Here is a 54,109-nt window from a genome sequence, read left to right as displayed (position 1 = left end):
CCCGCGGCGGGCCCACCGGCCCGCACCCGGACCTTTACAACTGACCTCCCCCGCACCCCCGCACGCCCGCTGGGGGCCGGCCCTTCCCGGCCGGCCCGCGGCGGGCTTCGCCCTTCCCCCCCCGCCCTGATTCCCCCGCCCTGATTCCCCCGCTCCGACCGCTCTGAGGACCGATTCACCCATGGCACTGCGTCACCCCGCCCTCGCCCGCCTCGCCCTCGGCGAGGGCCGGCTCACCCTCGGCCTGGAACTCCCGCTCGACAACGACTGGGGCCCCTCCCGGCAGGCCGCCGACCGTGCGGCCGGCCGCCCCCACGGCGTCCCGGACCTCGCCGGCCACGCGCGCCTCGCCCGGCTCGCCGACCGGCTCGGCTTCGCCGGCCTCTGGGTGCGCGACGTCCCGCTCTTCGACCCCGTCCGCTTCGGGGACGCCGGGACGGTCTTCGAGACCTTCACCCACCTCGGCCACCTCGCCGCCGTCACCGAGCGCGCCGTCCTCGGCACCGCGGCCGTCGTCCTGCCGCTGCGCGAACCACTGCTCGTCGCCAAGGCCGCCGCCACCGTCGACGCGCTCTCCGGCGGCCGGATGCTGCTCGGCCTCGCCAGCGGCGACCGTCCCGTCGAGTACCCGCTCTTCGGGCGGGACTTCGGGGCCCGCGGCGCCGCCTTCCGGGAGGGACTGGAGACCCTGCGCGCCGCCTGGCGGCCGGGTCCGCTGGAGCTGCCCGGGGCCGGGCTCGGCGCGGACTTCCAGCTGGAGGTCCTGCCGAAGCCGGAGCAGCCGGCGGGCGTCCCGATCGCCGTCGCCGGCGGCGCCCAGCAGACGCCCGAGTGGATCGCCGAGCACGCCGACGCCTCGCTCAACTACCCCCGCGACCTGGGCGCGCTGCGCCTGCGGACCCGGCAGTGGCGCGAACTCGCGGGGGAGAAGCCCTACATCACCCCGATGGTGCTCAGCCTCCAGGAGGACCCGGACGCCCCGGCCCGTCCGATCCGGCTCGGCCTCAGCACCGGCCGCAACGCCCTGGTCGAACACCTGGAGGCGATGGCGCTGCTGGGGGTCTCGCACGTCTCCTTCAACCTGCGGCCCAACGACCGGCCGGTGGAGGAGGTGCTGCACGAGCTCGCGGAGCACGTCCTGCCGTGCTTCTCCGCGTCCGGGGCGTCCGGGGCGTCCGGGGCGTCCGTCGCGTCCGACGCCTAGAGCCCTTGCATTAGCCAGCGCCTGCAATTATTGTTAAAGCAAGCAAGGGGCGCTCGCATCTATCGGGCGGGCCTTGCACCCCGCACCCCCCGTTCGGAAAAGGCACCACCATGTCCCTCAAGGAACTCCTCCCCGGCAAGCTCGGCTTCGGCACCGCCCCGCTCGGCAACATGTACCGCGCGATCCCCGAGGCCGAGGCGCTCGCCACCGTCGAGGCCGCCTGGCAGCAGGGCGTCCGCTACTACGACACCGCCCCCTTCTACGGCGCCGGCCTCTCCGAGGAGCGCCTCGGCGAGGTGCTCTCCACCAAGCCGCGCGACGAGTACGTCCTGTCCACCAAGGTCGGCCGCGTCGTCCTCGACGAGCTGGAGCAGGGCAACCGCGACCTCGGCGAGAAGGGCGGCCTGTTCGAGCACGGCAACCCCAACAAGGTCCTCCACGTGTGGACCGCGGAGGCCACCGAGCGCTCCATCGAGGACAGCCTCAAGCGCCTGCGCACCGACCGCCTGGATGTCGTCTGGGTGCACGACATCGCCCAGGACTTCCACGGCGACCAGTGGCTGGCCAAGTTCGAGGAGGCCCGCACCGGTGCCTTCCGCGTCCTGTCCCGCCTGCGCGACGAGGGCGTCATCGGGGCCTGGGGCCTCGGTGTCAACAAGACCGAGCCGATCGAGCTCACCCTCGCCCTCGACGAGCCGCAGCCCGACGGCTTCCTGCTCGCCGGCCGCTACACCCTCCTCGACCACGAGCACGCCCTCCAGCGCCTGCTGCCGATGGCCCAGGAGCAGGGCGTCGGCATGGTCGTCGGCGGCCCGTACAGCTCCGGCATCCTCGCCGGTGGCGCCCACTTCGAGTACCAGGAGGCCCCCGCGCACATCATCGAGCGCGTCACCCGGCTCAAGGACCTGGCCGCGAAGCACGGCGTGAGCATCAAGGCCGCCGCCCTGCAGTTCTCCCTCGCCCACCCGGTCACCGCCGCGGTCGTCGCCGGTGCCACCAAGCCCAGCCGCATCGCCGAGGACCGGGCCGCGCTCGCCGAGACCGTCCCCGCCGCGTTCTGGCAGGAACTGCGCGCCGCCGGCCTGGTCAGCCCCGCCGCCCCGCTGCCCCACGGCGCCTGAGCCCCGCCTCCCTGCAAGCCCGGGTGCGCCCCTCGTGCACCCGGGCTGCCGGCTCCTGGCTCCGGCTCCCGGGCCCTCTGGTGCTCCGGTGTGACGCCGCTAACATGACAGTCCCTCACGTTCATGCCAGGAGGCCGTCATGCCCGACCGCTTCGACCTGCCGGCGGACTTCCGCTGGGGTGCCGCCACCGCCGCCTACCAGATCGAGGGCGCCGTCGACGAGGACGGCCGCGGGCCGTCCGTCTGGGACACCTTCGCCGCCCGCCCCGGTGCCGTCCGCGACGGCCACACCGGCGCCGTGGCCTGCGACCACTACCACCGCTGGCCCGAGGACATCGCCCTGATGCAGGGCCTCGGCCTCGACGGCTACCGCTTCTCGATCGCCTGGCCCCGCGTCCAGCCCACCGGCGCGGGCTCCGTCAACCCCGCCGGCCTCGCCTTCTACGACCGCCTGGTCGACGCGCTGTTGGAGGCGGGCATCACCCCGCTCCCCACCCTCTTCCACTGGGACCTCCCGCAGGCCCTCGAAGACCACGGCGGCTGGCTCAACCGCGACACCGCCCACCGCTTCGCCGACTACACCGCCCTCGCCGCCGACCGCCTCGGCGACCGCGTCCCCACCTGGATCACCCTCAACGAGCCCTTCGTCCACACCGTCTTCGGCTACGCGCTCGGCACCCACGCCCCCGGCCGCACCCTGATGTTCGAGGCCCTCCCCGCCGCCCACCACCAGCTCCTCGCCCACGGCCTGGCCGCCACCGCCCTCCACGACCGCGGCCTCGACGTCATGCTCTCCAACAACCTCACCCCGGTCGAGCCAGCCTCCCAGGCCCCCGCCGATCTCGCCGCCGCCGCGGCCTACGACACCCTCCACAACCGCCTGTTCACCGACCCCGTCCTCCTCGGCCGCTACCCCGACCTCTCCCCCCTCGGCGTCCCCGACGACATCTTCGGCACCGTCCACCCCGGCGACCTCGACCTCATCCACACCCCCGGCCTGGACGGCCTCGGCCTCAACTTCTACAACCCCACCCGCGTCGCCGCCCCCACCGCCCCCGGCCTGCCCTTCGACCTCGTCGACATCCCCGAAGCCCCCCACACCGCCTTCGGCTGGCCCGTCGTCCCCGCCGCCCTCACCACCCTCCTCCTCCACCTCCGCGACACCTACGGCAAAGCCCTCCCACCCCTCACCATCACCGAGAACGGCTGCTCCGTCACCGAATCCACCACCCCCGATCAACCCCGCATCGACTTCATGTCCACCCACCTCGACGCCCTCGCCCACGCCACCACCGAGGGCATCGACGTCCGCGGCTACTACACCTGGTCCCTCCTCGACAACTTCGAATGGGCCGAGGGCTACCACCAACGCTTCGGCCTCGTCCACGTCGACTTCGAAACCCAGAAGCGCACCCCTCGCGCCTCCTACACCTGGTACCGCGACCTGATTGCCACTCACCGGGCGCGGCTGCCCATGTAGTTGGCTTCAATCGCTGCGGGATGTACGGCCTTTCGGTAGCGGCCGAGAGGTCATCCGGATGGTGCGGTCTGGGGCGGCTGGGTCCGAGAAACTGCGCAAATGACAGGGCGTTCTATGGATCCGCAGCCCATCGCCAGTGGTTTCAGCCGCGGGTCGGTTGTACGGGGACCGGAAGCGCGCCGCCTCCGGAGAGTTCGTGCAAGGTCATTGCCGGTTCGCGAGGCGGCAGGTTAGCTTCACTCCTGCACCACCCGTCCCGTACCAGCCCGGCCGGCGCTCCGTTCCCCGGCCGGGTCCCGCACCCGGATGATGTGGAGAGCACATGGCTCGAATAGGTTCCTTACTCCGGCTCGGCCTGGCCGCACCGGTCGTGCTGTCGCTGACCGCCTCGCTCGGGGCCCTCCCCGCGACGGCCTCGGCGGCTCCCCGGGCGCAGGCCGCCGAGCGGGCCGAGGACGCGAACACCCTGGCGTACGTGGTCAACACCAAGACCGACCGTCGCACGATCGCGGCGGTGCAGCGGGCCGTCACCGCGGCCGGCGGCAGCATCGTCGTCACCTACGACGGGATCGGCGTCATCGTCGTCCACTCGGCGAATCCCGACTTCGCCCGGCGCATGCGCGCGGTGCCCGGCGTGCAGTCGGCGGGGGCCACGCGGACCTCGCCGCTGAACCCGGCGGGGGCGGGCGACGCGGGCCCGGTGCGGCCTCTGTCCGCAGGCGAGGTCGCGAGCACAGGGAAGGCGTCCGGCAGTGGCGCCGAACCCCTCGAAGCCGAGCAGTGGGCGCTTCGGGCGATCGGCGCGGACCAGGCCGCGAAGATCGACCCGGGCAGCGGGAACGTCACGGTCGCCGTGATCGACACCGGCGTCGACGACACCCACCCGGACCTCGCCCCCAACTTCTCCCCTTCGCAGTCCGCGAGCTGTGCCGGCGGCAAGGCCGACACCACGTACGGCGCCTGGCGGCCGGTCGACCCGGACTACTTCCACGGCACCCACGTGGCGGGCACGATCGCCGCGGCCCGCAACGGCGTCGGCGTCGCGGGCGTGGCGCCCGGGGTGAAGGTCTCCGGGATCACGGTCTCCCAGCCCACTCCGCGCCAGCTGATCTACGCCGAGAGCGTCGTCTGCGCCTTCGTGTTCGCCGCCGACCACGGCGTGCAGATCACCAACAACAGCTACTACGTGGACCCTTGGCAGTACAACTGCCTGGACGACCCCGACCAGAAGGCCATCATCGACGCGGTCGGCCGCGCCCAGCTCTACGCGCAGCGCAAGGGCACCCTCAATGTCGCCGGGGCCGGCAACGCCAACCACGACCTGGCCTCCGACGGTTTCACCGACGGCGGCAGCCCCAACGACTCCACCCCGTCGAGCCGGACGGTCGACCCGCACACCTGCTGGGGCCTGCCCGCGCAACTGCCGGGCGTCGTCACGGTCAGCGCGACCGGCCCCACGAACACGCGGGCGTACTACTCCAACCACGGCCTCGGCGTGATCGACGTCGCGGCGCCGGGCGGCGACCGGTACGTCGCCTCGGACACGCCGTCCAAGAGCGGCGGCATCCTGTCGACGCTGCCGAACAACCAGTACGGCTACGAGCAGGGCACGTCCATGGCCACGCCCCACGTCGCCGGTGTGGCCGCGTTGCTGAAGTCCGCCCACCCGCACGCGACCCCGGAGCAGTTGCAGGCGATGCTCAAGGCCCAGGCGGACAACCCGGGTTGCCCGACGGCCCCGGCCGCCGGTACCGCCGGGGCCGGTGAGGCCACCGCGGACGCCGTCTGTGCGGGCGGCAAGCGGGTCAACGGGTTCTACGGCTTCGGCATCGTCAACGCCCTGCGCGCGGTCAACTGATCGTTTCAAAATGAGTTGAGCTGCACCCTTGCGCTCGGTGATCTTGGTCGGCAGGCCGTCCGGGTGCGTGTTGCTCTTGTGCCGGACGACCTGTGGGAGCGGGTGGCTCCGCTGCTGCCGCCCGCTCCCGAACGACGCCACCGCCACCCCGGGCGACTACGGGTCCCGGACCGGGTGGCCCTGGCGGGTACCTCTACGTGCTGCGGACCGGTGTCGCATGGTGCGATGTCCCCGCGCAGGCCGTGGGCTGCTCCGGAATCACGGCCTGGCGCCGCCTGCGGGACTGGACCGAGGCCGGCACCTTCACCGTGTTCGAAGGCCATGGCCTCGGCAAGGCCCTGCTCGGCCCGGCCGCGTATGCCGCCCGCAAGGACGCCCCCGACTTCGGACGCCGGATCAAAGCCGCCGTCGAGCGGTCCTGACCTCACGTACGCGGCAGCCGCGGTGCTTGCTGCCGAAGGCGCGAACGTGGTCGCGGTAGCGCGCGGTATCACCGGTCCGCTGACCGCGCTCGCTCCGCAGGTGCACCCGGTGTCCGTCGACCTCACCGCGGCGGACGGCCCCGCAGTCGCGGTCGAGGAGGCAGTGTCGCGGTTCGGCGGGCCGGACATCCTGGTCAACGTCGGCGCGGTACGCCTCCGGCCGACCGGTCTCCTGTCGGTCACCGACGACGACTGGATCCAGGGACTGACGATCAACTTTCTCGCCGCAGTCCGAACCACCCGAGCGGCCCTGCCCGTCTGATCGAGCGCGGCAACGCCTCAATCGTGAGCGTGAGCTCGGTCAACGCGTTCCTGCCCGACCCGACGATCGTCGACTACTGCGCGGCCAAGGCGGTGCTCTCCAACTTCTGCAAGGCCCTCTCCAAGGAGGTTGGTCCGCGCGGAGTGCGGGTGAACACAGTCAGCCCCGGTCCGGTGTCCACAGCGCTGTGGCTCGGTGACGACGGCGTCGCCGCGACGGTCGCGAAAGCGGCGGGCGGGGATCCGGAGGACATCGCTCCACCGCCGTCGCGCAGTCGGCGATCGGCTTCCTCAGCCTCCCCCAGGAGGTCGCCGACCTGGTCGTGCTGCTGGCCGGCGACCGGGTGGGTAACGTCACCGGCAGCGACTTCGTCATCGATGGCGGCCTCGTACCGCGACCTGATCGCCGCTCACCGGGCTTGACGCGCACGGGGGTTGGGGTGTCCCGATCGGGCCCGGAGTCGGCGTCACGGGTGTGACGTCGGTCATACCGCTGCCGTCGGGTGGCGGACAGCCGGCGCGCGCAGTCGCAGAACCTGCAGGTCACGGGCGGAGCCGGTGGTCCGTGGACGAAACCGCGGCGGTCGAACGATCTGGCCATCCGGGGAGGATCGGGCCTAGCCTGCCCGCCATGTCCCAGAACACGAACACTCCCGGCTTCCCCGGGCAGCCGGTCGCTCCGGTCGGCGACTCCGCCAAGGTGCAGCGCCAGGTACAGCAGCAGGCGGGTGTCGGCCCGGTCTCCGGTGGCGGCGGCACCCTCTTCTCCGAACCGGTCCTGGTGGTGAACCAGAAGGCCAAGCTGATCGAGCTGACCAACGAGTACGCCGTCTTCGACCAGCAGGGCGCGACGCTGGGCTCGGTGGTCCAGGTCGGCCAGAGCGGTTTGCGCAAGGCGATACGACTGCTCACTTCCCTCGACCAGTATCTGACCCACAAGCTGGAGATCCGTGACGCGCACGGCGTCCCGGTGCTGCTGCTGACCCGCCCGGCGAAGTTCATCAAGTCGCGGGTGATCGTGCAGCTTCCGAACGGCCAGGAAGTCGGCCAGATCGTTCAGCAGAACGCCATCGGGAAGATCAACTTTGCGCTGGAGGCCGGTGGGCGGAAGGTCGGCGCCGTCAAGGCCGAGAACTGGCGGGCCTGGAACTTCTCCATCGTTGACGAGACGGACACCGAGATCGCCCGGATCACCAAGACCTGGGAGGGCCTGGCGAAGACGATGTTCACCACGGCCGACAACTACGTGCTCCAGATCCACCGTCCGCTCGCCGACCCGCTGCTCGGCCTCGTCGTGGCGACCGCGCTGACCGTGGACACCGCGTTGAAGCAGGACGCCCGCGGCCTCGGATAGCCGCGACCGCACCCCGCTCGCTGTTCGTGCCCCACCCGGCCGGGGGTGGGGCACGAAACCGGCAAGTGTCCGGGGCGGGCTGGGGTGGAGAGCGGGGTCGTGGCGGCAGCCGGAATCCGTGGCGCCCGCCGGCGGGCCGCCGGCGGTGCGGATCAGCCGTCCCGGAGGGTGGCCGCGGCTCCTGCCGCGAGGCGGACGGCGCGCTGTGCCACCTCCTCGTAGGGGTCGCCCGACTCGATCAGTTCGGTTGCGGCGTTCACCAGTCCCTGCAGCAGTCGGGCCGTGCGCACCGGGTCGGTGTCGCCGAGGGCGGCGAGCGCCTCGGTCAGTGGCCGCAGGATCTCGGCGTGTGCCTCGGCGGCCCCGCGCCGCAGGACCGCCGCGTCGCGGTCGTGGGCCAGGGCGCGGGCGATGCGGTGCTCGCCGTCGCGCACCAGCGCCAGCTGGGCCCGGACGTACGCGGCGACCTGATCGGTGGGGGCCGGTGGGGCGGCGGCCATCTCGGCGTGGATGCGCCTGGTCCAGCGCGGGGTGACCTCGCGCACGACCGCCTCCAGCAGCTCGGCGCGGTCGGCGAAGTACTTGTAGACGCTGTTGCGGGCCAGGCCGAGCCGGGCGGCCACCGCGGCGAAGGTCACTGCGGCGGCGTCACCCTCCTCCAGCAGCTCGCGCGCGGCGACCACCAGCGCGGCGCGCTGCTGCGCGCGGTGGTCGGCGACGGTGGCGGCACTGATCCTGGGCACGTACGCCAGTCTAGGGACGCCCGTCGCCGACGCTCCGACCAGGTCTGAGGTGCCTGGCCACCCCCACATGGGGACGCCGTGTCGCCATCTTCTATCTTGGGGACGCCTTGTCCCCAAGATTCCGAAAGGGCACCCCGTGCTCCTCGCCCTGCTCGAACTGAAAGCGGCCCGTGGCCGCTTCCTCCTGATGGGCAGCGTCGTCGTCCTGGTCGCCGCCCTCGTCGGCGTGGTCTCCGGCTTCACCACCGGACTCGGCGACGACACCGTCTCCGCACTGCGCCGCCTGCCCGCCACCCACCTCGCCTTCGCTCCCGACGTCGCCACCGACCAGTTCGCCCGCAGCCTCGTCGACGACACCACCCTCGACGGCTGGCGCGCCCGGCCCGGTGTCCGGGCCACCCCCCTGGGCGCCACCATCACCCGCGGCACCACCAGCCGCGGCACCGAGGTCGACTTCGCCGCCTTCGGCATCGAACCCGGCTCCTTCCTCGACCCCGCTCCCGGCCGCCTCGACCGGCCGGACACCGTCGTCATCTCCCGGCAGCTCGCCGACCGGGGAGTGCGCCCGGGCGACACCCTCACCGTCGACCGCCTCGGCATCACCCTCACCGTCACCGCGACCACGGCCCGCTCCTCCTACGGACACGTCGCCGCCGTCTACCTGCCCATCGCCACCTGGCGGCGCATCCGGTTCACCACTCCCGGTGCACCCGCCGCCGAACTCCCTCACCAGTACACAGCCGTGGCCCTGCAAGCCGACCCCGGAACCGATCCCGCGGTCGCCGACGAGGCCCTGCACACCCGCACCCTGGCTGTCGAGGAGGCGTACCCCGCAGCGCCCGGCTACACCGGCGAACGCGTCACCATGACCTCCATCCAGGCCTTCCTCTACGTCATCGCCCCACTCGTCGTCGGCGCCTTCTTCGCCGTCTGGACCGTCCAGCGACAACCCGAGCTCGCCCTGCTGCGCGCCATGGGCGCCTCCCGGCGGCGCCTGCTCGCCCACACCCTCGGCCAAGCCGCCGTCGTCGTCACCGCCGGCGCCCTCGTCGGCGCCGCCCTGGCCGGCGCGGTCGGCCTGCTCGTCGGCGCCAAGGTGCCCTTCAGCCTGCCCGGCACCGCCCTCGCCGCCACCATGGCCACCGTCGTCCTCACCGCCCTGGCCGGTGCCGCCGTCACCCTGCGCCGCGTCGCCACCGTCGACCCCATGACCATGCTCGGAGCCGGACGATGAGCCTCACCCTCCACGACATCACCGTCACCCTCGGCCGCGGTGACTCCCGCACCACCCCGCTGCGCGCCCTGAACGCCGAGTTCCCCGCCGGCCGCCTGACCGCCCTCGTCGGCCCCTCCGGCTCCGGCAAGTCCACCCTCCTCGCCGTCGCCGGCGCCCTCCTGCGGCCCGACAGCGGGCAGGTCCTGCTCGACGGGACCGACCTCGCGGCCCTCACCCCCTCGGCCCGCGCCCGGCTGCGCCGCGAGCGCATCGGCTACGTCTTCCAGAGCGGTAACCTGCTCGCCGGACTCACCGCACACGAGCAGCTCCTCGCCGCGGCCTCGATCGCGGGCCGCCGGGCCCGCACCGTGCGTGAGCGCGCCCGCCGGCTGCTCACCGACGTCGGCCTCGACCACCGCCTGCACCACCGCGTGGACACCCTCTCCGGCGGCGAGCGCCAGCGCATCGCCATCGCCCGTGCGCTGCTGCTGGAACCCGCCCTGCTGCTCGTCGACGAACCCACCGCCGCCGTCGACCGCACCCGCGCGGCCGCGCTGGCCGACCTCCTCGCCGACACCACCCACCGGCACGGGTGCGTCACCGTCGTCGCCACCCACGACCCGGTCGCGGAAGCGGCCGCCGACCGGGTCCTCGACCTGGCCGCCCTCCAGGCGAAGGCGCCGGCCGCGCCCTGATCGCGCCGTGGTCGGGCGTACGTGCCCCGCCGGAGCGGACGCCGATCCATGGGCCGGGTGAACGCCCGCTCATGGATCGACGGGCGGACCGGCGGGCCCGGCCGTCGGCGTTCCTCCGCACCGGCCCCCGCGCCCGCCACAGCGACGACGAGCCCGGCCGTCGACACCCCCCGGCGTCGTCGCGCGCAGCCCGGCGCGCATCCGGTACGACCGCCCGTTCGTCGGCGGGCCCGCCGTCACGCGCCCTGACCGGATCGTTCCGTATCCGGGCCCGATGGGGTCTTCGCCCGGGCACCCCGCGGCGGTGAGGATCGAGGCATGACCACCGCACTCCTCGTCATCGACGTCCAGGAATCCTTCCGCCGCCGCGAGAACTGGGCGGCCGTCTCCAACCCCGGGATCGTCGGGCAGGTCGCCCGGCTCGTCGAGCACGCCCGGGCCAGGGGCGACCTCGTCGTCTGGGTCCTGCACGCCGAACCCGGCACCGGTACGGTGTTCGACCCCGCCCTCGGCCATGTCCGCCTGATGGAGGGACTGGTGCCGGTGGACGGCGAACCCGTCGTCACCAAGACCTCGCACAACGCGTTCACGACCACCAACCTGCAGCAGCTGCTCACCCGGCAGGGGGTCCGTGACCTGGTGGTCAGCGGCATTCGCACCGAACAGTGCTGCGAGACCACCACCCGGGTCGCCGCCGACCTCGGCTACGAGGTCACGTTCGTGGTCGACGCGACCGCCACCCATCCGGTCGAGCACCGGGACGCGCCGGCCGGGCGCAGCCTCGACGAGATCCTTGCCGATCCGCGCACGCTCTCCACGGAGGAGGTCATCGCCCGGACCGAGTACGCTCTGGCGGGCCGCTTCGCCACCGTCACCACCGTGAAGGAGCTGACCGGATCGTGACCCGCGTCGTCTTCCTGCTCGTCCCGCGGTTGCACCTGCTGGACCTCTCCGGGCCCGCCCAGGTGTTCTCGACGGCGGCCGACCACGGGCTCGGCTACACGGTCGGCTACGTGGCCGAGCAGGAGGACGTCGCCACGGCGCAGGGGCTCGCGCTGCGGGCTTCCGTGGATTGGCCGCGGCTCACGCCGGACGACCTGGTCGTGGTCCCCGGCTGGCGGGCGTCGACGCTGCGGGCTCATGGGGAGCTCGCCCCGGAGACGCTGGAGCGGCTGGCCGGCCACCACGCGGCCGGCGGTACGGTGGCCAGCGTCTGCGCGGGCGCGGACGCGCTCGGCCGGGCGGGCCTGCTGGACGGGCGCCGCTGCACCACGCACCACGACCTGCAGGACGAACTGGTTCGCCGCTACCCGAGGGCGGTCGTCGTGCGCGACGTGCTGTACGTGGTGGACGACCGGGTGGTGACCTCGGCCGGCATCGCGAGCGGCATCGACCTGGCCCTGCATCTGGTCGCCGTCCGGCACGGGCCGGCAGCGGCCGCGCGGATCGCGCGGGAGATGGTCGTCTACGCGCGGCGCAACGGCGACGAGCGGCAGGTCAGCGTCATGCTCCGGCACCGCGCCCACCTGGTGGACGCCGTCCACCGGGTGCAGGACCTGATCGACGCCGGCTTCACCGCCCGGCTCAGGCTCGCCGACCTCGCCGGCGCGTCGGGCGTCAGCGAGCGCACCCTCACCCGCCACTTCACCGAGGCCACCGGACTCACCCCGCTGCGCTACCAGCAGGAGCTGCGCGTCGAGCGGGCCGAGCACCTCATCGCGCACGGCGCGACCACGGAGGCCGCCGCCCGCGCGACCGGCTTCCAGGACGCCCGGATGCTCCGCCGCCTCCGCGCCCGGGCCGGGGCCGTCCGCACCGGCGCGCTCCGCGACGCGGACGTGTCGGCCGGAACGTCAACTCCGTTGCCAGGCAGGCCACGTCAGGAGAGCGGACGCTGTCCGTCAAGGGCCGCCCGTGATGACAGCCCGTCCGACGGGCCGAGGGCTACCGCCAACGCTTCGGCCTCGTCCACGTCGACTTCACCACCCAACGCCGCACCCCCAAGGCCTCCTACACCTGCTACCGCGACCTGATCGCCGCCCACCGGGCGAAGTCGGCGGCGCGGTAGCGGGCCGTGCCTGGTGGGCTCTACACGCCGGGGCGTGCGCGGGTGGGGTGAACTCGCGGCCGCCGAATCGGTAGATGCCGTACTCGCTCAGGCGGAGCCGGCAGTCCTCGGCCACCATCGCCGCGTAGAGGCGCGGCGATGCATGGCGCTGCGCGTCGGCGTAGTGGTGGATCCTGTCCACCCCGATGACGATCCGAGGACGGTCGGGGGCCAGGAGAGGTAAGTCCGTCGGTTGTATAGCTAGAGATCGTCTTCAAAGATCAGATCCAGAGCAGGATCGACGCGATGGTGACGGCGGCCTGGTAGGACTCACGGGTCTTGTCGTATCTGGTGGCGAGGCCGCGCCATGGCTTCATCCGGTTGGAGTCGCGGGACGTTCAGCTCGGAAGGGTGGGAGGCGGAGCCGGTCAGGGTTCGCAAACTCGCGGATCAGGAAGGTCGGCTGTTGCAGCAGCTCGTGCGGCAGCACGAACACGGTGTGCTGTGGGCGGGCGATGGCTGCTGGTCTCGGCCGGTGGGAACCGGATCTCGGTCAGTGCAGGGGTGCCGGCCCCGAGCACAGTGGTCCCCGTCACGCCCCTTCTTGTGTAAGTGACAGTAACTGAAGTACCTTACGGGGCATGCAAGATGATGCATGGTCACCACCACTTGTGCTTTTAACAGTTGATCTCGTGATCCTGACGCTGCGGGAGAACCGCCTGCACGTCCTTCTGGTGGAGCGAGGGGAAGATCCCTTCCGGGGCATGCACGCCCTGCCCGGGGGGTTCCTGAACCATGACGGTGAGGAAATCCTGGATGCGGCGCACCGCGAACTCAGCGAGGAAACGGCCCTGGCCGCCGGCTGGGTGCACCTTGAACAGCTGGCCGTGTACGGGAAATCGGGCCGCGACCCGCGGGGCCGGGTAGTCTCCGTGGCCCACCTGGCGATCGCGCCGGGGCTGCCCGACCCGGTTGCGGGAACGGATGCCACTGATGCCGCATGGGTTCCCGCCGACGCCGTCCTCTCCGGCAAGGTGGAGCTCGCCTTCGACCACCGCCGAATCATTTCGGACGGGATCGAACGCGCGCGCACCAAGATCGAGTTCTCTGCGCTGGCCACGGCATTCTGCGGGGAGAACTTCACCATCGCAGAGCTGCAGCAGGTGTACGAGGCCGTCTGGGGCACTGAACTCGATACCCGCAACTTCTACCGGAAGGTCCAGGCCGCGAAGGGATTCATCGTCCCCGTCGGCACGGATCGCAGGACCACGGGGGGACGGCCCGCGCGACTGTACCGGGCTGGTCCGATAGCCGTGCTGTTCCCACCACTGATCCGACCCGCGCCGTCCGTGACGGAAGAGAACACGAGAGGGGAAGAGGAGTAGATGTCGAAAGGCCCGGTGGTGATTCTCACCGCCCTCAATCTCGAATACCAGGCCGTGCGCCAGAGGCTGACGGGTCCGCAGGTGCATCGCCATGAACGGGGTACCCGGTTCGAGGTGGGAACCGTGCGGGGCACGTCCTGCCGTGTCGCACTCGGCCTGACGAGCAAGGGGAACCATTCCGCCGCGGTGATCGCCGAACGCGCGATCCAGGAGTTCTCGCCGGTGGCCGTGCTGTTCGTCGGGGTCGCCGGCGCCCTGTGGGACACCACCAGGCTGGGCGACGTGGTGATGGCGTCACATGTGTACGCCTACCACGGCGGGACCAGCGAGGACGACGGGCTCAAAGCCCGCCCCCGGGTGTGGGAGGCGCCGCACGGCATCAGCCAGCTCGCCTCGCACCTGGCCCGCTTGAACGACTGGGCGGACCCCGCGCCCGGTCACGAGGAGGGACCCCAGGTCCGCTTCGGAGCAATCGCCGCCGGCGAGATCGTCCAGAACTCCAGGATCTCGGCCGAGGCGAAGTGGATCCGACAGCACTACAACGACGCACTCGCCATCGAGATGGAAGCGGCCGGCGTGGCACAGGCCGGTCATCTCAACGGAGCACCGGTGGCCATCGTCCGGGGGATCAGCGACCGGGCGGACGGCACGAAGAACAGCGCGGACGACCGCGACTGGCAGCCGCGGGCTGCGGCGAATGCGGCGGCGTTCGGTACCCGGCTGGCGGTCGAACTCGTGGAGGAACAGGGGGAGGACCAGGAGGAACCCGCAACGCCCCGGGGCGACAGGGTCCGATCGACCGACCGGTTCGGCCGACACGTCAGCAACACGGCCCACAACAGCACCGTCGGGATCATGGCCGGCGCGGTCATGGGCAGCAGCGTGCACATGAATGCGGCTCCTCGGACATCCGGCCCGAGGGACCTGTGCGCAGAACTGAACGGCTTCCGCGAGCAGCTGGGGTGGCACCGCGCCGAGGGCGCCCTCGACGAGGACACGTACCGAGAGGCCCTGACCGATTTGGACTCCGCCCTCCGGTCGGCCGGAGGGAACACCCCCGAATCGTCGAAGCGCACGGTCATGACGCTCAGGAGACTGCGCGGACTGGTGGCGGAGTGCCCCGCACTGGTCGCGGCACTGGCCCCCGTGGTGGCCGCGGCCGGTGACCTGGCATGAACCAGAGCAACGGTGCCGCGTACAGCTCGGCCGCGTACGACTCCACCATCGGGATCCAGGCCGAGACCGTACACAACTCGACCGTGTACTTCGTCCACCCGGACGCCTCGCCGCAGGAGAAGTACAGGGTGGGTGTGCGGCTCCTGGAGGACGGCATCCCCAGTCGCGCCCGCGGGATGCTCGCGGATGCGCTCGCCCACGGGTACGACGGCGCGGAGGTCCGCTTCCACTGGGTGCTCGCCATGCTCAGCGCACGCACCTACCATGACCTCAGCACCGAAGAGGTCCAGGGGCTGCACCACACGTCCGGGCTCGTACGGACCTACGCCGACGGCGAGTGGAAGGAAGCCCTGCGCGTCACTTTCGACCTGCTGGGGGTGCTCAGCACCGCCAGCGGCGAGACGGGACCCGTGCTGAAGCAGCTGCAGGACCTGCCGCTTCGCCAGCACAACGCGATCCTCCGCCACCTCGACCTGATGCTCACCGGAGGACTCAAGGACGACCTGTGGGCGGAGACCCTCGAAAGGGCCAGGGCGGAGCGCTTCGGCAACGACCGGGCCCGGCGGGTCTGGGCCTACTTCGAACCCGCTCCCATCGGGGCGCGGGCGATGCCTCCCCGCCCGAGCACCGCTGCCGCCGCGAGGGCAGCCCTCCCGGTCCGGACCATCCTGTTCGTCGTCAGCAGTGTGCTCCTCTGGGCCCTGGCACTGACCGCAGAGCCGGCGCAGGCGAGCATCGAGCTCCTGGTGGCGCTCGGTGCTGGTTTGACCGCGTCCCGTTTCGGCCTCCGGTGGTGGGGCCGGGAAGCCCGGCCGAGTCTCGCGGCCGGGGCCCGCATCCCGCACCCGCGCGGTCCCGTCGCAGCCGAGGACGGGTTCACCAGCCGCGTCCGTCATGCGTTCGATCACTACTTCAGTGTTCGGACGCCCTACGGGTTCACTCCGGGCGCCTGGCTCACCCACACCGCTCAGGTCCGCAGCAGCCTCGCGGCCGAGATCGCGGACCTCTACCGGGAGAGCCGGATCGGTGTGGAGCGGGTCACCTGGCTGATCCGGCACCTCGCCGAGGACGCCCGGAACCGCCACAACAATGGCACCCTGTTCGATCAGTACCGTCAGGACCAGACTCCGGTCAGGACGAAGGCCCTGTCCGTGGTTGCCCTCGCCGCTCTCGGAGCCGCAGTTCTGGCCGTGTTCGGCACGGCACTCTCGGATGCGGCCGAACCGCAGCCGCTGTGGGCGTTCCTGGCCTTGCTCGGTACGGTCTGGTCCGGGTGCGCAGCCACGTTCCGGTGGCTGGAGGTCCGGCGTGAGGAACACCGGTTGGCCCGGGAGACCCGGAACTACCACGAGCAGCTGACCGCGCGACAGGTCGCCCACCAGCAGTGGCAGTCGTTCCTGGACACCATGCGCCCCAGCGAGCGTGAGATGGAGACTTGGCTCACCTGCGACAAGACCGTGTTCGTCGATGAAGTGCTTCGGCACCACCGGCTCACCTGGCGCGACCTGATCACCCATACCATCCTGGTGGCCCCGGCCACCTCCTACAAACGAGGCCGGATCAGGGGCGGACCCTGGCGGTATTCGCACTACGTCTTCCGTGTGTTCCTGTTCACCCAGAACGGCATCCGCGAGATCAGCTCCGAGTTCAACTTCTCCGACGCGACGCGCAAGAACGAGCAGCGGAGCAACTACCGGTTCGACGCGTTGTCCTCCGTCCAGGTGGCGGACAACGTCAACGTCGGCTACGACCTGGAGCTCGTCCTGACCAATGGACCAGCCAGGAAGATCCGCGTCAAGGACGCCGATGCCCATCAACTGGCGCCCGACGAGAACTCTCAGGAAATCTCCGAGATCAACCTCAGCTCGGCCGGCTCCACCCACACCTTCCGCCTCCTTGAGGGGATCGCGGCGGACGGGAAGGGCTGGATCGAACGGCACGGTCCCAACAACCTGACGCCCTTCCAAATCGCCGGCTGAGCCCGCACTCGATCGAGCATAGGAATGCCAGTGACCTCCACGGACGATGTCACCGAGAGCACAATCCTGCTGGCCGAGTACGACCGCCTCAAGGAGGAACAGAAGACCCGCATAGGGTTCCGCGACAACCTGCTCTACTTCACGCTCGCCGCGGCCACTGCGGTCGTGGCGGTCACCGTCCAGAGCGGCGAGTACCGGCTGCTGCTCTCCGTTCCCGCGATCTGCCTGATCCTGGGCTGGACCTACCTGGTCAACGACGAGAAGATCTCGGCGATCGGCTGCTACGTCCGCGACCAGCTGGGACCACGCCTGGGGGAACTCGCCTCCGCCCACGCCACGGTGTTCGGCTGGGAGGTCTACTACCGCAACGTTGCGGGCCGCGCCATGCGCAAGCGGCTCCAGACCGCGGTCGACCTGTTCACCTATCTGGTCCTGCCTATGGTCTGTACGACCGCGTTCTGGAGCTCTCCCACCATTCAGCCCCTCCTCTTGCTCGCTTCTGTCGTGCAGACGCTCGCCCTGGCCGTCTTGGGCTGGCAACTCCTGCGCCGTGCGGAGCGGTAGCTCCAGCCCCACCGAACCGGCTCCACGCGCGTGTACGACGCCTCACCGCCGGAGCAGAACCCTCTAGCGGTCTTGTCCGCCGCTGCGCGGTGCTGCGACTCCAAGAGGGTAGCGGTGTCGACGATGCCGCTCCGCAGGGTGACAGCCTGTTCGACGGGCTGAGGGCTACCACCAACGCTTCGTCCACGTCGACTTCGCGACACAGTTGCGCACCCCCAAGGCCTCGTACACCTGGTACCGCGACCTGATCGCCACCCACCGGGCGCGGTACTCGGCGTGATCGGGCGGGGTTCGCCGTTGGTGGGAGGCGCGCAGCGGGCAGTTGTGGTCATTCCTCGGCGTCGGCGCCGTCGGCGGGGGCTTCGGGGGACCAGCGGAGCGTCACCTCGAAGTGGACGCCGGCGGAGCCGCCCGCGAGGATCACGCCGACGCTGCCGTCCAGTTTGACGCCGAACTTGACCTCGATCTCGTCAGGTCGGCGGGGCAGGGCGCGGAACGCCTCGATCACGTCGGACGCCGTGTTGACCACGGTGTGCAGCGAGTCCCGCACCGTGGTGCCCGCTCGCTCCAGGGTTCCCCGGCCGGCGGGTGCGACTCCGGTGCCGGTGCTCTCGCTCTCGACCACCAGCGTTCCGCCGGAGGCGAGGGTGAATTCGGTGCGTGTCGTCACTTGGCCTCCTGGCCCGGGGGTCGGGACGCGCAGGCGGAGCCCTGCGGCTGCTGCTGACGGGCAGCTACCCGGACCTGGTCCAACTCCGTGAGGATCGAGGGCAGTCGGGCCGGGTCGTTCAGGTAGTCGAGCACTGCGCGGTTGAACGCGGCCGCCATGGTGCTGGGCATGCTGTCCGAGGCGTCGAAGCACAAGGTGGCGGGCGAGGTCAGCAACGCGTGGATCCGGCGGGCGATGCTGCCGGGCTTGTCGCGGGACACCGTCCGCTCGGCGATCGTGCGGTTGACGGAGAAGGCCGACTCGGGCTGCCGGCCCGGCCAGATCTGCTGGGCGTCCGGGCTCGCGAGGAAGGCCATGAACCTCTCCGCCGCGGGCGAGTCGCGGAACATCGCGACGAGGTCTCCGGACACCTCGTACGCCGGTGTCGGCGTCGGCCGGAACTCGGGGAACGGGACGAAGTCGTAGTCCGTCTCCGGGGCGGCCCCGGGGTCCGGGGTGACGGGGGCGCCGTGGGCGAGGTAGCAGCCGGGCGGCGCGGTGAAGAGCGGACGGGCCCCTTCGCCGTAGCGGGTCAGGAGCGCGGTCAGCGGGCCGCCGTGGAGCGCACCCTGAGCGGTGACGCTCTGGCCCCAGGTCTGCCAGGCCGTGGTGACCGGCGCCGACGTCCAGCCGAGCTCGCCGCCGACCCACTGCTCGTAGGTGTCGGCACCCGACTGGTGCAGCAGGATGTCCTCGATCCAGTCGGTGCCCGGCCACCCCGAGTTGGGCGGGTCGGCCACGGCCAGGCACCAGGGCGTCTCGCCCCGCTGGGCCAATGACTGCCCAACGGTGACCAGTCCGGCCCAGCTGTCGGGTGGCCGGGGCGTGAGGCGCTGGGGGTTGTACCAGATGAGACTCTTGACGGAGGCCTTGACCACGACGGCGTACGGGTGGTCGGTCCCGGCCTTCCCGAGGAGGTTCCACTGGGGGCTGTAGTCGGAGTTCAGCCGCTCGACGAGCTCGCGGCCGAGCGCCTCGTCCCGGAAGCCGTCCAACGGGACCAGGGCGTGCTGCTGCGCGTAGGAGCGCAGCGCCCCGGGGTTCGGCATGACGGCCAGGTCCGGTTCCTCGCCCTGCTGGACGCCGCTCCGCAGCACCTGGTCGAGTGCCCGGATGGGGGAGGCGTGCACGGTGATGTCGGGGTTCCGCTCCTGGAAGGCGTTGATCACTGCTTGGAAGGACTCCTTCTCGGCGTCGGAGGTCCAGGGCGTCAGGATGGTCAGGTCGCGCCGGTCGGACGAGCCGCCGAGGCACGCGGCGGAAGCCGCCAGCAGGGCGAGGACCACGAGGAGCCGGAGGGCCGTCCGGCGGTTCCGCCGCATCATCGGCCTCCGAACCGGTACTCGTCGATGCGCCGGTTCAGCGCGCCGGCGGACGCCGCGGCGGCGGCCAGGGTCAGCAGCACGACGGCTGTCAGGCGCTCGGAGGAGGAAGCGTCCGCCCGGGCGGAGCGCTCCGTGAAGTCCGCCTCGGCCCGGCCCAGCCGGCGGCCTTCCTCCGGCGTCACCTCGGTCGCGGTGGTGGACGACGGCGTCAGGCCGGTCCCGCAGAAGCTGGTGGTGGCGGTGGCCGTGCACGCTCGCGCGACGATCTCGAACAGGTCGTCGGCGGCCAGGCCGGCGGAGCGGGTCGCCTGCTCCTCCGCCAGGACGACCGCATCGACCCATGGGCCGTCCAGGGCCGAGCGCAGGCGTTCGTCCGCGGCATGGAGCGACAGACCGCACCACAGGGCCGTCGCGGTGAGGGCGAGCACGGCAGGCGCCAGCCAGGCGTTCAACCGACGCCGGAACCGGCGCCGCAGCACCACCTGTGTCCGCGCGAACAGCGCCAGCACCAGTGCGAACGGCACCAGGAACAGCAGATCCGTGGCGTCCGCCAGCCACACCGAGTCGAGTCGGGCGGCCAGTGCCGTCTTCCCGTCCTGCCGCAGGACGTCCAGCGTCTCCGAGGCCTCCCGGTACTGCAGTTCGGCGTACCACAGGGCCGGCAGGGCCTGGGTGAGCGAGCCGCTCCGCCGGTAGTCGGCGGCGGCCTGCTCGATCTGGGTGTTGTAGTTGACGACGAGCCCCTCGACGCGTTGCATGTCACTGGCGGCCGTCGGGCCCGCCACGTCGTACCGGGCCAGTTCCGCCAGGTTCTGGTTGATCGCGGCGATGTCGTTCCGGTAGCGGTCGCCGAGGCCGCCGAGGACCACGGTCTCCTGCAGAAAGCCCTGTACCGCCGCGCGTTGGGCGTCCGCGAGCGCGCCGTACGCGGCCTCGGCCCGGAGGACCGCGGGGGCGGCCCGCCCGCCGACGGCGTCGCTCCCGGCGTGTGCCCGGCCGGACACCACCAGGCACAGCGCCCCGGTCAGCAGGCTGCCCGCCACCAGCGCCCCGCGGAGCCGGCGCAGGGTGCGTGCGGTCGTGGACGGCGTCGCCGGTGCGTCCGCCACCGGTCCGGGGGCCGTCATCCGCCCACCGCCGGCGGGTCGTCGGTGAAGGCGTGATCGCAGGCGAGGTTCTCGCAGTACCGCGCGCCGGCCACCGCGATCCGGCCGCACTTCGGGCAGCGCGGCCCCGGGGCCGGCGGCTGCCCGGGCCCCGGATCGGCGCGCGACGCCGGTTCGCGCGAGAGACCGTACGAGCTGCTGGTGACCGTGCCCATCATGGCCTGAAGGACGTAGTCCGGATCCAGATCCGGCAGCAGGCCGACCACGCCGCGTACGGCGTCCTCGATCCGGACGACCTTGCCCAGGCGCCGGAGCGCGTCCTCGTTGCGCAGCTCGGTGGCCAGTGCCACGGCCCGGCCCCAGGCGTCGCACGCCCCGTGGCGATCCCCCTGGCGGAACAGCGCCCCGCCCCGCCACCGGAGCGCGTACAGCTCCTTCTCCCGTTCGTGGCGGCCCCGGTCGGCCCCGATGACGGTCTCCGGGGCCGGCTGGTCGAGCCAGCGTGCGGTGACCACCTCCACCGAGCTGACCGGTGTGGCCAGTGCGGTGCCGATCGCGCCGGTGACCACTTCGAGGGACGCCAGGGTCTCCGCGTCGGTGCCGACCCTCCGGTCGCCGGTCACGGTGAAGGTCGCGACGAACCGGCGCGCCTCGCTGCTCCAGGGGCCGGTCGGGTAGTCGGCCGCCGCTGTTCCGGCCAACGGCAGGCGGTGGCCCACCAGGTCGGCCAGTGCCGGGTAGGCCTGTTCGAGGACCGACACCGACACTCCCGGTGCGCAGCGCACCCGCAGGGCCAACTCGGACAGCGTGCGGCCCATGGCGGTGCGGATCAGCGCGCGGAAGTCGGGCGCCAGGTCGGCGAGGTCGGGCACCGCGTCCGCCGTGCCCCGGAGTTCCTCGGCGATCCGCCGCAGCTCGGCGGGCTCCCAGTCCGCGCCGATCCCGCGGGCGTCGCAGGTGAACACGGAGCGGCAGTCGGCGAGCACGGCGTCCATCGACCGGGCCGACCGGTCCTGGTGCTCGTTGCGTCCATCGGTGAGCAGGAGCACGTGGCGGATCAGTTCGCGGTGCGGTTCGAGCAGTTCACGGGCCTTGTCGAGCCAAGCGCCGATCACCGTGCCCTGGGCGCCGGGGGCGATCCGGTTGATGGCCTGCTTCGCCTCCGCGCGGGTGCCGGCGTTCGCCGGGGCGAGGAAGGAATCCCGGGGGTAGACCATGGTTGCCCGATGGGTGCCGGCGACCACCGCGAAGAGGGTTCCCTCCCGCAGGGTCTCGATGGCGGCGCAACTCGCCTCCTTGGCCCGTTGGAGCTTGGTGCGGGGCTCGCTCATCGACCCCGACTGGTCGAGCAGGATGACCTCGGCGAACCGCGCGTCGCCCGGCGGGCCCACCCGCCGGTCGGCCGGGGTGTCCGCGGCCACGCTGAGGTAGACGTGCACCTCGCGTTCGTCCAGGGAGCGGTATCTGTCGTAGTTGGCCTCGAGGGTGACTCTCGGCACTTGGCTCATCTGCCATGTCCTCGTCGTCGGGGGGAGATGGATGATCCGTCAGGGCCGGTCGGTTCACCAGGTGGTGACCGGCCGCACGGTGTTGGCCAGATCGACGAGCACGGTGCGGCGGTCCTCGCCCGATGCCCACTGGGCGAACGCCCGGTACTCCCTCTCCAGCCCCGACCGGAGCTCGTGCTCGGTGGCTTCGTCGTCGGGCGCGGTCCGGCCCGGTGGTGAGGTGCGCCGGCGGTCGAGCCTGGCCTCCAGGATCAGTGCGGCGAGGCGGCGCCGCTCGGCCTCGTCCAACGGCAGTGCGGCCAGGACCCGTTCGGCTTCGGCGAGGTCCTCGTGGTCGGGCAGGCCCCTGGTGCCCGCGCCGAGCCGTCCGGTGCGGATCCGCAGTGCGGCGATCCGCGCGGCCCGGTGGTGCGGCGAGGTGTCGGGCACCTGCCCCAGTGCCGAGAGCGCACCGGCCCGGTCGCCGCGCCGGAGCCTCGTCCTGGCGTGGCCGAAGGCGGCGCTCTCGTGCCAGCTGTCGGTGCGCCACACCGCGAGGTAGGCCGCCGCCGCGGCGTCGAGTTCCGCGTCGGTCGTCGCTCGGTACTCGGCGCACAGTGCCAGCGCGAGCTTCGGTGCGAGCTCGCCCGGCAGCATCTGCCGGCAGGAGGCGAACATCTTCTCCGCGCCGCCGAACTGCCGCTCGGCCAGGGCCATCAGCCCCTCGTGCCAGTTGAGCCGCCACCCGGGCCGCAGCAGACCTCTCGCCCGGTCCAGCGCGGCGCGCGCTGCTTCGAGGTCGTCGAGGCGCAGATGGAGCCGGCAGCGCAGCAACTCGGCCTCGGGTGAGGAGGCGCGGGCGGAGGCCGGGACCGCGTCGGCGTAGGAGGCGAGCTGGGAGAGGGCGACCGCCGGATCGGCGCTGACCGACGCCCTGAGGAACCCGGCCGCGGCATCGCGGGCGTCGACCAGGGGCTCGGGCAGGCTGGCCGCCGCCACGACCGGCGTGGGCGGCGCCGTGGTGAACGGACGGCAGCTGCCCTCGGCCGCCGCCCGCAGCGCCGCGGTGCTCGTCCACCGGTCGAGCGGCGGCACCGCCCCGAGCCCGGGGTCGAGCAGCGTGGTGGAGCGGGTGAAGAGCAGTGACGGCGCGGTGTACTGGGCGTTGTCGCGGCTGGACACCAACTCGCGCAGCACGCCGCTCAGTTGGCCCGCCATGTCGGACGCCGAGGCGAAGCGCAGCAGCGGATCGTCATGGGTGGCGCGATCGATGAGCCGGCGCAGCGAGGCGAAGCGGGCATCGCCCGGGTCGTCGGTGTACCAGTGGAACAGCGACTCCAGGGTTCTGCCCACCGTGTGGAGGTCGGTGGCGACGGTGGGGCCGGTGAGCATCAGCTCCGGGGCCATGTAGCCCTCCGAGTACGCCCCGCTTCCCGGTCTGCCGGCCTCGCGCACCGCGCCGAGGTCGATCAGCTTGATCCGGGAGCCGTACACCATCAGGTTGCTCGGCTTCAGGTCGCAGAACAGGTAGTGGCGGTCGTGCAGGTACTGCAGCGCCCGGAGCGCGCTCAGGACGTGGCCGATGACCTGCTCGGTCTCCAGCCGGCCGAACAGTTCCGGGCGTTCCAGGGAGTAGCCGGGGACGTACTCCATCACCAGGTACCCGTGGTAGCCGTGCCGGGAGCCGGCCGACGGCTCGTCCGCCACGAAGTCGTAGATGTCGACGATGTCGTCGTGTCTGAGCTCGATCAGGAACCGTTTCTCCTCCGCGGCCTCCTGGACCCGCCTCGGGTCCTCCGCGTCGATCAGGCCCTTGAGCGCCACCGGACGGTGGTTCAGCCGCTCGTCGTAGGCGAGGTAGATCCAGCCGAAGCCGCCGTGCCCGATGCAGCCCTCGACCCGGTAGCGGTCCGACAGCAGATCGCCCCGGCCGAGTCGCGGTACGAAGGAGTAGGCCGTCCCGTCGTACGGGCAGCGCCCCTCCAGCAGGTTCGGCTGGCCGTCGACACCCGTGCCCACGGGGCGGCGGCAGGCGGGATCGGGGCAGAGCCTGCGCTCCTCCGGGATGCGTGGAGCGACGCTGACCGCCCGGTCCGGCTCCGGTCCGGCGATCGCCGACGGCGTGACGAGGCCCAGGCCCCACCAGGGGTCGTCGCCGAACGGGCGCGGCGGCCGGGCGGGCTCCGCGGGGCGTGCGGGCGGCACCGCACGGCGGTTCCCGCCCACTGGCAGCGACCGCTCCGGGTCCCGCTCCGGGGTCCGCGCCCCGGTCGGCGCCCGCCCGCCCTCGGGCCCGGCCGGCGCCCGCCCGCCCTCGGGCCCGGCCGGCGGTGGCGGAAGCAGGCAGCGCCGGCAGTAGCCGGTGCCGTCGAGTTCGCCACCGCATCCGGGGCGGTCGCACCGGTTCACGCCTGCCTCCCGTCGATCTCGCGCCGAACGGCCCGGTGGTACTCCTCGACCCGGAGCTCGGCGAGCGGCAGGTCGCATCCACCGCTGTAGAGCAGCCGCCGTGCCGCCTCGTACGACTCGCCCAGCTCTTCGATCAGTCCGCGTGCCGCGGCCTCCGAGCGGTAGGCGTCCAGCCGCCCCCGGGCCCGGTTGCGCCGGGCGAGCAGGGCCGTGCACTCGGCGCTCAGGCGCCGGGCCCGCGCCAGCGACCGGGTGGCCGTCTCCTCGCAGGTGTCGAGTTCCGCCGGCAGCCATCCCCGGAGGGCGGGTCCGGCGGCGGCCGGGCCGGCGTCCCGCAGAACCCGCAGGCGGACCGCGAGCGCGGCCGCGGCGGCGACCTGCGGCGGCGGTGTGCCGAGGATCCGCGGTGCGAGGTGGTCACGGCGGACCCGGGCGTCGCGCTCGGCCGCCTCGACCTCCTCGGCCAGCCGGTCGAGCCGGTCGAGGCGGGTGCCGAACCGCTCCTCTCCGTCGTGTCGCCCGCTCGGCGCGGCGAGTGCGGGGCGCGCGCCGCGTACGGCCCGCGTGGCCGGCGAGGCGGGCGCGGCCGGCGCGGCGGGCCGCCCGAGGCTCGCCGCGACCGCGCTGCGGACGTAGCGCGGAGGGTCGCCGTGGTAGGCGAGCAGCAGGCGCACGCCGATGCTCGGCGCCCGCGCGGCGATCGGTTCGAGCAGCCGGTAGTGGAGCTCGCCGGGGTCGGCCGCCAGGTCGACCGCGTTCACCACGACAACGATCGGCGATCCCAACTCCTCCAGCTGGTGGAAGAGCTCATCGGTGACGCGGTCGGTCAGCAGGCTCAGGCTCTCCGCGAGCTGCCGGGCGATCTGTTCCGTCGTCCGCCCGGTCGCGTCGACGGCGGCGTCCACCTCGCCGAGCGGGGGGACGGTGCCGGGCGGGGCGCCGCTGACGGTCCCGTCGGGGGCCGCCCGACGGTAGCCCGGCACCGTCAGGCCCACCAGACGGGACGTCAGCGCGACCGCGCCGCCACCGCCGATCGCACAGACCCCGCCCGGCCCGCCGGACGCCAGCCAGCCGACCAGACGGCGGGTCAGGGCGAGCCGCACCGGGTCGTCCAGCACCTCCGGGACCTGCGGCGGCGGCCAGTGGCTCGGCAGTCCCTCCGAGGGCCGGCTCGCCAGGTGCCCGTCGAGCACCGCGCTCGCGTACTTGTACAGCGTCCGGACCGCGATCATCCAGCTGCTCTCGGCGAGCGGTGCCCGGACGACCGCGATCACCCCGAGGATCTCACCGTTCGCGGCGAGCGCCGCCGCACCGCTGAAGCCGCGGTCGACGCGCTGTTCCAGGACGGCGTCGAGCTGCACCCGCTCCCCGGTGAAGTCGTACGAGGCGATCCTCGCATTGACCAGCTGGCCGTTGTCGGTACCCGCCGGAAAGCCGAAGATGCGCACCATCTCGTCGTGCTGCCAGGTCCGCCGGATCCTCGCGCGCGGTGCGCCCGGCACGGCGGACGGCAGGGCGAGCACCGCCACGTCCCCGCGCTGGTCCGGCAGCGGGGGCTGCCAGCAGCTGTCGACAACGGTCGCCGGATAGGCGTCGTCGGGGCGTCCGGCGATGCGCACCCGGACCTCGCGCCCGGCTCCACGCCCGGCTTCGACGGCCTCCTCGACCACATGCGCGCACGTCAGCACGTACTGGCCGTCGAGCATCGTCCCGGCACCGTGCACGCGCCCCTGGGTGTCCTCGATGCGCACCAGCCAAGGATCCTGCCACCCCATGGCGAAAAACGTTACGGCAGAACGGAACTGACGGATAGTCATTCGGTCCGACCGGATCAGGCCGCGAACCGGGACGGGGGTTGCCGGGAGCTGCCACCGCAGCCCCGGCCCGTCGCCGTCGGACCTCCGGGGTGCCGACCCCGCCGGGGCCCGGGCGGCCACCGTCGGCCCGTGGAGCCCGCGCACTCCCGGCCTGGCCGTACGCGGCCCTCGGCCCGGACGTAGGATCACCGCGGCGGGGTGTGGCGGAGGTCGCCGCGTGGTTGTCGGGGAGGTGACGGTGCAGGAGTCGGCGCACAGGGTCGGCGCGGCGTGGTCGGAGAGCGGGCTGAGGCTCATCGACGGGAAGTACCCCCTGGCGGTGGAGCGGTACGTGCTGCGGCAGGTCGCCCACCTCGTCCCCGGCGTGACCACGGTGAGCGGGCATTCGTGCAGCGCGCAGTAGCGGGTGTGCGGGACCAGCTCCAGGAGAACGCGGCGGCCAAGGCCGTCCGGAAGCTCGGCACCCGGCGCGGCACCGTCGCGCGCCGGCATGCCGCCAACCTGATCTCGGTCCACGGCCGTTGGTCCAACCCCAGCCGGGCCGCCCTGGACGCCCTCGGCTGCACCGGCCTGGACGGCCCGGTCGGCGCCTGGGCCTGTCACGAGGACAGCCGCTGGTCCTTCGTGGCCTGGCGCAAGCCGGACCTGTTCGAGGTGACGTACCGTGGACAGGCCGTCAACTGGCGGCACTTCCGGCTCTCGCCCGCCACCTCGCCCGCCGCGCTGGCCCGCGACCCGTCCTTCGACAGCCGCCGCCCGATCGCCCGGGGTCTGCTGTCCCAGACCACCGCCATCGGCCGGACCCTCCTCGACGCGCTCGACCTCCCCACCCCGTTCCCGCCGCCGGACGCCCTGGCCCCGGAGGACGCCTCCCTGTCCGGGGCCGGCTCTCCCTGACGCGGGCCGGGGACGTACCCGCGGACGGGACCGGCGCCACGCCCGGCCTACCCTGGGTGGTCATGGACTGGCTGGAGCGGGTGGCGAAGCTGAGACGGTGGACGAGCAAGGACGTGCGGGCGCCGCACAAGCCGTTGTTGCTGCTGTACGCGCTGGGCAGCTTCCAGCGCGATGCCGACGCCGAACTGCGGTACAGCGTGGTCGAGGGCGAGCTGAAGCGGCTGCTGGAGGAGTACGGGCCGTCCCATCCGACGACCCCGGCGTACCCGTTCCATCACCTGGTCAGTGACGGCGTGTGGGAGGTCAGGACGGACCAGGGGTCCGGTAGCCCCGGCAGCGGGGTACGGGTCCTCCGGGACAGCGGAGCGAGCGGCAGGCTCGCGCCCGAGTTGCGGGTGGCCCTGCGGAAGGAGCCGGCGCTGCTGGGCCGGCTGGTGCGGGTGCTGCTGGACTTCCACTTCCCGCCGTCGCTGCACACCGACCTGTGCGAGTCGGTCGGTCTCGACCTGGACCTGGCCGAGACCGAGGGCCTGACCGGCGCCCAGGGCGGGAAGGAGCGGGCGGCGCGACGGCAAAGGGACCGGAGGATGCGCGAACTCGTGCTGACCGCCTATGAGTTCCAGTGCGCCTTCTGTGGCTACGACGGGATGCTGGGCGCGAGCACGGTCGGCCTCGAAGCGGCGCACGTGCGCTGGTGGTCCCACGAGGGGCCGGACGAGGTCGACAACGGCCTGTGCCTCTGCTCCCTGCACCACAAGCTGTTCGACAAGGGCGTCCTCGGCCTGGGGGCCGGGCATCGCATACTCGTCTCGCAGCGCTTCGTCGGGCGCAGCGAGGCCAGCCGCCGGCATGTGCTCGCCCTGGCCGGACGCCCGGTCATCGGTCCCCAGGCAGGGATCGCACCGGTCGCCGGTCGGCACCGGGAGTGGCATGCCGAACAGGTCTTCCGGGGTGCGCCCCGACAGCCGTGACCGACCGCCCGGTGGCGCTGTGCCGATGACAGCGGGCAGGCCGGGGCAGGCTGCGCGGGCTACACGGTGCCGGCGATCCAGCCGACGGTCTCGGTGGTGTGGGGGCCGTCGGACAGAACGGTGCCGCGGCCGACGAGTTCGTTGATGCGGATCTTGAAGCCGGTGGTGGTCACGTCGGCGATGCGCAGCCCCGGGGTGTCCGGGCCGTTGAAGGTCTGGACGAAGGGGACCACGATCACCTCCGTGCCGTTGGGAAAGGGCGTGGGGAAGGTGACCTGGGTGAAGGTGGAGGTGTCTCCGCCGGTGACCGCTGAGCGGCTGGTGGAGTTCAGCTGCAACCTGCCCGTCTGGATCATGCTCATGGTCTCCGCCTTTCGTGGGGACGTCGCCCCGTCCGGGACTTGAGGAGCGCCGCCTGCAGGGGAGTTGCCCGGATTGATCCGCGTTTAGAGCGCAAGTCGCCGATATGGGCGAACTGTTCTTGTGCGACTTGTCAAGGGTGACGCGGCGGGCTAAGGGTGACGGCGTGAACGGCCCGGACATGGTGATCGCGCGGACGGCACGGAATGGCCGGCGGTCGTCGGTCGCCGATGAACGCCATGGGATTTCCGGTTCTCCGGAAACCGCATCAGCACCGAGGCCCGGGCGGGTGGGCCGGTGATTTCGGATTTCCGGCTTCCGTCAATTCGTTCATCGTTCCCGGGCCGGCGGGTCCGGGAGGTCGAGGGTGGTGAGGGCGCCGCCGTCGGGGGCGTTGGCGAAGGTCAGGGTGGCGCCGAGGACCGCGGCGTGGCCGGCGGCGATGGTGAGGCCCAGGCCGTGGCCCCGGCCGCGTTCGGTGGCGCCGGTGCGGAAGCGCTGCGGCCCGTCGGCGAGGAGGTCGTCCGGGAAGCCGGGGCCGTGGTCGCGCACGGTGATCCGGGCGCCGGTGACGGTGACCTCGACGGGCGGCGCGCCGTGCCGGTGGGCGTTGGCCACGAGGTTGGTGACGATGCGCTCCACCCGGCGCGGGTCGGTCGGGACGACGGCGGGGGCCTCCAGCCGCAGCCGGGTGTCGCCGCCGGCCTGCCCGGCGGCGTGGGTGACGAGGTCGCCGAGGGGGACCTCGTCGAGCCGTGCCCGCTCGGCACCGGCGTCCAGGCGCGAGACCTCCAGGAGGTCCTCGACCAGGACCCGCAGCGCGAGCACCTGCGTGCGGACCAGGCCCGCGGCCTCGTCGTCCTCCGGGAGCAGTCCCGCCGCCGTGACCAGGCCCATCAGCGGGGTGCGCAGCTCGTGGGCGACGTCGGCGGTGAAGCGTTTCTCCGCGGCCAGCCGCGCCTGCAGCGCGGCCGCCATCGCGTCCACCGCCACCGACATCTCGGTGATCTCGTCGCGGGCCCGGCCCCGGCTGCCGATCCGGGCGTCGAGGTCCCCGTCCGCGATCCGCCGGGCGGTACGGGAACCGTGGCGCAGACGCCGGTTCATCCGCTCCGCCCCGAGAGCGGCGGCGGGCACGACGACCAGGAGCGCGGCGAGCGCCGCCTTGACCATGCTGCGGTCCAGCAGCTGGAGACTGCGCACCTCGGCGCTCATGTCGGTCCGCACCACGATCACCCGGTCGCCGCCGACCGGGGCCGCCGCCCAGAGCCAGTACCAGTTCGGCTCCTTGACGTCGTACCAGAGCGCGTACGCGCCCGGCGTCCGCAGGTCGGCGACGGCCCGCGCCAACGGTGCCGGCAGCTCGGCCACGGTCTGCAGGTCCGCGAAGTCCGGACGGTCGCCCGTGAGCGAGAACTCCTTCTCCGCCGCGGCGACCTGCGCGGCCGCCAGCTCGCGCCCGGTCCGCTCGCCGCGCTGGTCCGTCGCCCGGTGGACGAGCACTCCGATCACGGCGGCGACCGCGCAGCAGGCCAGCGCGACCAGGGCCGCGACCTTCCAGCGCAGGGAACGCGGGTCGAACAGCCGGGTGGCCACCGGCTCAGCCCCGGACGAGCTTGTAGCCGAAGCCCCGGACGGTCTCGATCCGGTCCGCCCCGATCTTCTTGCGCAGCCGCACCACGCACAGGTCGACGACCCGGGTGTCGCCCTCCCAGCCGTAGTCCCAGACGTCGCGCAGCAGACGGCGGCGGTCCAGGACCGCGCCGGGGTTCTCGGCGAAGGCCAGCAACAGCCGCAGCTCGGTGGGCGTCAGCGGGACCGGCCGCCCGTCCAGGCGCACCTCCAGGCCGCGCAGGTCGACGGTCAGGTCGCCGAAGACGAGGAGGTCGGGGGAGGAGGAGGCCGCCGGGGGCTCCGGGGGCCGCGCCGGTCCGGCGGGCGCGGACGGCGCCTGCGCGGCCCGTTCGTCGTGCGCGGGCTCCGGGGCGGGAGCGCGGTGGACGGTCGCGCGGCGCAGCAGGGAGCGGATCCGGGCGACGAGGACGGGGATGTCCACCGGCTTGACCACGTAGTCGTCGGCGCCGGCCTCCAGCCCGGCCACGACGTCGAGGGCGTCGCCCCGGGCGGACATCATCAGGATCGGGGTCAGGCTCTCCTCGCGGACGCGCCGGCACAGGCCGATGCCGTCGAGGCTCGGGAGCATCACGTCCAGGATCAGCACGTCGTGCGCCCCGGCCCGGAACGCCTCCAGGCCGTCGAGGCCGTCCCCGGTGACGTCGACCTCGTAGCCGTAGCGTTCCAGGGCCAGTTGCACCGAGCGGCGGATGACCGCGTCGTCCTCGACGAGCAGCACGCCGACCGGGTCGGGCACACGAATGGCGGACAAGGGTTCTCCGATGTGTTCGCCCGGGGAGCCGCACTCCTCCGGGCCCGCGGGTGTTCGATCGTAGCCGTACGGGCGGCCGGGCGGCGGGGCGGCCGGGCGGCGGGGCGGCCGGGGGCGGCCGGGCGGCAGGGGGTGGCACCGGGGCCCGCCCCCGCGGACCGGTCAGAGCCGCAGGGACGCCGCGACCGGCAGGTGGTCGCTGCCGGTGGCGGGCAGAGTCCATGCCGCACGCGGCGTGACGCCGGCCACCAGGATCTGGTCGATCCGGACCACCGGGAACGCCGCGGGCCAGGTGAAGCCCAGGCCGTCACCGGCCTCCCGCTGCGCCGACCGCAGCGGCCCCGTGAGCCCGCGCAGCGCGGAGTCGTCGACCGAACCGTTGAAGTCGCCCAGGACCACGATCCGGGTGAGCCGCTCCGCCCGGAGGGCCTCGGCCAGCCGTGCCGCCGCCTCGTTGCGGCGGGCGGTGGCGAAGCCGCCGGCCAGGTGCACCCGGACGGAGGCGAGGTGCACCGCGTAGAGCGCGACCGGCCCCTTCGGCGTCCGCACGGTGGCGCGCACCGCCCTGGTCCAGGGCATGATCTCCACCGGCTCCACCTCCTCGACCGGGTACCTGCTCCACACCCCGACGCCGCCCCGCACCTCGGAGTAGGGGTAGGCGGCCGCCAGTTCGTGCCGGAAGGCGGCCTGCGCCCGGCTCGCCAGCTCCTCCACCGCCAGGACGTCGGCGTCCGAGGCCGCCAGGGCGCGGGCCGTGCGGCCCGGATCGGGGTTCTCCTCGTTCACGTTGTGGCTCACCACCGTGAAGTCCCCGCCGCCGGACCTCCTGTCGACGAGGGCGGGCCCGAACAGCACGGTCCACACCAGGGCGGGGACCAGCACGGCGACCGCGGCCAGGGCCGACCGGCGCACCGCCGCGCAGCACAGCAGCAGGACGACGCCCAGCCCCGACCACGGCAGCAGCGTCTGGCAGAGACTGCCGAGGTTGCCGACGGTGTTCGGCAGGTGGGAGCTCAGGGCCATGGGCGCGGCACAGAGCAACGCGGCCGCGGCGATCAGCCGGCCGCGCGGCCTGCGCCGTCCCCGCCGCCCCGGCCCGTCGGCCGCCGCCGGCCCGCCCCCGGGCGAGGGCGCCGGCGGGGCCGGGTCCGTGCCTGTGCCCGCGCCCGTGCCCGTGCCCGTGCCCGTGTCGATGCCCGCGTCCGTGCCCGCGTCCGTGTCGATGCCCGTGCCTGCGTCCGTGCCCGCGTTCACGCCCACTCCCGGCGGCCGCCGTCGAGCGCGGGCAGGACCGGCGGCAGCTTCTGCCGCAACGCGTCGACGAGCCGCCCGCTGTTCTCCAACGCCGCCCGCATGCCCTCGGCGGGCGTCGTCCCGGCGCGCTGGCCCAGCACCACGCCGAGGACCAGCCGACGTCCCGCCCCGGCCCCGCCGCCCTCCGGCACCTCCAGGGCCCACATCAGATTGCCGCCCGCCGGTGTACTCGAACCGGTCTTCAGCCCCACCACCCCGGGACGGTCGAGCAGCGCGTTGGTGTTGTGCAACGGCACCGCGCGGCCGGGGAGCGTGGTGCTGCGCAGGGCCACGGTGGCGCGCAGCGCCGGGTCCTTCATCGCCTCGCGGGCCAGCACCAGCTGGTCGGCGGCCGTGGACACGGTCGTGGGCTCGATCCCGCTGGCCCCGGTGTAGGCCGTCGCGGTCATCCCCAGCCGGGCCGCCTCCGCGTTCATCCGCTTCACGAACGCCTCTTCGCTGCCCGCGTCCCAACGGGCCAGCAGCCGGGCCACGTTGTTCGCGGACGGGAGGAGCATGACCTCCAGCAGCTTGCGCTGGGTGAGCCGTTGGCCCTCGACCACGGGAGCCGTCGACTCGCTCGTCGACGCCGACTCGGCCGCCGCCCGGGCGTCCACCGTGATCGTCGGGCCGTCCTCGCCGTCCCGGAGCGGGTGGTCCCGCAGGACGACGTACGCCGTCATCACCTTGGTGACGCTCGCGATCGGCACCGGCTGCTGCGGCCCGTTCACTCCCAGGACGCCGACCTTCGTCACGGCGACCGCCGACTGCCCCTCCTCCGGCCACGGCAGATCGAGATCGACGACGGGCGCAGGAGCCGGCAGCGTCGGCGGCCCCTCGACCCGGACGCCTCCTTTCCGGGCGCCACCGGTCTCCGCCCCGTCCGGCAGGGTCGCCGCCACGCCACCACCGGCGCCCGCGACCAGCACGGCGGCCAGCAGCCACAGCACCCTGCGGCGGGGCGCCCGGCGACGGCCCGGCACGGCGCCGGAATCGTGGTTTTCATGTTTCGTCACGGCGGACACGGCAGGGACCTCCCGGAGCTGGGGAACACGGAGCCCCGGCGGCACGGACGGCCACCCGGGGGGTGTTCACAGACTCCGCGACGGCTGCTTCGAGCCGGTCGTCACCCGACTTCGGCCGGCACGCGATCGTGTATCAACCACGTACCGGTGGCCCGGGGACGGACGCGAGGACCGAAGCGTCCTCCACGCGAGCGAGGGGTGAGCCGCGGCAGGCGCGTGATCCCTTCTCCTGAGGGTGCAGGAGGAGCCGCTCCGGTGCTGTCCGCGACCGCCCGCCGCGCGGCAGGGCCGTCCACCGGACAGAGGGCGCGCCTGCCCGCCGTGGACGGGTCGCGCAAGGGCGTCCGCACCGTCCGCACCGTCCGGGCCGTCCGCACCGTCCGGACCGGCTCGTCCCGGTCGACGCCCCAACGGCGGGGCAGGCCCCCTCCCGCCCGAAGCGGTGGCTACGGGCGGGAGTTCTTGCCGTTGGGCTGCGTCTTCTGGTTGTAGATCTCCTTGCCGGCCGCGTCGAAGGCGTGGACGTAGGGGCTCGGGGAGGGGTTCCCGGTGGAACCGGTGGACACGGCCGCCGTGTGGACGAACGCGCCGCCCGCCATGACGGCCGGGTACTGGGTCGGGTCGTCGCCGTAGCTGACGGTGACCTTGGCGACCTCGGGCGTGTAGTGCCCCGCGCCCAGCGAGAGGTAATGCCCGGCGTCGGCCGGCGTGCTGAAGGTGTTGAAGAACTTGATCAGGTGACCGGCACCCCACAGGCGGTCGTTGACGGAGGTGGCGGGGACGGACGTGCTGGTGCCCCGGTCGCCCTTCGTCTCGCACTGCACGTACTGGCCGGCGGAGTCGACGGCGACGACCACGCCGTCGGTGTTCGCCGAGGCGACCGGGGTGCGGACCGCGACCACCGCCTGGTACCGGGAGGCGTCGGCGCCCAGGCAGGAGCCCAGGATCCGCGCGACGGTCCCGGCGTCGATCGGGGAGGTCGCCGTGCTGGTGATGGCGGAGGCGGCCGGGGGGCGCGGGGAGGCGGACCCGGGGGAGGGGTCCGTGGTGGCCGCTCCCTGGTGCGGGTCCGGTGAGCGTTGCGGCTCCGGCGAGCTTTGCGGTTCCGGCGAGTGCCCTGGTCCCGAGGAGTGCTGTGATCCGGGGGACCGCCCCGGCTCCGGTGAGTGCAGCGCGGACGGGAGGGCCAGGCACAGGGCTGTCGCGGCGCAGGCCGCCGTCACGCCGAGGGCGCGCCGGCGGTGGCGGCGCCGGTCGGCACGCCGGCGGATCTCCGCAGCGGGCAGGGCGGGCGCGGACATCTGCGTGCCGAGCAGCCGCAGCCGGTCGCCGAGGGTGTCGCGGACGGGGTCAGACACGGAGCTTTCCTTCCTCGCCGGTCGGGGCCCGCTCGGCGAGCACGGCCGCGAGCGCGGTCCGGCCGCGGGCGAGGCGGCTCTTGACGGCGCTGACGCTGGCGCCGGTCTCGGCGGCGACCTGCTCGACGGAGAGATCGCACATGTGGTGCAGGACCAGGGCACCTCGCTGTGCCTCGGGCAGGTCGCGGAGCGCGGTGACCAGCATCAGGTGCTCCTCGCTGGGGGGCTCGACGGTGGGTGGTTCCCGGCGGTGGTGGCGTCCGGCCAGGTGCAGGCCCCGGGCCAGCCGCCGCCAGCGGGAGAGGGCCAGCCGCCGGGCCGTGGTCCGGATCCATGCCTCGGGGGCGTCGTCCGGGTCGAGGGTGCGCCTCCGGTCCCACGCGCGGACGAAGGCCTCCTGGACCACGTCCTGCGCCTCGGACCAGTCGCCGGTCATCGCGTAGAGCTGCCCGGTCAGGCGGGAGAAGGACGCCGCGTAGAACGCGTCGAACTCCTGTGGCGTCATCAAGGGCCTCTCCTACGGGACTGTCCTTCGGTTCGCGGCACAGGCGGCCCGCGGGGAGGCCTTCCTCGGCCGCGGCGGTGGAGCCGTGCGTCCTGGGTGGAGCCTCCCGCCCTGTACGCACGAGAGCCGCCCCCCGGTCGCACCCACGGCCTATGACATGGATCACGTGTGCGGGGCGCGACCCGCCGGGCGCCGGGGGGCGTACAGGGGCGCCGGCGTCAACCGGACGCTCGCAGGAAGGGACACGGATTCATGCGCATCCGCCCGATCATGCTCACCGCCGCCACTCTCACCGCCGCGGCCATCGCGGCCGCGGGGGGAATGGCCACCGCCGCAACCGGCACCCCCACGTCCGCCCCGGCCCCCGCTGCCGCGCCTCACAGTGAGCCCGCTGCCGCGCCGGCCACCCCGGCCACCCCCGCTGCCGCGCCGGCCACCCCGGCCACCCCCGCCGCCGCGCCCACCACCCCGGTCGTCACCGGCGTGCCCACCACGCCGGGTGCCTTCACCGTCACCAGCACGGCGACGTCCCCGATCGACGCCGGGGACGTCGCGGGGATCCTGGGCTCCTGCCTGGGCGCCGACGCCTCCCGGTACCAGGCGGTGGTGGCGGTCCGCACTCCGGTCGCCTCGGCGAACACCGACGGCGTGGTCGTCGCCGTCGACTCCGCCGGCCAGTACGTGCAGTGCGAGACGAAGGGCGGCCAGGGCAGCAGCATGTCCTCCCCCGCGACGTTCATCAACGACCGCCTGTGGGGTGCCGGTCACCTGATCGAGTTCTTCGACAGCTTCAGCGAGAAGGTCGGTGCCGGGCAGTACCTCGCGCTGGGCGCGGGGCACTACACGCCCGAGGTCGCCAAGGTCACCGTCAGCTACGGCGACGACCCGACCCAGTACCCGGCCGTCATGGCGGGTGGCGCGTTCGTCCACACGGCGGCCATCTCCACCGACCCCAACGGGCACTCCTTCCCGCCGAGCCCCTACGTCCACGCCTTCGACGCGGCCGGCAAGGAGATCTACAACCAGAAGACGCAGCCCAACGTCAAGAAGGCCCCCCGCTAGCCACTGCTGCAGGTGCCCGGCGGTGGGGCGGCGGTCGATCATACGCCGCGCGCGCCGCAGCTCGCCGAAGCCGCTCCTCCGTGAGCGGATCCATCGGCGGGGAGGCCGTCGGGCGCTCTCCGGGTTTCTTCCGGTCATCGGATCGTCGGTCCGATCGCGCCGCTGACTGACGCGCCGTGGGCGCGGACAGAGCCGCGAGACCGTCTGCCCCGGTCTCGCGGTGGCGACAGGGGCGGGGGGCTCCACACCCCGAACAGGATCCCCCGCACACAGCCCCTGTCGCTCAGCGGCGGGCCACCGATCCCGCGACGCCGCTGCTGCCGATCCGGCAGCAGCGGCTCGATCCGGTCCCACGACTCCTCCGACACCAGCCCCGGCGGTCCCGTCCCCGGGGCCTGCTCAACGAGCCGATGGTCGAACAGACCTGGGTACCGCGTTGCCCTGCCGGCTCTTCCAGGTCCCTGACGGCAGTCACATGATCCGATCCTCGAACAGCTCCTCGGCCCTTCGGCGTCGGAATCGTCCGTCCGGCAGTAGCCTCTGGTCGGTAACGACGGTCGGGGAAGCGTGAATTGGAGGCGGCGTTGGCCGAAGGGGAGGTCGTGGCCCGGGGTGGTGACGGGGAGGAGGACGCTCCGCTGCACGAGCGCGAGGCCGAGATCCGGTCGGCCGGGCTGGCGGTGGGGGCGCTGACCCGGGGCGGAGGGCCGGGGGTCGGGGAACTGCTGGTGTACACCGGGGCGGCCGGGCTGGGCAAGACCGCGGTGCTGACCGAGGTGCGGCGGAAGGCCGGGCGGGCGGGGTGCACCGTGCTGTTCGCCCGGGGTGGGGAGCGGCAGCGGCACGAGCCGTTCCGGGTGGTGCGCCAGCTCTTGCAGCCGGTGCTGGCGGCCCTGTCCGAGGAGGAACGGGGGCAGGTGTTCGGGCCGTGGGAGGGTGTCGTCGGCCCGGCAGTGGGGCTGCTGCCGCCGGGCGGGCAGCTCGACCCGCAGGGAGTGCGGGACGGCCTGGACTTCGTCCTCACCCGCCTCGTGCAGGTGCGCCCGCCGGTGGCCGTGATCGTCGACGACCTGCACTGGGCGGATCCGGAGTCGCTCGGCTGGCTGGCGAGTTTCGCGGTCGCCGCACGGGAGTTGCCGGCCCTGCTGGTGCTGGCCTGCCGCGACGAGTTCACCGACGACGCCCTGACGCTCCAGCGCGGCCTGCTCGGCCGGGCCGACCGGCGCCACGAACTGCGCCCGCTCCAGCCGGCCTCGGTCGCGCGGCTGGTCCGCGCCGCCCTGGGCGCGGGGGCGGAGGACGCCTTCTGCCGCCACGTCTGGGCGGTCACCGCCGGCAACCCGTACGAGACCACCGCGCTGCTGCGCGAGGCGGTCGGTCAGCGGCTCGACCCCGTCGAGGAGAGTGTCGGCCAGCTCCGCGAACTCGCGGCCGAAGCCCGGGGGATGACGCTCCGGCACTGGCTCGACCGGATCGGCCCGACCGCCATGCGGTTCGCCTGGGCCGCGTCCATGCTGGGCACCGACATCCGCCCCGACCTCGCCGCCGTGATCTGCGCCCAGGGCCCGGAGACCGCCGCCGAGTCGGTCCGGGAGCTGCGCCGCAACGGGGTCCTGGCCGGCGCACCGGGCGGCCGGCTGGAGTTCGTCCACCCGCTGATCGCCACCTCGGTCTACCAGTCGATGCCCCCCGCCACCCGCACCGGGATGCACGGGGTCGCCGCCGTCGAGACCGAGAACGCCGGCCTCGGCCTGCTGGTGGCCTCCCGGCACCTGCTGGAGACCCTGCCCGAGGGCGACGGCGAGATCGTCGGCAAGCTGCGCCGGGCGGCCCGCGAGCACCTGGCCATTGGCGCGCCCGAGGCCGCCCAGCGCTGCCTGCGCCGCGCCATCAGCGAACCGCCCGCCGACGAGGACCGGGCCGAAGTGCTCTACGAGCTCGGCTGCTCGGCCCTGCTCACCGACCCGGCGACCACCGTGAACCAGCTGCGCCTGGCGCTCGCGGACCCGTACGGGCTGGGCCCGGAGCGCCGGGTCGACGCGGTCTTCCGGCTCGCCCAGGCCCTCGCCCACAGCAACCGGCTCGGCGAGGCCGCCGCGGTGTGCGCGGCGGAGGCCGCCGACACCCTGCCCGGACCGGGCCGTCTGCGCCTGGAGGTCGCCCACTTCATGTTCGCCGCGTTCCAGTCCGAGGACGCGGACGGTCCGGGCCGCTCCCGCAGGCTCGCGGAGTTCGACCGGATGCTCGCCACGGTCGGCATGGCGTTCCGGGACCTCGGGGCCGACGGCCCGGGATCCACCCCGACCGGTACCGGCGCAGCGCACCGGACCGGCACCGGCACCGGCACCGGCACCGGCGGCGGGCCGCTGCCGCGCGAAGCCCTCTTCGAACACAGCGGCCTCGCCCACGCGGTGGCCGTGCTGCGCTGCTGGGACCTCACGCTGCGCGGCGCCGACCGCGACGAGGCGATCGCCCTCGCCGACTCCGCGCTGCCGGACGGCCGCCTGCCGCACAGCCTCGGCTGGACCAACACCGTCTGGGGCTTCGAGCTGCCCGGGATCCTCGGCATCAGCTACCTCTACGCCGACCGCGTCGACCGCGCGGAGGAGCTGTTCACCGAGGCCGTCCGCGCCTACGAGGTCGCCGGGTGGAGCGGCGGTCACCTCGGCTTCGCCTACCTGCTGACCGGCATGCTCCGGTTCCGCTGCGGCGCCCTGGCCGACGCGGAGGACTACCTGCGCCGGGCGCTGCGGATCGCCGAACGGATCGGCCCGGGCGTCCCGTTGCACTGGGACGCGGTCGGGGCGCTGGCCGAGACCCTGGCCGCGCGCGGCCGGCTGCCCGAGGCCCTGGAGCTGGCGCGCGAGCACGCCTTCGGCCCGCCCTACCCGACGGTGATGGTGCTGCCCGACGCCCCCACCCTCTACGGCCGACTCCTGCTGGCCCGGGGCGACGCCCCCGGCGCGGCCGCGACGCTGACCGCCGCCGGCGCGGCGCTGGACGCCCGCGGGTGGCGCAATACGGTGTGGGCGCCGTGGCTCGGGCACCTGGCCCGCGCGATCGCCCCCGACCAGCCGGAGCGGGCCCGTGACCTCGCCGAGGAGGCCGTCCGCCGGGCCCGGGCGACCGGGACGGACTCGGCCATCGGCAGCACGCTGCGGCTCTGCGCGGCCGTGCACGACCGGCCGCGCGCGGCCGAGCTGCTCGGGCAGGCCGTGCGCCACCTGGAGCGCTCGCCCGCCCGCTACGAGCACGCGATCGCCCTGGTCGACCTGGGCGAGGCGCTCGGCGCCGTCACCCCGGCCGCCCGCTCCGCCCTGGCACGCGGACTGGAGCTGGCCGTCCGCTGCGGCGCCGACGGCCTGGCCGCCCGCGCCGGAGACCTGCTGCACACCGGCGCGCCGGGCTGAACCGGCCCGGCCAACGGTGCCGGCCCGGCAACACGGCCCGAGCCGTCCCGGTGACCCCCGGCTACCACACGGACGCGGCGAACCCGATCGTTACCCACGACTTCGCGCGCACCGCCCCCGGGCGGCCCCGGCGCCGCTAGCCTGTCGTCCACTGCGGACGGGAAGGCGGCCGTCCGGGATCGCTGGGGGGCGGTTGTGGCCGAGCGGCTGATGGTGGACCTGCGGGCGGACGGCCGGGCGGCGGTGACCGAGTGGCCCACGGGGGAGGCGTTCCCGGCCCCGCCGTCGACCGGGGCGCCGCTGAGCTGGCCGCTGGACCACGAGGTCCTGGACGAGCTGCGCTGGTACCTGGAGGACTACCTGAGGGCGCCCTTCGGGGTCTACCGCGACCGGGGTCCGGAGGTGGAGCGGCGGCTGCCGGCCTGGGGGGCGGCGGTGTTCGAGGCGCTGTTCGGGGCGGGGCCGGCCCGGGACGCGTATCTGAGGGCCCGGGCCCGGGGCAACCGGCTGGAGATCGTCCTCCGCTCGGACTCCGCGGAACTCCTCGGCCTGCCCTGGGAGCTGATGGCCGACCCGGGCCGCCCCTCACCGCTGGCCCTGGACGGCGTGGCCCTCAGCCGCAGCCTGCCGAGCGCTGCCCTGGGGAGGGTCTTCACCGCCGGCGGCTCGCGGCTGCGGGTGCTGATGGTGATCGCCCGGCCGGACGGCACCGAGGACGTCGGCTTCCGGACGATCGCCCGCCCGCTGCTGCGGCGGCTGGAGGCGGTGCGCGGACAGGTCGACCTCGTCGTGCTGCGCCCGCCGACGCTGGAGCGGCTCGGCGAGGTGCTGGCCGGGGCGCGTGCGGAGGGCCGGCCGTTCCAGATCGTGCACTTCGACGGCCACGGGGTGTTCGGCGAGGAGCACCCCGACGGAACGGGCCCCCGGGGCATGCTGGTGTTCGAGGCGGCGGGTGGCGGCCCGGACCTCGTGTCGGCCGAGCGGGTCGCCCGGGTGCTGGCCGACGCCGAGGTGCCCCTGGTGGTCCTGAACGCCTGCCAGTCGGCCGCGATGGCCTCGCAGGTCGAGGCGGCGGTGGCCACCCGGCTGCTGCAGGAGGGCGCCGGGGCCGTGATCGCGATGGCGTACAGCGTCTACGCGGCGGCCGCCGCGGAGTTCATGACCGCCTTCTACGAGCGGCTCTTCGCCGGTGACCGGGTGGCGGAGGCGGTGGCCGCCGGACGTCGCCGGCTGGCCGTCCACAACCGCCGGCCCTCGCCGAGGGGCCCGCTGCCGCTGGCCGACTGGATCGTGCCGGTGCTGTACACCAGGAGCGAGGTGGCCCTGCCCGGCCTGGGCGCCGGGCGGACGGAGCCGGCCCGGTGGCCGGAGCGGCCCGACCTGGCGTCCGTCGGGGAGTTCGTCGGCCGGGACGGCCTGCTGCTGCGGCTGGACGTCGGCGCCAGGACGTGCGGGGTGGTGGTGCTGCACGGCCCCGGTGGGGCGGGCAAGACCGAGCTGGCGAAGGCCTTCGGCCGCTGGTACGGCGACACCGGCGGTACGGACGGCGCGGAGGCGGTGGTCTGGCACTCCTTCGAACCCGGGGTGGCGTCCTTCCGGTTGGCGAGCGTCGTCGACCGGGTCGGCCGGCAGCTGCTGGGCCCCGGACGGTTCGACCAACTCGGCCCCGAGGAGCGGCAGACGGCGGTCGAACGGGAACTGGCCACTCGGCGAACGCTGCTGATCTGGGACAACGTCGAGTCGGTCCACTCGATGCCGCACCCCGGCGACACCACCCCGCCCCTGGCGGAGGCGGAGCGCGCGGAGTTGCGGGCGTTCCTCGAACGGGTGGCACGCGGCGGGCGCAGCGCGGTGGTCCTGACCAGCCGCACGCCGGAGGACTGGCTGGGCCCGCAGCCGCTGCGGATCGCCGTCACGGGGCTGGACGCCGAGGAGTCCGCCGAGTACGCCGACCAGCTCCTCGCCGCGCTCCCCGGGGCGAGGCGACGGCGCGACAAGCCGGCGTTCGGTGAGCTGATGGACTGGCTGGACGGCCACCCGCTGAGCATGCGGCTCGTCCTTCCGCACCTCGACCGGCGGGACCCGGGGCCGGTGCTGGCCGCGCTCGTCGAGGGCGAGGCCCGGGTGCTCGGCGACGCGGACGAGGCCCGGGGGTCGTCGCTCGCCGCGAGCATCGCCTACTCGCTCGCCCACCTGCCGGACGCCGACCGCCGCGCCCTGTCGGCGATCACCCTGTTCCACGGGGCCGTCGACCTCTACGTGCTCAACATCTTCTCGGCGGACCTCGCTCTTCCCGGCCGCTTCCGGGGCCGCTCCCTGGAGGACTGGCGGCGGCTGTTGCGGCGGGCGGCGGGCATCGGGCTGCTCACCGAGTCGAGCGAGGCCGTGTACCAGATCCACCCGGCCCTGCCGGCCCACCTGACCGCCCAGTGGCGAAAGGAGGAGCCGGACTACGCCGCCCAGCACGAGACCGCGCTGCGCACGCTGATCAACACCCAGGCGACCTACTGCTCGTACGCCCGGGCGAAGTCGACGGGCGAGGAGGCGGGGTACGCGATGGCCGTCGTGCACGCCCAGCGCCGGACCGTGGGCACCCTGTTCGGCGAGGCGCTGCGACGCGGCCTGTGGGGCCAGGCGCTGGCGATCGTGCAGCCGTTGGACGACTACTGGGACGCGCGCGGCCTCTACGCGGAGGCGAGCGGGTGGGTCGACCGGGCCCGGCTGGTCCTGGAACGGGCCGACGGAACCCCGCCCCGGCTGGACTCCCCGGCCGGCCGGCTCTGGGGTTACCTGGTGTCCTCGGAGTCCTTCCGGCTGCTGCGCAGAGGGCGGACGGGCGACGCGGAGCGGATCGTCCGGGCGCTCCACCGCGCCGCCGAGGCGCTGCCGCCCGGCCCGGCCCGGCTCCGCGACCTCGCCCACTGCTACCAGAGCCTGGGCCGCATCGCGGTGGACCGGGCGCAGTGGACGGAGGCCGAACGGTGGTACCGCCGCTACCTCGAAGCCCTCGAAGGCACGGGGGACACCGGCAAGGTGGCGGCGGGCCTCTCCCAGCTCGGCGTGATCGCCCTCCAGCGCGGCCGGACGGCGGAGGCCGAGGCGTGGTTCCTCAAGGCCCTGGCGGGGTGCGAGGGGCTGGGCGACCGTTCCTCGGAGGCCCGCTGCTGCGTGAACCTCGGCATCGTGGCCCAGGAGCAGGGGCGCTTCCAGGACGCCGACAGGTGGTACCGGCGGGCGGCCGTCCGCGGCGAGGAACTCGGCGACATTCCGATGCTGCTGACCATCTGCCACCAGAACGCCACGATGGAGACCGACGTCGGGCGGCTGGAGGAGGCCGAGGACTGGTGCCGGCAGGCCCTGGTGCTCGCCGAGCGGCTGGGCCAGTTGCCCGACACGGCCCGCGTCCACCACCAGCTCGGCGTGCTCGCCGTGATGCGGGACCGGCTGGACGAGGCCGAGGCCTGGCACCGCAAGGCGCTGGAGATCCGGACGGCGATCGGCGATCCGCACGGAACGGCGGACAGCCGCCACCAGCTCGGCATCGTCGCCACCCAACGGGGGGACCTGGAGGAGGCCGTGGAGCAGTACACGCGGTCCAGGGAGGTCCGGGAGGAGATCGGCGACCTCGCGGGGCTGACGGTGACCTACCACCAGCTCGGGCTGACGGCCCACACCGGAGGCCGGCTGACCGAGGCCGAGGGGTGGTACCGCCGTGCGCTGGCCGTCTGCGAGCGGATCGGCGACCTTCCCGGGACGGCGCGCACCTGCACCATGTACGGCCAACTCGCCGAGCTCCAGGGGAAGACCGGGGAGGCGATGGAGTGGCTGGTGCGCGGAGTGACCTGCTTCGAGGAGTTCCCGCACCCCCTGACCCGGCCGACCGCCCACACCCTGAGGGCACTGACGCGCGACCACGGCATACAGGCCCTGGAAACGGCCTGGCGGTCGGTCACCGGGCAGCGGCTGCCGAGTGCCGTGCGCGACTTCGTGCGGAACTGAACCCAGCCCGCCACCACCGGACCACTGAGCGTGATCACCGGAGCCGGATCACCGAAACACGAGGAGACCACCCATGACCGACCCGATCGAGGCGGGCGCCCGCGCCGCCGCCCAGCGCCTCACCACCGCCCGCACGCCCTCGCTCACCGCCGACGTGGAGGCCGCCCTGCACGCCCGCGGGACGGCCGCCCGTCCCGGCCGCTACCTCGATCCGGTCGCCCTCGGCTCGCTCGTCGTCGCCGCGGCCACCCTGGCCTGGGCGGTCGTCAAGGACCTCCGCAAGCAGACCCCCGAGCCGAGCCCGGAGGTGGTCACCCGGATCGTCCGGATCCAACTGGAGGGGACGGAGGCGGCGCTGGCCTCGCTCACGCCGGAGGAGCGGCAGCGCGTCATCGGGATCGTCGTGGCGGAGACGCTCGACGCGGCGGCCACCGGCGAGGCGGCCACCGGCGACGCGGCCACCGGCGGGACGCCCGACGGCGGGGCCGCCGACCCGGGTGCGTGAGGGAGGGCGGCCGGGCGGGGTCAGGCGTAGATCCGGGTGTAGAGGTCCCGGATCTGGGCGGCGGTGGGGACGGCGGGGTTGTTGGCGGGGGAGCCGGAGGCGAGGGCCTGGTCGGCCATCAGGGGGATGAGGCGGGTCCAGGCGTCCTGGGGGATGCCGTAGGTGCGGGGGGTGGGGACGTCGAGGTCGCGGCAGAGGGCGCGCAGGGCGCCGACGAGCCCGTCGGCGGCCGCGGCGTCGGGGTCGGCGTCGGTCGCGACGCCCAGCGCGCGGGCGCAGTCGGCGTACCGGGCGGGCGCGGCGTGCACGGAGAAGGCCGTCACGGCGGGGAACAGCATCGCGTTCGACAGGCCGTGGGCGACGTGGAAGTGGGCGCCGATCGGGCGGCTCATGCCGTGCACCAGGGCGACGCTGGAGTTGGAGAAGGCGATGCCGGCCTGGGTCGCGGCCAGCATCATCGCCTCGCGGGCCCCGATGTCCGAGCCGTCCGCGTAGGCGCGGCGCAGATGGCGGCCGATGGTGGTGATCGCGGTGAGGGCGAGGCCGTCGGAGAAGGGGTTGGCCCTGCGGCTCACATAGGCCTCGACGGCGTGGGTGAGGGCGTCGATGCCGGTGTCGGCGGTCAGCCGGGGCGGCATCGACATGGTCAGTTCCACGTCGATCACGGCGGCGAGCGGCAGGAACGCCGGGCCGGGGCAGAGCATCTTCTCGTCCGTGGCGCTGTCGGTGATGACGGTGAACCGGGTCGCCTCCGAGCCGCTGCCCGCGGTGGTGGGCACGGCGATCACCGGCAGCGCCGGCCCGTGGTTGACCCGCGGCGCCTTGTAGTCGCGCATCTGCCCGCCCTGCACGCCCAGCAGGGCGAGGGCCTTGGCGGTGTCCATCGGGCTGCCGCCGCCGAACCCGATCACCGAGTCCGCCTCGTGCTCGTACAGCACCTTCAGGCCCGGGGCGAGCGAGTCGGTGGTCGGGTCGGGCACGGTGTCGGCGAACAGCCGCGGGTGCAGCCCGGCGCCGAGCAGCGTCGCCGTCAGGCGCTGCGCCGCGCCGCTGCCGACCAGGAAGGCGTCCGTCACGAGCAGGGGGCGGCTCAGCCCCAGTTCCCGCAGGACGTCGCCCAGTTCGGCGGCGGCGCCGCGGCCGACGCGCATGATCCGCGGCAGGGAGAGGCCGGCAACCATGGAGCACCCCTCGGTGGTGGGAGAGCGGTGACCGGGTCGCCCCGGCCGGGAAGGTTCGACTGTGCCGCCCGCGCGGGTGTGCGTTCAATCGCCAATCGTGCAGACGGCCTGTGCGTACCTGCAGATACGCTGAGCCGGTGCCCTCCCGTTCCCGCCCGGTCGGCGACCGGCTCCGCGCGGACGACCTCCGCTACCTGCTCGCGGTCGCCCGGACCGGCCGGCTGGTGACCGCCGCCGACGCGCTCGGCGTGGACCACACCACCGTCTCGCGCCGCATCGCCGCGCTGGAGAAGGGCCTCGGTGTGCGGCTGATGGAGCGCGGCACGGAGGGCTGGGCGCTGACGGACGCCGGGAAGGCCGTCTGCGAGAGCGCCCGCGCGATCGAGGACGCCCTCGTCCGCGCCGTCGACGCGGTGTCCGGCCGGGACGCGCCGTCACTGCACGGCACCGTCCGGGTCAGCGCGCCGGACGGCTTCGGCACCGTCTTCGCCACCCCGGCGCTGGCCCAGGTGCGCCGGGCCCACCCCCGGCTGCAGACGGAACTCATCACCGCGACGCGGCAGTTGCCGCTGCGCCCGGCCGGCTTCGACCTCGCCGTGACGATCGGCAGACCGCCGCGGAGCCGGCTGGTCACCGAACACCTCACCGACTACGCCCTGGGGCTGTACGCCGGGGAGGAGTACCTCGCGCGGTGCGGTGCGCCCGGCACGGTCGCCGAGCTGCGGGAGCACCCGCTGGTCTTCTACATCGAGTCGATGCTCCAGGTGGGCGACCTCGACATCGAGCGCCATCTGCCGGGCACCACGCCCGCGTTCTCCTCCACCAATGTGTTCGCCCAGGTGGAGGCGACCCGGCTGGGGGCCGGGGTCGGGGTGCTGCCCGCCTTCCTCGCCGACCGGGCCGGGCTGCGGCGGCTGCTGGCCGACGAGGTCGACATCCGGCTGCCGATCACGCTCGCCGTGCGCCGGGAGGCGGTGAGCCGCCCCGCCGTCCGGGCCGTGCGTGACGCGCTGCACCGGGAGGTCGCCGACCGCACCGCCGAACTGCTTCCCGGTCCGGCCCGCCGCGACGGCCCGGGGCACCAGGTCTGACCCGCGACCCGCGCCCGCGACCCGCGGCGGCGGCCGGCGGAACGGGTCGGGCCCGGGGGCGCCCCGACCCGCGAACGGGTCGGGCGCCCACGGGCCCGCTGCGGGACCGGGGGACCGGGGGCCGGTCAGCCGGCTGCCGGGGTGGCCGCGTTGCCGCCGGAGCGACGGCGCAGGTAGACGAAGCCGAGGCCGGCGGCCAGGGCGGTGGCCCCGGTGGCGGAGGCGACCTGCGCGTTGATCATGGGAACGGGGGCGGCGGGCGACGCGCCTCCGCACTCGGCGTGACCGATGATCAGGTTGGCGCCGTTGAGGGCCGGGAGGAGGGTGAAGTGGACGGCGTTGACGGTCAGCACGCCGTCGGCGTCGGTGCTCTGCTCGTTGAGGACCACCTGGCCGATGCCGGGGATGCTGACGGTGGTGTTCTGGGGGGCGTTGGCCTGCAGGGTGACCGGGGGGAGCGGGAACGGCAGGGTGACGGTGCCGGCGGCGATCGTGCCGTTCCCGGTGGCGCCGCTGGGAGTGGCGTTGCAGGTGGAGTTGACGCCGGTCAGGGTCGCGCTGCCGAGCGCGCCGAAGTCGATGCCGAGGCTGTCGACGGTGGCGCTGGCGGAGGAGGTGCCCGTGGTCGGGTCGCCCGCGGTGGTGGCCGTCAGCGTGGAGTCGGTGGCGAAGGGCCCGGCGGTCAGGCCGATCAGGGTGGAGGTGCCGCCGGGCGGATAGGTGGAGGTGGGGGTCGGGGGGACGGCGGCCAGACTGCCGAAGGCGTCGGCGGAGACGACGTAGGCGTTGGCCTCGGGGGAGGTGAGCGCGGCGTAGGCCGGGCCGGCCACCGAGGTCAGGAGGCCTGCGGCGAGTGCGGTGCCGGCCAGGACGCGGGCGCGCATGCGTGTTCTCACGGGGGGGCCTTTCATGCGGTGAAGGGGGGCTGGCAGAAGGCACTACCAGCGTGCGCATGCGATGACCTGGTTGTGTGATTTTCCTACGCGCCGCGGGGAGGTGTTGCGGAATACCCCTCGTGCGGCCCATCGCCGGGGTGCTCGCGCGGGGCTGTCAGGAGGAGAACCCGCCGACGGTGGCCGACTGGTCGAAGCGGTCGATGGGATCGATCGGGTCCATCGGGTCGAAGGGCGCGGGCTGGGCGGTACGGGCGGTCTTGTGCCAGGAGTCCCGGCGGCACAGGATGCGCCAGAACGCGCGGACCGCGACGACGTAGGTGGCGGCCGCGTAGAGGGCCAGGGCCAGGCCGTAGCCGAGGGCGGCGCGGAGACTGAGGCCCGGTTCGCAGCGCCGCCGGTACAGCGGCCCCCAGATGGCGAACTCGCCCACCCCGATCAGCAGGTAGATCAGCAGCAGCGGGGCGCCGCCGTGCTGGAGGAAGTCGAGGGTGAAGCGGGGGTAGGTGACGGCGTTGTAGGAGAAGGCCAGGACCGGCACCAGGTAGGCGACCAGGCCGACCAGCTGGAGCCAGGGCTGCGCCATGAAGTACAGGACCTCCAGGAAGCCGAGGGTGGTGAACTCGCGCGAGCCCCAGATCGGGCGCATGTAGCGGGCGCACTGCATGGAGCCCTGGGCCCAGCGCACCCGCTGGGTGAGCAGTTGCCGCACGCTCCACAGGGCCTCCTGGTCGACCCAGGCGTCGGTGGTGTAGCCGTTGCGCCAGCCGGCCAGCATCAGCCGCAGGCCGAGTTCGAAGTCCTCCAGCAGGGCCTTCCCCCACGGCCGTTGGTCGTCGAGGCCGACCGAGTCCAGGGCCGACAACCGGGTCAGCTGGCCGTTGCCGCCGACGTTGACGGTGCCGGTGTGCCGCCGGGTGATCTGCATGGCCGAGATCGGTCCGCGGAACTCCAGGTCCTGGAGGCGGGCCAGCAGCCGGGCGCAGCGGTTCCTGAGCCGCCCGCGCCCGGGCAGCGGTCTGGCGACGTCCCGGTTGGACATCCGGACCTCGACCTGGACGCCGCCGATCCGCGGGTCGCCGAAGTAGGCGTCGCCGGCGCACACCGCGAACGTGTTCGGGGAGGGGCGGCCGTCGGCGTCCAGCACGCAGACGATCACCCGGTCGGGATCGGTGTCGAGCCACAGGCCGGCGTTCAGCGCCCGGTACGCGGCGTTGAGGGCGTCGCCCTTGCCGGTCCGGGCCTCGGGCAGGCGCCGGGAGACGAGGTGGACGGGCCGGCCGGCCCGTTCCCTGGCCCGGACCAGATCGGCGGTGCCGTCGGTGGAGTGGTCGTCGACCACCCACACGGTGGCCTCGGGGAAGTACTCGCCGAGGTAGTCGAGGGTGGTGCCGATGACGGCCTCCTCGTCCCGGCAGGGAATGAAGAAGTGCCAGTCGAAGGCCTCCGGGTCGCCCGGCGGCCGCGAACGGGAGCGCAGGTAGTTGCGCACGATGACGGCGACGTAGGCCAGGAAGCTGACGCCCAGGACGAAGGAGAGCGAGATCGAGGTGTCGAGGAGGGTCACTGCTCGGGCTCCTCGCCGTCATGGGCGGGCCTGCGGGCGACGATGCGCAGGTAGAGCAGGAACGCGGCGAGGGCGGCGGCCATCATCAGGACCGATCCGAGCAGGACGTGCGCCCAGCCGAAGCCCTCCTCGCCGAGGTGGTGCTGCATCGCGACGATGAGCGTGAGACGGCCGAGGTTGGTGGCCACCAGCATGGCGGCGGCCACGGCGAACGCCAGCAGCATTCGCGCGGGCCGGCGGGTGCTGAAGAGCAGCAGCAGGCCGGTCAGCAGCGCGAACGGGGCGATCAGCAGGGCGCTGCTGCACCCGGCGGTCAGCGCGATCCCGCGGTGGAAGCCGGCGTCCGTGCCCGCGTAGAGGACCGGGGCGCTCGGCCCGGCCAGGAGCATCGTGCGCAGGCCCAGCAGGTGCTCGACCAGCCACGCCGCCGAGGTGATCTCCCGGTGGCGGTAGTAGTGCTCGCCGGCGACGAGCATGCCGCAGGTGCCGAGCAGCACGGGCCCGAAGACCCGGCCGAGCACCGTGGTGCGGGCCGCCGCGGTCGGGTGCCGGCGGGCCCGCCACGACGACGGCCCGGACAGCGAAGAGGTGTCAGTGAACACAGGGGCACTCCCGGGACGAAGGGCAGGAAGCGGGGCCGCCGCGCGGGAGCGTTCCCCTGCGGCGGCCCCGGCTCATGGATCGGTTCACCCTCGGTCGCGCCCCTGACGGTCCTGCGACCGGACGTCCGCGGCCAACTGGCCGCGGCGGATCAGGGCGACGCCGGTGACCACCATCACCACCGCGACCGCCGCGGCGATCCCGAGGCCGGGAGAGCCGGTGGCGGCCAGCGCACCGCCGGCTCCGACCGCCGGCGGGATCCCGCCGTGAATGTGTCCGTACACGAGGTTTCCTCCATTTCCACCAGGCGGCCGACACCGCTCGGCGGTGTCGGCCAGGACTCCCGATGGTGCTGGCCCGCTGCCCCCGGAAGGGTGACGCCACGCGCCGCCCGGCGGCGAATCCACCCGCACGCCGCATCCCCCGGAACCCGCCCCGGTGACCCGCCGCCGCGGGGCCGCCGGTCCGGGGCGGGCCCTGGTCCGAACGGGGGGCGTTGCCGAATTCCGGCCGGAATCCCCGCATTCCGCGGCCACGCCGTGCCGATACTGCAGCAATCCCTCGACACATATGACAATCGGAGAACAATGTCTTCCGTTGATGTCGCCCTGGTCTTCGGAACCCGGCCGGAAATCGTCAAACTCGCCGGTGTCGCCCGCCTCCTCGGGCCGCAGGCCAGGATCGTGTGGACCGGCCAGCACTGGGACGCCGGCCTCACCACCTGCTTCTTCGAGCAGTACGGCCTGCCCCGCCCCCACCACCTCCTCAAGGGCGTCGGCGGCGAGGCCCGGGGTCAGCAGATCGGCCGCATGATCGCCGCCCTCAGCGACCACTTCACCAAGCGTCCCCCGGCCGCCGCCGTCGTCCAGGGGGACACCAACACCGCCGCCGCCGGAGCCCTGGGCGCACACTGCGCGGGAATTCCCGTGGTCCACGTCGAAGCGGGTCTGCGCTCCTTCGACGACGACATGCCCGAGGAGACCAACCGGCGCCTCATCGCGCCCGTCGCCGACCTGCACTGCGCCCCGACCCCCACGGCCGCCGCCCACCTGCTGCGCGAGGGCATCGACGCCGGACGCGTGCTGGTCACCGGCAACACCGTCGTCGAGGCGACGCTGGAGACGCTCCCCGCGGAGGCCGAGGCCCACCGGGTCCTCGCCCGGTACGAGGTGGCCCGGGACGCCTACGTCCTCGCCACCGTCCACCGCCCGGAGAACACCGACGACCCCGCGCGCCTGGCCCAGCTCCTCGACCAGCTCGCCGCCGTCGACCTGCCGGTCCTGATGCCGCTGCACCCGCGCACCCGGGCCGCCGTCGACCGCTACGGCCTGCGGCGCTCGATCACCCGGCTGCGGCAGATCCCCCCGCTCGACCACGCCACCTTCCTGGCCCTGGCCCGCCACTGCCGCCTGCTGGTTTCCGACTCCGGTGGCGTGCAGGAGGAGTGCACCGTCCTCAAGCGCCCCCTGATCGTGGTCCGCAACTCCACCGAGCGCCCCGAGGCCGTCCGGGCCGGCTTCGCCCGCCTGGCCCAGCCGGGCCATCAACTCGCGTGCGCGCTGCGCGAGATGCTCGACGATACCGCGCTCACCGGGCGCCTCGCCCGCGTGCCCTCGCCGTACGGCGACGGCACGGCCAGCGCTGAGATCGTCGCCGCCGTCCGCGCGCGCTACCTCACCCCCGGCCGCACGCCCGGCGCTCAGCTGCCGGCCCCCGGACACGCGCCGGACCGGGCCGGCACCGTGACGGCCCACCGGCCCTGAGGCCTGGCGGGCCGTCAGCGTCCGGTGGGTCCGTTCGATCGCACCGGTCCCCTGATGGATCAGGTGACGGCTCGCCAGGATGACAGATAGTAATATTATGTGCACATAGTGTTTCCATGACAAGAGACCTTCGCGGTCCGTCGCGGCTCCTCAAGCGCACGGCCCGCCTCGTGACGACAGCGACGTTGCTGGGACTCCTCGGCACCGGGGCCACCGGGCTCACCGGGCTCACCGGGTTACAGGCACGGGCCGAACCGATTCCCGACCACGTGCGGGCGAGCACGGGCGGCCGCGTTCTGGCGACCGGCACGCCACTGCTCAACGAGACCTTCACCGGAGCCACGGCGGACCCCCGCTTCACCGCCGTGGGCACCGCCTGCCTCACCGGTGCGCCCACCGGCGTCCCCGGCCCCGGCAGCCACCCGCTCACGGGCTGTCCGGCGATCGAGGTCGGGCCGGTGCCGCCGCGCAACGGCGCGCCGCACGGATACCTCCAGATCACCGACTCCGGCTTCGACGAGGCGGGCGCCGTTCTCTTCGACCAGGCGCTGCCCGCCGGCAACGGCCTGGACGTCACCTTCGACCAGTGGCAGTACGGCAGCACCACGCCCGCCACCCCGGCCGACGGCATCTCCTTCTTCCTGGTCAACGGCGACACCTCGCTCGACCACGCCGGCGCCTTCGGCGGCAGCCTCGGCTACGCGCAGAAGCTGCCCGACGACAACCCGAGCCTCACCTTCCTGCCCGGTGTCGACCGCGGCTACCTGGGTGTCGGCCTGGACGTGCTCGGCAACTACTTCGGCGACTGGGAGCACCGCGGCAACGGCTGCGCGACGCGCTCCCCGGCCGGCACCGGCTTCCGCGTCCCGGCCCCCGGCGCCAACATGGTCACCGTCCGCGGCCCCGGTGACGGCACCACCGGCTACTGCTTCCTGACCGCGACCACCAGCAACTTCACCACCACCGGCCCGTGGCCCTCCACCCTTCCGGGCACCATCCAGGGCCCGCTGACGGTGATGCCGCCGCTGGTGACCCCGGCGCAGGCGGAGACCCTGCTGGAGCCCTCCCGCCGCCGGGTGAACATCCACCTGACGCCCGCGCCGAACCCGGTGCTGACGATCAGCGTCGACTTCAACAACGGCACCGGCTCGCACCAGGTGCTGTCCACCCCGGCGCCCCAGCCGGTCCCCTCCACCTACAAGTTCGGCTTCGCCGGATCCACGGGCGCCTTCACCGACGTGCACCTGATCCGCAACGTCACCGTCACCACCGAGCAGCCGCTGCCCGCGCTGAACCTGGTCAAGCAGGTCCGCCGGCCGCTGCCCGGGCTGATCACGGTCGGCACGGCGCTGGAGTACGACTTCGTGGTCACCAACTCGGGGAACGTGGCGATCGACAACCTGGGCGTCAACGACCCCAAGGTCGGGCCGGTCAGCTGCCCCGTGGTCACCCTGGACCCCGGTGCGACGGTCACCTGTACGGCCTCCTACCTGGTGTCCGCCGCGGACGCCCAGGCCGGCCAGGTGCCCAACACGGCCGTGGCCACCGGCACCGCCGACGGCGCCCCGATCTCGTCCCCGCCGTCCTCGGAGAACGTGCCCGTCGTGGCACCGCCGGGCATCGACCTGAGCAAGCACGTCGACGCCCCCGGGCCGTTCGCGGTCGGGGACGTCGTGCCGTACAGCTACGTGGTCAAGAACACCGGCGGTGTCCAGGTGGACGGCCTGACCGTGACGGACGACAAGGTCACCGGCATCACCTGCGACGCCACCACGCTGGCCCCGTCCGGCAGCCCCGGCGACAGCACCGTCTGCCACGGCAGCTACGCCATCACCCAGACGGACGCCGACGCGGGCCAGGTCGTCAACAACGCGCTCGCCCAGGGTGTGGCCGACGGATCCCCCGTCACCTCGCCCCCGGCGCAGGCCACCGTCCCGGTGGTGTCCACATCGAGCCTGGCCCTGACCAAGCAGCCGAGCACCCCCGGCCCGGTGCACGAGGGCGACACGGTCACCTACACCTACACGGTGACGAACACCGGGACGACCACGCTGACCGGCCTGACCGTCGTCGACGACCACGTCACGCCGGTGACCTGCGTGACGGCGACCCTCCTTCCCGCGGAGAGCACGACGTGCACCGGCAGCTACGTGGTGACCGCCGCGGACGCGGTGGTCGGCCAGGTCACGAACGTGGCGACGGCGAACGGCGTCAACCCGCAGGGTCTGCCCGTCGAGAGTCCGCCGGCGCAGGCCGTCGTCGTGGTCGCGGGCGTCGCGAGCCTGTCGCTGACCAAGCTGGCGGACACGGGAGGTCCGGTGAACGTCGGTGACCTCATCACCTACACGTACACGGTGACCAATACCGGTACGGCGGCGGTGCACGACCTGACGGTGACCGACGACCGCGTGTCACCCGTGATCTGCACGGCGACCACGCTGGCCGCCGGGGAGAGCACGACATGTACCGGCAGCTACGTGGTGACGACCGCGGACGCGGTGGTCGGCCAGGTCATCAATGTGGCGACGGTGAGTGGCCTCGACCCGCAGGGCCTGCCGGTGGTGAGTCCGCCGGCGCAGGAGACGGTGCCGGTCACTTCCGTCGCCGGGCTGTCGCTGGCGAAGACGGCGGACACGGCCGGTCCGGTGAACGTGGGTGACACCATCACCTACACGTACACGGTGACGAACACGGGCACGGCCGCCGTTCACAACCTGACGGTGACCGACGACCGGGTCTCGCCGATCACGTGTTCGGCGACTTCGCTGGCGGCCGGAGCGAGCACGACGTGCACCGGTAGCTATGTGGTGACGGCCGCGGATGCG

At 73.6% G+C, this 54,109-nt stretch carries 43 protein-coding genes and 4 pseudogenes; 28 read left to right on the top strand and 19 right to left on the bottom strand.

Annotated elements, in window-relative coordinates:
• Window positions 1-181: 181 nt before the first annotated feature.
• From ACFVVL_RS13780 to ACFVVL_RS13745, 8 genes and pseudogenes are all read left to right on the top strand, one after another.
• Entirely contained in the window at window positions 182-1,204 is a 1,023-nt protein-coding gene (locus ACFVVL_RS13780) for a TIGR03571 family LLM class oxidoreductase (protein ID WP_387674494.1), read from the top strand.
• Between the two features lie 110 nt (window positions 1,205-1,314).
• On the top strand, window positions 1,315-2,325 hold the full coding sequence (locus ACFVVL_RS13775) for an aldo/keto reductase (protein ID WP_387674492.1): 1,011 nt from the start codon (window positions 1,315-1,317) through the stop codon (window positions 2,323-2,325).
• A 139-nt stretch (window positions 2,326-2,464) separates the two neighbouring features.
• Window positions 2,465-3,805: a GH1 family beta-glucosidase gene (locus ACFVVL_RS13770; RefSeq protein WP_387674489.1), complete on the top strand. Its 1,341-nt coding sequence runs from the start codon at window positions 2,465-2,467 to the stop codon at window positions 3,803-3,805.
• 322 nt (window positions 3,806-4,127) lie between these two features.
• Window positions 4,128-5,663 carry a S8 family serine peptidase gene (locus tag ACFVVL_RS13765; protein ID WP_387674486.1) on the top strand — a complete coding sequence of 512 codons (1,536 nt, stop codon included), beginning with the start codon at window positions 4,128-4,130 and terminating at the stop codon, window positions 5,661-5,663.
• Window positions 5,664-5,726: 63 nt separating this feature from the next.
• Window positions 5,727-5,968, top strand: a pseudogene (locus ACFVVL_RS13760) (transposase); the annotation flags it as partial.
• The gene (locus ACFVVL_RS13755; RefSeq protein ID WP_387674483.1) at window positions 5,889-6,407 is read left to right on the top strand and encodes an SDR family NAD(P)-dependent oxidoreductase; all 519 of its coding nucleotides are present in this window, start codon (window positions 5,889-5,891) and stop codon (window positions 6,405-6,407) included. The pseudogene ACFVVL_RS13760 and the gene ACFVVL_RS13755, both read left to right, overlap by 80 nt.
• Window positions 6,408-6,436: 29 nt before the next feature.
• A complete protein-coding gene (locus ACFVVL_RS13750) occupies window positions 6,437-6,829 on the top strand; it encodes an SDR family NAD(P)-dependent oxidoreductase (RefSeq protein WP_387674480.1) in 393 nt (130 codons plus the stop codon).
• 142 nt (window positions 6,830-6,971) lie between these two features.
• Window positions 6,972-7,760 carry an LURP-one-related/scramblase family protein gene (locus ACFVVL_RS13745; RefSeq protein ID WP_387674477.1) on the top strand — a complete coding sequence of 263 codons (789 nt, stop codon included), beginning with the start codon at window positions 6,972-6,974 and terminating at the stop codon, window positions 7,758-7,760.
• Window positions 7,761-7,912: 152 nt separating this feature from the next.
• On the opposite strand, the gene ACFVVL_RS13740 is transcribed toward ACFVVL_RS13745, so the two are convergent.
• Complete coding sequence (locus tag ACFVVL_RS13740) at window positions 7,913-8,503, bottom strand: TetR/AcrR family transcriptional regulator (protein WP_380287173.1); 591 nt, start codon at window positions 8,501-8,503, stop codon at window positions 7,913-7,915.
• Between the two features lie 136 nt (window positions 8,504-8,639).
• Between ACFVVL_RS13740 and ACFVVL_RS13735 the strand changes: the two genes are divergently transcribed.
• The 10 genes and pseudogenes from ACFVVL_RS13735 to ACFVVL_RS13690 form a co-directional block, all read left to right on the top strand.
• The gene (locus ACFVVL_RS13735; protein WP_387674474.1) at window positions 8,640-9,737 is read left to right on the top strand and encodes an ABC transporter permease; all 1,098 of its coding nucleotides are present in this window, start codon (window positions 8,640-8,642) and stop codon (window positions 9,735-9,737) included.
• Window positions 9,734-10,414: an ABC transporter ATP-binding protein gene (locus ACFVVL_RS13730; protein ID WP_387674471.1), complete on the top strand. Its 681-nt coding sequence runs from the start codon at window positions 9,734-9,736 to the stop codon at window positions 10,412-10,414. The genes ACFVVL_RS13735 and ACFVVL_RS13730 overlap by 4 nt, the downstream gene beginning before the upstream one ends.
• A 318-nt stretch (window positions 10,415-10,732) precedes the next feature.
• Window positions 10,733-11,317, top strand: a complete 585-nt coding sequence (locus tag ACFVVL_RS13725; RefSeq protein WP_387674468.1) for a cysteine hydrolase family protein — start codon at window positions 10,733-10,735, stop codon at window positions 11,315-11,317.
• Window positions 11,314-12,216: pseudogene (locus ACFVVL_RS13720) on the top strand (GlxA family transcriptional regulator); the annotation flags it as partial. The gene ACFVVL_RS13725 and the pseudogene ACFVVL_RS13720, both read left to right, overlap by 4 nt.
• A gap of 182 nt (window positions 12,217-12,398) precedes the next feature.
• Window positions 12,399-12,482, top strand: a pseudogene (locus ACFVVL_RS13715) (hypothetical protein); the annotation flags it as partial.
• 620 nt (window positions 12,483-13,102) lie between these two features.
• The gene (locus tag ACFVVL_RS13710) at window positions 13,103-13,846 is read left to right on the top strand and encodes an NUDIX domain-containing protein (RefSeq protein ID WP_380287169.1); all 744 of its coding nucleotides are present in this window, start codon (window positions 13,103-13,105) and stop codon (window positions 13,844-13,846) included.
• Window positions 13,847-15,022: a purine phosphorylase gene (locus ACFVVL_RS13705; protein ID WP_387674465.1), complete on the top strand. Its 1,176-nt coding sequence runs from the start codon at window positions 13,847-13,849 to the stop codon at window positions 15,020-15,022. It abuts the gene before it with no gap.
• The gene (locus ACFVVL_RS13700; protein WP_387674462.1) at window positions 15,019-17,001 is read left to right on the top strand and encodes a hypothetical protein; all 1,983 of its coding nucleotides are present in this window, start codon (window positions 15,019-15,021) and stop codon (window positions 16,999-17,001) included. The genes ACFVVL_RS13705 and ACFVVL_RS13700 overlap by 4 nt, the downstream gene beginning before the upstream one ends.
• A 24-nt stretch (window positions 17,002-17,025) precedes the next feature.
• Entirely contained in the window at window positions 17,026-17,565 is a 540-nt protein-coding gene (locus ACFVVL_RS13695; RefSeq protein ID WP_380287166.1) for a hypothetical protein, read from the top strand.
• Window positions 17,566-17,722: 157 nt separating this feature from the next.
• A pseudogene (locus tag ACFVVL_RS13690) lies at window positions 17,723-17,845 on the top strand (family 1 glycosylhydrolase); the annotation flags it as partial.
• Window positions 17,846-17,893: 48 nt separating this feature from the next.
• On the opposite strand, the gene ACFVVL_RS13685 reads toward ACFVVL_RS13690, so the two are convergent.
• From ACFVVL_RS13685 to ACFVVL_RS13660, 6 genes are all read right to left on the bottom strand, one after another.
• On the bottom strand, window positions 17,894-18,235 hold the full coding sequence (locus ACFVVL_RS13685) for a CU044_2847 family protein (protein ID WP_380287165.1): 342 nt from the start codon (window positions 18,233-18,235) through the stop codon (window positions 17,894-17,896).
• Complete coding sequence (locus ACFVVL_RS13680) at window positions 18,232-19,596, bottom strand: ABC transporter substrate-binding protein (protein WP_387674458.1); 1,365 nt, start codon at window positions 19,594-19,596, stop codon at window positions 18,232-18,234. Before ACFVVL_RS13680 ends, ACFVVL_RS13685 begins: the two co-directional genes overlap by 4 nt.
• On the bottom strand, window positions 19,596-20,726 hold the full coding sequence (locus tag ACFVVL_RS13675) for a hypothetical protein (RefSeq protein ID WP_387674456.1): 1,131 nt from the start codon (window positions 20,724-20,726) through the stop codon (window positions 19,596-19,598). The genes ACFVVL_RS13680 and ACFVVL_RS13675 overlap by 1 nt, the downstream gene beginning before the upstream one ends.
• Complete coding sequence (locus ACFVVL_RS13670) at window positions 20,723-22,213, bottom strand: VWA domain-containing protein (protein WP_387674453.1); 1,491 nt, start codon at window positions 22,211-22,213, stop codon at window positions 20,723-20,725. Before ACFVVL_RS13670 ends, ACFVVL_RS13675 begins: the two co-directional genes overlap by 4 nt.
• Window positions 22,214-22,267: 54 nt before the next feature.
• Complete coding sequence (locus ACFVVL_RS13665; RefSeq protein WP_387674450.1) at window positions 22,268-24,397, bottom strand: tetratricopeptide repeat protein; 2,130 nt, start codon at window positions 24,395-24,397, stop codon at window positions 22,268-22,270.
• Window positions 24,398-24,597: 200 nt separating this feature from the next.
• A complete protein-coding gene (locus tag ACFVVL_RS13660; protein ID WP_387674447.1) occupies window positions 24,598-26,376 on the bottom strand; it encodes a trypsin-like peptidase domain-containing protein in 1,779 nt (592 codons plus the stop codon).
• A 259-nt stretch (window positions 26,377-26,635) separates the two neighbouring features.
• Between ACFVVL_RS13660 and ACFVVL_RS13655 the strand changes: the two genes are divergently transcribed.
• From ACFVVL_RS13655 to ACFVVL_RS13645, 3 genes are all read left to right on the top strand, one after another.
• Window positions 26,636-26,821, top strand: a complete 186-nt coding sequence (locus tag ACFVVL_RS13655; RefSeq protein WP_387674444.1) for a hypothetical protein — start codon at window positions 26,636-26,638, stop codon at window positions 26,819-26,821.
• Entirely contained in the window at window positions 26,806-27,315 is a 510-nt protein-coding gene (locus ACFVVL_RS13650) for a hypothetical protein (protein ID WP_387674442.1), read from the top strand. Before ACFVVL_RS13655 ends, ACFVVL_RS13650 begins: the two co-directional genes overlap by 16 nt.
• A 62-nt stretch (window positions 27,316-27,377) precedes the next feature.
• Window positions 27,378-28,286, top strand: coding sequence for a phosphorothioated DNA-binding restriction endonuclease (locus tag ACFVVL_RS13645; protein WP_387674439.1), 909 nt, complete (start codon window positions 27,378-27,380; stop codon window positions 28,284-28,286).
• 59 nt (window positions 28,287-28,345) lie between these two features.
• Here the strand turns inward: ACFVVL_RS13645 and ACFVVL_RS13640 are convergent, their stop codons facing one another.
• The 7 genes from ACFVVL_RS13640 to ACFVVL_RS13610 form a co-directional block, all read right to left on the bottom strand.
• The gene (locus tag ACFVVL_RS13640) at window positions 28,346-28,648 is read right to left on the bottom strand and encodes a hypothetical protein (protein ID WP_380287152.1); all 303 of its coding nucleotides are present in this window, start codon (window positions 28,646-28,648) and stop codon (window positions 28,346-28,348) included.
• A 328-nt stretch (window positions 28,649-28,976) separates the two neighbouring features.
• Window positions 28,977-30,242: a sensor histidine kinase gene (locus tag ACFVVL_RS13635; RefSeq protein WP_387674436.1), complete on the bottom strand. Its 1,266-nt coding sequence runs from the start codon at window positions 30,240-30,242 to the stop codon at window positions 28,977-28,979.
• A gap of 4 nt (window positions 30,243-30,246) precedes the next feature.
• A complete protein-coding gene (locus ACFVVL_RS13630) occupies window positions 30,247-31,032 on the bottom strand; it encodes a response regulator transcription factor (RefSeq protein WP_387674433.1) in 786 nt (261 codons plus the stop codon).
• Window positions 31,033-31,194: 162 nt separating this feature from the next.
• Complete coding sequence (locus tag ACFVVL_RS13625; protein ID WP_387674431.1) at window positions 31,195-32,055, bottom strand: endonuclease/exonuclease/phosphatase family protein; 861 nt, start codon at window positions 32,053-32,055, stop codon at window positions 31,195-31,197.
• Between the two features lie 227 nt (window positions 32,056-32,282).
• Complete coding sequence (locus ACFVVL_RS13620) at window positions 32,283-33,341, bottom strand: D-alanyl-D-alanine carboxypeptidase family protein (protein ID WP_387674428.1); 1,059 nt, start codon at window positions 33,339-33,341, stop codon at window positions 32,283-32,285.
• A 455-nt stretch (window positions 33,342-33,796) separates the two neighbouring features.
• Complete coding sequence (locus tag ACFVVL_RS13615) at window positions 33,797-34,708, bottom strand: hypothetical protein (protein WP_387674425.1); 912 nt, start codon at window positions 34,706-34,708, stop codon at window positions 33,797-33,799.
• Window positions 34,701-35,213 (bottom strand): SigE family RNA polymerase sigma factor, encoded by a 513-nt coding sequence (locus tag ACFVVL_RS13610; protein ID WP_380287147.1) that lies wholly within the window; start codon window positions 35,211-35,213, stop codon window positions 34,701-34,703. The genes ACFVVL_RS13615 and ACFVVL_RS13610 overlap by 8 nt, the downstream gene beginning before the upstream one ends.
• Before the next feature lie 252 nt (window positions 35,214-35,465).
• Between ACFVVL_RS13610 and ACFVVL_RS13605 the strand changes: the two genes are divergently transcribed.
• From ACFVVL_RS13605 to ACFVVL_RS13590, 4 genes are all read left to right on the top strand, one after another.
• The gene (locus ACFVVL_RS13605) at window positions 35,466-36,275 is read left to right on the top strand and encodes a hypothetical protein (RefSeq protein WP_387674422.1); all 810 of its coding nucleotides are present in this window, start codon (window positions 35,466-35,468) and stop codon (window positions 36,273-36,275) included.
• 584 nt (window positions 36,276-36,859) lie between these two features.
• Window positions 36,860-39,685 carry an ATP-binding protein gene (locus ACFVVL_RS13600; protein WP_387674419.1) on the top strand — a complete coding sequence of 942 codons (2,826 nt, stop codon included), beginning with the start codon at window positions 36,860-36,862 and terminating at the stop codon, window positions 39,683-39,685.
• Between the two features lie 195 nt (window positions 39,686-39,880).
• Window positions 39,881-43,684, top strand: coding sequence for a tetratricopeptide repeat protein (locus ACFVVL_RS13595; RefSeq protein WP_387674416.1), 3,804 nt, complete (start codon window positions 39,881-39,883; stop codon window positions 43,682-43,684).
• Window positions 43,685-43,757: 73 nt separating this feature from the next.
• Window positions 43,758-44,189 carry a hypothetical protein gene (locus ACFVVL_RS13590; RefSeq protein ID WP_387674413.1) on the top strand — a complete coding sequence of 144 codons (432 nt, stop codon included), beginning with the start codon at window positions 43,758-43,760 and terminating at the stop codon, window positions 44,187-44,189.
• Window positions 44,190-44,209: 20 nt separating this feature from the next.
• Here the strand turns inward: ACFVVL_RS13590 and ACFVVL_RS13585 are convergent, their stop codons facing one another.
• Window positions 44,210-45,370, bottom strand: a complete 1,161-nt coding sequence (locus ACFVVL_RS13585; protein WP_387674410.1) for an iron-containing alcohol dehydrogenase — start codon at window positions 45,368-45,370, stop codon at window positions 44,210-44,212.
• A gap of 137 nt (window positions 45,371-45,507) precedes the next feature.
• Between ACFVVL_RS13585 and ACFVVL_RS13580 the strand changes: the two genes are divergently transcribed.
• Window positions 45,508-46,461 carry a LysR family transcriptional regulator gene (locus ACFVVL_RS13580; protein ID WP_387674407.1) on the top strand — a complete coding sequence of 318 codons (954 nt, stop codon included), beginning with the start codon at window positions 45,508-45,510 and terminating at the stop codon, window positions 46,459-46,461.
• A gap of 125 nt (window positions 46,462-46,586) precedes the next feature.
• Here ACFVVL_RS13580 and ACFVVL_RS13575 read toward each other — a convergent pair whose 3' ends face one another.
• The 4 genes from ACFVVL_RS13575 to ACFVVL_RS13560 all read right to left on the bottom strand — a co-directional run bounded on the left by ACFVVL_RS13575 (window position 46,587) and on the right by ACFVVL_RS13560 (window position 49,805).
• Complete coding sequence (locus ACFVVL_RS13575) at window positions 46,587-47,345, bottom strand: choice-of-anchor P family protein (RefSeq protein ID WP_380287140.1); 759 nt, start codon at window positions 47,343-47,345, stop codon at window positions 46,587-46,589.
• Window positions 47,346-47,511: 166 nt separating this feature from the next.
• Entirely contained in the window at window positions 47,512-48,921 is a 1,410-nt protein-coding gene (locus tag ACFVVL_RS13570) for a glycosyltransferase family 2 protein (protein WP_387674404.1), read from the bottom strand.
• Window positions 48,918-49,523 carry an archaeosortase/exosortase family protein gene (locus ACFVVL_RS13565; protein WP_380287138.1) on the bottom strand — a complete coding sequence of 202 codons (606 nt, stop codon included), beginning with the start codon at window positions 49,521-49,523 and terminating at the stop codon, window positions 48,918-48,920. Before ACFVVL_RS13565 ends, ACFVVL_RS13570 begins: the two co-directional genes overlap by 4 nt.
• An 84-nt stretch (window positions 49,524-49,607) precedes the next feature.
• The gene (locus ACFVVL_RS13560; RefSeq protein WP_380422748.1) at window positions 49,608-49,805 is read right to left on the bottom strand and encodes a hypothetical protein; all 198 of its coding nucleotides are present in this window, start codon (window positions 49,803-49,805) and stop codon (window positions 49,608-49,610) included.
• Between the two features lie 303 nt (window positions 49,806-50,108).
• Between ACFVVL_RS13560 and wecB the strand changes: the two genes are divergently transcribed.
• Together wecB and ACFVVL_RS13550 are read left to right on the top strand one after the other, a co-directional pair.
• On the top strand, window positions 50,109-51,284 hold the full coding sequence (gene wecB, locus ACFVVL_RS13555; protein ID WP_387674400.1) for a non-hydrolyzing UDP-N-acetylglucosamine 2-epimerase: 1,176 nt from the start codon (window positions 50,109-50,111) through the stop codon (window positions 51,282-51,284).
• 116 nt (window positions 51,285-51,400) lie between these two features.
• On the top strand, window positions 51,401-54,109 hold a 2,709-nt coding region (locus ACFVVL_RS13550; RefSeq protein ID WP_387674397.1), incomplete at its 3' end, for a hypothetical protein.

It is taken from the genome of Kitasatospora sp. NPDC058115 (assembly GCF_042884635.1).
In the GTDB taxonomy this organism is placed as follows: Bacteria; Actinomycetota; Actinomycetes; order Streptomycetales; family Streptomycetaceae; genus Kitasatospora.
This window is presented reverse-complemented; position numbering and strand designations above follow the sequence as displayed.

Bases quoted from the DNA above. Each gene is read 5' to 3' on its own strand.
- ACFVVL_RS13780 (WP_387674494.1), top strand. From the start codon at position 182: ATGGCACTGCGTCACCCCGCCCTCGCCCGCCTCGCCCTCGGCGAGGGC.
- ACFVVL_RS13775 (WP_387674492.1), top strand. From the start codon at position 1,315: ATGTCCCTCAAGGAACTCCTCCCCGGCAAGCTCGGCTTCGGCACCGCC.
- ACFVVL_RS13770 (WP_387674489.1), top strand. From the start codon at position 2,465: ATGCCCGACCGCTTCGACCTGCCGGCGGACTTCCGCTGGGGTGCCGCC.
- ACFVVL_RS13765 (WP_387674486.1), top strand. From the start codon at position 4,128: ATGGCTCGAATAGGTTCCTTACTCCGGCTCGGCCTGGCCGCACCGGTC.
- ACFVVL_RS13755 (WP_387674483.1), top strand. From the start codon at position 5,889: ATGTCCCCGCGCAGGCCGTGGGCTGCTCCGGAATCACGGCCTGGCGCC.
- ACFVVL_RS13730 (WP_387674471.1), top strand. From the start codon at position 9,734: ATGAGCCTCACCCTCCACGACATCACCGTCACCCTCGGCCGCGGTGAC.
- ACFVVL_RS13725 (WP_387674468.1), top strand. From the start codon at position 10,733: ATGACCACCGCACTCCTCGTCATCGACGTCCAGGAATCCTTCCGCCGC.
- ACFVVL_RS13710 (WP_380287169.1), top strand. From the start codon at position 13,103: ATGCAAGATGATGCATGGTCACCACCACTTGTGCTTTTAACAGTTGAT.
- ACFVVL_RS13705 (WP_387674465.1), top strand. From the start codon at position 13,847: ATGTCGAAAGGCCCGGTGGTGATTCTCACCGCCCTCAATCTCGAATAC.
- ACFVVL_RS13700 (WP_387674462.1), top strand. From the start codon at position 15,019: ATGAACCAGAGCAACGGTGCCGCGTACAGCTCGGCCGCGTACGACTCC.
- ACFVVL_RS13695 (WP_380287166.1), top strand. From the start codon at position 17,026: ATGCCAGTGACCTCCACGGACGATGTCACCGAGAGCACAATCCTGCTG.
- ACFVVL_RS13680 (WP_387674458.1), bottom strand. From the start codon at position 19,596: ATGCGGCGGAACCGCCGGACGGCCCTCCGGCTCCTCGTGGTCCTCGCC.
- ACFVVL_RS13675 (WP_387674456.1), bottom strand. From the start codon at position 20,726: ATGACGGCCCCCGGACCGGTGGCGGACGCACCGGCGACGCCGTCCACG.
- ACFVVL_RS13670 (WP_387674453.1), bottom strand. From the start codon at position 22,213: ATGAGCCAAGTGCCGAGAGTCACCCTCGAGGCCAACTACGACAGATAC.
- ACFVVL_RS13660 (WP_387674447.1), bottom strand. From the start codon at position 26,376: ATGGGGTGGCAGGATCCTTGGCTGGTGCGCATCGAGGACACCCAGGGG.
- ACFVVL_RS13645 (WP_387674439.1), top strand. From the start codon at position 27,378: ATGGACTGGCTGGAGCGGGTGGCGAAGCTGAGACGGTGGACGAGCAAG.
- ACFVVL_RS13640 (WP_380287152.1), bottom strand. From the start codon at position 28,648: ATGAGCATGATCCAGACGGGCAGGTTGCAGCTGAACTCCACCAGCCGC.
- ACFVVL_RS13625 (WP_387674431.1), bottom strand. From the start codon at position 32,055: ATGGCCCTGAGCTCCCACCTGCCGAACACCGTCGGCAACCTCGGCAGT.
- ACFVVL_RS13610 (WP_380287147.1), bottom strand. From the start codon at position 35,213: ATGACGCCACAGGAGTTCGACGCGTTCTACGCGGCGTCCTTCTCCCGC.
- ACFVVL_RS13605 (WP_387674422.1), top strand. From the start codon at position 35,466: ATGCGCATCCGCCCGATCATGCTCACCGCCGCCACTCTCACCGCCGCG.
- ACFVVL_RS13590 (WP_387674413.1), top strand. From the start codon at position 43,758: ATGACCGACCCGATCGAGGCGGGCGCCCGCGCCGCCGCCCAGCGCCTC.
- ACFVVL_RS13585 (WP_387674410.1), bottom strand. From the start codon at position 45,370: ATGGTTGCCGGCCTCTCCCTGCCGCGGATCATGCGCGTCGGCCGCGGC.
- ACFVVL_RS13575 (WP_380287140.1), bottom strand. From the start codon at position 47,345: ATGCGCGCCCGCGTCCTGGCCGGCACCGCACTCGCCGCAGGCCTCCTG.
- wecB (WP_387674400.1), top strand. From the start codon at position 50,109: ATGTCTTCCGTTGATGTCGCCCTGGTCTTCGGAACCCGGCCGGAAATC.